The sequence below is a fragment of the Pseudomonas sp. TNT2022 ID642 genome (assembly GCF_028656995.1).
Lineage (GTDB): Bacteria > Pseudomonadota > Gammaproteobacteria > Pseudomonadales > Pseudomonadaceae > Aquipseudomonas.
This window is the reverse complement of the sequence record NZ_JAMDGW010000025.1, coordinates 1-57,671: the sequence shown is the minus strand read 5'-3', so window position 1 is coordinate 57,671 and position 57,671 is coordinate 1. Positions and strand designations below refer to the sequence as shown.

The 57,671-nt window shown below is 59.9% G+C and carries 51 protein-coding genes and 2 pseudogenes (1 of these 53 running past the window's edge); 34 read left to right on the top strand and 19 right to left on the bottom strand.

Annotation, left to right across the window (positions count from 1 at the left end; all coding sequences use genetic code 11):
* A protein-coding gene (locus M5G26_RS23875; protein ID WP_273916640.1) for a cell division protein ZapA crosses the window boundary here: on the bottom strand, positions 1-194 show its 5' portion. The gene continues 109 nt to the left of window position 1, outside the view; the window shows 194 of its 303 coding nt (coding positions 1-194); its start codon is at positions 192-194; the stop codon falls past the left edge of the window.
* Positions 191-421 (bottom strand): hypothetical protein, encoded by a 231-nt coding sequence (locus M5G26_RS23870; protein ID WP_007909525.1) that lies wholly within the window; start codon positions 419-421, stop codon positions 191-193. The genes M5G26_RS23875 and M5G26_RS23870 overlap by 4 nt, the downstream gene beginning before the upstream one ends.
* Before the next feature lie 210 nt (positions 422-631).
* Between M5G26_RS23870 and M5G26_RS29630 the strand changes: the two are divergent.
* The 5 genes and pseudogenes from M5G26_RS29630 to selO all read left to right on the top strand — a co-directional run.
* Positions 632-1,423 (top strand): annotated as a pseudogene (locus tag M5G26_RS29630) (MCP four helix bundle domain-containing protein); the annotation flags it as partial.
* Positions 1,424-1,453: 30 nt separating this feature from the next.
* Positions 1,454-2,326, top strand: a complete 873-nt coding sequence (locus tag M5G26_RS29625) for a methyl-accepting chemotaxis protein (protein ID WP_371042268.1) — start codon at positions 1,454-1,456, stop codon at positions 2,324-2,326.
* A gap of 324 nt (positions 2,327-2,650) precedes the next feature.
* Positions 2,651-4,393, top strand: coding sequence for a potassium/proton antiporter (locus M5G26_RS23860; RefSeq protein WP_134175896.1), 1,743 nt, complete (start codon positions 2,651-2,653; stop codon positions 4,391-4,393).
* Between the two features lie 34 nt (positions 4,394-4,427).
* Entirely contained in the window at positions 4,428-7,781 is a 3,354-nt protein-coding gene (mscK, locus tag M5G26_RS23855) for a mechanosensitive channel MscK (RefSeq protein ID WP_273916639.1), read from the top strand.
* Between the two features lie 48 nt (positions 7,782-7,829).
* On the top strand, positions 7,830-9,293 hold the full coding sequence (gene selO / locus M5G26_RS23850) for a protein adenylyltransferase SelO (protein ID WP_273916638.1): 1,464 nt from the start codon (positions 7,830-7,832) through the stop codon (positions 9,291-9,293).
* Between the two features lie 6 nt (positions 9,294-9,299).
* Here the strand turns inward: selO and M5G26_RS23845 are convergent, their stop codons facing one another.
* Positions 9,300-9,662 (bottom strand): type II toxin-antitoxin system PemK/MazF family toxin, encoded by a 363-nt coding sequence (locus tag M5G26_RS23845; RefSeq protein WP_077570482.1) that lies wholly within the window; start codon positions 9,660-9,662, stop codon positions 9,300-9,302.
* Complete coding sequence (locus M5G26_RS23840; protein ID WP_008077592.1) at positions 9,662-9,931, bottom strand: AbrB/MazE/SpoVT family DNA-binding domain-containing protein; 270 nt, start codon at positions 9,929-9,931, stop codon at positions 9,662-9,664. Before M5G26_RS23840 ends, M5G26_RS23845 begins: the two co-directional genes overlap by 1 nt.
* Positions 9,932-10,167: 236 nt before the next feature.
* Between M5G26_RS23840 and trxC the strand changes: the two genes are divergently transcribed.
* Entirely contained in the window at positions 10,168-10,602 is a 435-nt protein-coding gene (trxC, locus tag M5G26_RS23835) for a thioredoxin TrxC (RefSeq protein ID WP_273916637.1), read from the top strand.
* Positions 10,603-10,728: 126 nt separating this feature from the next.
* Here the strand turns inward: trxC and M5G26_RS23830 are convergent, their stop codons facing one another.
* Positions 10,729-11,499 carry a ParA family protein gene (locus tag M5G26_RS23830; RefSeq protein ID WP_038360142.1) on the bottom strand — a complete coding sequence of 257 codons (771 nt, stop codon included), beginning with the start codon at positions 11,497-11,499 and terminating at the stop codon, positions 10,729-10,731.
* A 356-nt stretch (positions 11,500-11,855) separates the two neighbouring features.
* On the opposite strand from M5G26_RS23830, the gene M5G26_RS23825 reads away from it, so the two are divergent.
* From M5G26_RS23825 to M5G26_RS23725, 21 genes are all read left to right on the top strand, one after another.
* Complete coding sequence (locus tag M5G26_RS23825; RefSeq protein ID WP_134175902.1) at positions 11,856-12,581, top strand: beta-ketoacyl synthase chain length factor; 726 nt, start codon at positions 11,856-11,858, stop codon at positions 12,579-12,581.
* Positions 12,557-13,366, top strand: coding sequence for a lysophospholipid acyltransferase family protein (locus M5G26_RS23820; protein WP_273916636.1), 810 nt, complete (start codon positions 12,557-12,559; stop codon positions 13,364-13,366). Before M5G26_RS23825 ends, M5G26_RS23820 begins: the two co-directional genes overlap by 25 nt.
* Complete coding sequence (locus tag M5G26_RS23815) at positions 13,347-13,607, top strand: phosphopantetheine-binding protein (RefSeq protein ID WP_016983882.1); 261 nt, start codon at positions 13,347-13,349, stop codon at positions 13,605-13,607. The genes M5G26_RS23820 and M5G26_RS23815 overlap by 20 nt, the downstream gene beginning before the upstream one ends.
* Positions 13,608-13,616: 9 nt before the next feature.
* Complete coding sequence (locus M5G26_RS23810) at positions 13,617-13,871, top strand: acyl carrier protein (protein WP_222589460.1); 255 nt, start codon at positions 13,617-13,619, stop codon at positions 13,869-13,871.
* Positions 13,868-14,413, top strand: coding sequence for a hypothetical protein (locus M5G26_RS23805; RefSeq protein ID WP_134175904.1), 546 nt, complete (start codon positions 13,868-13,870; stop codon positions 14,411-14,413). Before M5G26_RS23810 ends, M5G26_RS23805 begins: the two co-directional genes overlap by 4 nt.
* Entirely contained in the window at positions 14,410-16,089 is a 1,680-nt protein-coding gene (locus M5G26_RS23800; protein WP_273916635.1) for an acyl-CoA synthetase family protein, read from the top strand. The genes M5G26_RS23805 and M5G26_RS23800 overlap by 4 nt, the downstream gene beginning before the upstream one ends.
* 59 nt (positions 16,090-16,148) lie before the next feature.
* Positions 16,149-16,883 carry a glycosyltransferase family 2 protein gene (locus M5G26_RS23795; RefSeq protein ID WP_134175906.1) on the top strand — a complete coding sequence of 245 codons (735 nt, stop codon included), beginning with the start codon at positions 16,149-16,151 and terminating at the stop codon, positions 16,881-16,883.
* Positions 16,880-17,827, top strand: a complete 948-nt coding sequence (locus tag M5G26_RS23790) for an LpxL/LpxP family acyltransferase (RefSeq protein WP_134175907.1) — start codon at positions 16,880-16,882, stop codon at positions 17,825-17,827. The genes M5G26_RS23795 and M5G26_RS23790 overlap by 4 nt, the downstream gene beginning before the upstream one ends.
* Complete coding sequence (locus tag M5G26_RS23785) at positions 17,808-19,352, top strand: HAL/PAL/TAL family ammonia-lyase (RefSeq protein WP_273916634.1); 1,545 nt, start codon at positions 17,808-17,810, stop codon at positions 19,350-19,352. The genes M5G26_RS23790 and M5G26_RS23785 overlap by 20 nt, the downstream gene beginning before the upstream one ends.
* Positions 19,345-19,770: an acyl-CoA thioesterase gene (locus M5G26_RS23780; RefSeq protein ID WP_273916633.1), complete on the top strand. Its 426-nt coding sequence runs from the start codon at positions 19,345-19,347 to the stop codon at positions 19,768-19,770. Before M5G26_RS23785 ends, M5G26_RS23780 begins: the two co-directional genes overlap by 8 nt.
* The gene (locus M5G26_RS23775) at positions 19,767-20,369 is read left to right on the top strand and encodes an outer membrane lipoprotein carrier protein LolA (RefSeq protein WP_273916632.1); all 603 of its coding nucleotides are present in this window, start codon (positions 19,767-19,769) and stop codon (positions 20,367-20,369) included. The genes M5G26_RS23780 and M5G26_RS23775 overlap by 4 nt, the downstream gene beginning before the upstream one ends.
* Complete coding sequence (locus tag M5G26_RS23770; RefSeq protein WP_273916631.1) at positions 20,353-22,692, top strand: MMPL family transporter; 2,340 nt, start codon at positions 20,353-20,355, stop codon at positions 22,690-22,692. Before M5G26_RS23775 ends, M5G26_RS23770 begins: the two co-directional genes overlap by 17 nt.
* A complete protein-coding gene (locus M5G26_RS23765; RefSeq protein WP_273916630.1) occupies positions 22,689-23,852 on the top strand; it encodes a sodium:proton antiporter in 1,164 nt (387 codons plus the stop codon). The genes M5G26_RS23770 and M5G26_RS23765 overlap by 4 nt, the downstream gene beginning before the upstream one ends.
* Positions 23,839-25,086, top strand: a complete 1,248-nt coding sequence (locus tag M5G26_RS23760; protein WP_273916629.1) for an NAD(P)/FAD-dependent oxidoreductase — start codon at positions 23,839-23,841, stop codon at positions 25,084-25,086. Before M5G26_RS23765 ends, M5G26_RS23760 begins: the two co-directional genes overlap by 14 nt.
* Entirely contained in the window at positions 25,083-25,808 is a 726-nt protein-coding gene (locus M5G26_RS23755; RefSeq protein ID WP_134175914.1) for a class I SAM-dependent methyltransferase, read from the top strand. The genes M5G26_RS23760 and M5G26_RS23755 overlap by 4 nt, the downstream gene beginning before the upstream one ends.
* Positions 25,809-25,966: 158 nt before the next feature.
* Positions 25,967-26,422: a hypothetical protein gene (locus M5G26_RS23750; protein ID WP_401046313.1), complete on the top strand. Its 456-nt coding sequence runs from the start codon at positions 25,967-25,969 to the stop codon at positions 26,420-26,422.
* Entirely contained in the window at positions 26,419-27,615 is a 1,197-nt protein-coding gene (locus M5G26_RS23745) for a beta-ketoacyl-[acyl-carrier-protein] synthase family protein (protein WP_273916627.1), read from the top strand. Before M5G26_RS23750 ends, M5G26_RS23745 begins: the two co-directional genes overlap by 4 nt.
* On the top strand, positions 27,612-28,076 hold the full coding sequence (locus M5G26_RS23740) for a hotdog family protein (RefSeq protein ID WP_122599392.1): 465 nt from the start codon (positions 27,612-27,614) through the stop codon (positions 28,074-28,076). Before M5G26_RS23745 ends, M5G26_RS23740 begins: the two co-directional genes overlap by 4 nt.
* Entirely contained in the window at positions 28,069-28,797 is a 729-nt protein-coding gene (fabG, locus tag M5G26_RS23735; protein ID WP_273916626.1) for a 3-oxoacyl-ACP reductase FabG, read from the top strand. Before M5G26_RS23740 ends, fabG begins: the two co-directional genes overlap by 8 nt.
* The gene (locus M5G26_RS23730; RefSeq protein WP_273916625.1) at positions 28,797-30,023 is read left to right on the top strand and encodes a beta-ketoacyl-ACP synthase; all 1,227 of its coding nucleotides are present in this window, start codon (positions 28,797-28,799) and stop codon (positions 30,021-30,023) included. Before fabG ends, M5G26_RS23730 begins: the two co-directional genes overlap by 1 nt.
* A 25-nt stretch (positions 30,024-30,048) precedes the next feature.
* Complete coding sequence (locus tag M5G26_RS23725) at positions 30,049-30,852, top strand: hypothetical protein (protein WP_134175920.1); 804 nt, start codon at positions 30,049-30,051, stop codon at positions 30,850-30,852.
* Positions 30,853-31,065: 213 nt separating this feature from the next.
* Here the strand turns inward: M5G26_RS23725 and M5G26_RS23720 are convergent, their stop codons facing one another.
* Entirely contained in the window at positions 31,066-31,449 is a 384-nt protein-coding gene (locus tag M5G26_RS23720; protein WP_016983865.1) for a type II toxin-antitoxin system PemK/MazF family toxin, read from the bottom strand.
* A gap of 216 nt (positions 31,450-31,665) precedes the next feature.
* Between M5G26_RS23720 and M5G26_RS23715 the strand changes: the two genes are divergently transcribed.
* On the top strand, positions 31,666-32,103 hold the full coding sequence (locus M5G26_RS23715; protein WP_273916624.1) for an excinuclease: 438 nt from the start codon (positions 31,666-31,668) through the stop codon (positions 32,101-32,103).
* A gap of 267 nt (positions 32,104-32,370) precedes the next feature.
* Positions 32,371-32,763 (top strand): hypothetical protein, encoded by a 393-nt coding sequence (locus tag M5G26_RS23710; RefSeq protein WP_273916623.1) that lies wholly within the window; start codon positions 32,371-32,373, stop codon positions 32,761-32,763.
* 150 nt (positions 32,764-32,913) lie between these two features.
* Here the strand turns inward: M5G26_RS23710 and M5G26_RS23705 are convergent.
* A pseudogene (locus M5G26_RS23705) lies at positions 32,914-33,677 on the bottom strand (LysR substrate-binding domain-containing protein); the annotation flags it as partial.
* 302 nt (positions 33,678-33,979) lie between these two features.
* On the opposite strand from M5G26_RS23705, the gene M5G26_RS23700 reads away from it, so the two are divergent.
* On the top strand, positions 33,980-34,378 hold the full coding sequence (locus tag M5G26_RS23700; RefSeq protein WP_273916622.1) for a hypothetical protein: 399 nt from the start codon (positions 33,980-33,982) through the stop codon (positions 34,376-34,378).
* Between the two features lie 214 nt (positions 34,379-34,592).
* On the opposite strand, the gene M5G26_RS23695 is transcribed toward M5G26_RS23700, so the two are convergent.
* The gene (locus M5G26_RS23695) at positions 34,593-35,495 is read right to left on the bottom strand and encodes a LysR family transcriptional regulator (protein WP_273916621.1); all 903 of its coding nucleotides are present in this window, start codon (positions 35,493-35,495) and stop codon (positions 34,593-34,595) included.
* Positions 35,496-35,613: 118 nt separating this feature from the next.
* Here M5G26_RS23695 and M5G26_RS23690 point away from each other — a divergent pair, with 118 nt between their 5' ends.
* The 3 genes from M5G26_RS23690 (at position 35,614) to M5G26_RS23680 (ending at position 38,882) form a co-directional block, all read left to right on the top strand.
* On the top strand, positions 35,614-36,891 hold the full coding sequence (locus M5G26_RS23690) for an MFS transporter (RefSeq protein ID WP_273916620.1): 1,278 nt from the start codon (positions 35,614-35,616) through the stop codon (positions 36,889-36,891).
* Positions 36,892-36,969: 78 nt separating this feature from the next.
* The gene (locus tag M5G26_RS23685; protein WP_273916619.1) at positions 36,970-38,241 is read left to right on the top strand and encodes an AAA family ATPase; all 1,272 of its coding nucleotides are present in this window, start codon (positions 36,970-36,972) and stop codon (positions 38,239-38,241) included.
* Positions 38,238-38,882, top strand: coding sequence for a retron system putative HNH endonuclease (locus M5G26_RS23680; protein WP_273916618.1), 645 nt, complete (start codon positions 38,238-38,240; stop codon positions 38,880-38,882). Before M5G26_RS23685 ends, M5G26_RS23680 begins: the two co-directional genes overlap by 4 nt.
* 57 nt (positions 38,883-38,939) lie before the next feature.
* On the opposite strand, the gene hemE is transcribed toward M5G26_RS23680, so the two are convergent.
* The 11 genes from hemE to M5G26_RS23625 all read right to left on the bottom strand — a co-directional run bounded on the left by hemE (position 38,940) and on the right by M5G26_RS23625 (position 54,751).
* Entirely contained in the window at positions 38,940-40,007 is a 1,068-nt protein-coding gene (gene hemE / locus M5G26_RS23675) for a uroporphyrinogen decarboxylase (protein ID WP_038360078.1), read from the bottom strand.
* Positions 40,008-40,254: 247 nt separating this feature from the next.
* Positions 40,255-41,673, bottom strand: a complete 1,419-nt coding sequence (locus M5G26_RS23670) for an FAD-dependent oxidoreductase (RefSeq protein WP_007909438.1) — start codon at positions 41,671-41,673, stop codon at positions 40,255-40,257.
* Positions 41,674-41,706: 33 nt separating this feature from the next.
* Positions 41,707-46,152 (bottom strand): glutamate synthase large subunit, encoded by a 4,446-nt coding sequence (gene gltB / locus M5G26_RS23665; RefSeq protein ID WP_273916617.1) that lies wholly within the window; start codon positions 46,150-46,152, stop codon positions 41,707-41,709.
* Between the two features lie 350 nt (positions 46,153-46,502).
* The gene (locus tag M5G26_RS23660) at positions 46,503-48,095 is read right to left on the bottom strand and encodes an AAA family ATPase (RefSeq protein WP_134175926.1); all 1,593 of its coding nucleotides are present in this window, start codon (positions 48,093-48,095) and stop codon (positions 46,503-46,505) included.
* A 10-nt stretch (positions 48,096-48,105) separates the two neighbouring features.
* A complete protein-coding gene (gene aroB, locus M5G26_RS23655) occupies positions 48,106-49,206 on the bottom strand; it encodes a 3-dehydroquinate synthase (RefSeq protein ID WP_134175927.1) in 1,101 nt (366 codons plus the stop codon).
* Between the two features lie 152 nt (positions 49,207-49,358).
* A complete protein-coding gene (gene aroK, locus M5G26_RS23650) occupies positions 49,359-49,877 on the bottom strand; it encodes a shikimate kinase AroK (RefSeq protein WP_025110261.1) in 519 nt (172 codons plus the stop codon).
* A 4-nt stretch (positions 49,878-49,881) separates the two neighbouring features.
* On the bottom strand, positions 49,882-51,963 hold the full coding sequence (pilQ, locus tag M5G26_RS23645) for a type IV pilus secretin PilQ family protein (protein ID WP_273916616.1): 2,082 nt from the start codon (positions 51,961-51,963) through the stop codon (positions 49,882-49,884).
* A gap of 13 nt (positions 51,964-51,976) precedes the next feature.
* Positions 51,977-52,504, bottom strand: coding sequence for a pilus assembly protein PilP (locus M5G26_RS23640; RefSeq protein ID WP_273916615.1), 528 nt, complete (start codon positions 52,502-52,504; stop codon positions 51,977-51,979).
* Positions 52,501-53,124, bottom strand: coding sequence for a type 4a pilus biogenesis protein PilO (gene pilO / locus M5G26_RS23635; RefSeq protein WP_134175930.1), 624 nt, complete (start codon positions 53,122-53,124; stop codon positions 52,501-52,503). The genes M5G26_RS23640 and pilO overlap by 4 nt, the downstream gene beginning before the upstream one ends.
* Entirely contained in the window at positions 53,121-53,687 is a 567-nt protein-coding gene (locus M5G26_RS23630; protein ID WP_273916614.1) for a PilN domain-containing protein, read from the bottom strand. The genes pilO and M5G26_RS23630 overlap by 4 nt, the downstream gene beginning before the upstream one ends.
* Positions 53,687-54,751, bottom strand: a complete 1,065-nt coding sequence (locus M5G26_RS23625; RefSeq protein WP_273916613.1) for a pilus assembly protein PilM — start codon at positions 54,749-54,751, stop codon at positions 53,687-53,689. The genes M5G26_RS23630 and M5G26_RS23625 overlap by 1 nt, the downstream gene beginning before the upstream one ends.
* Positions 54,752-54,970: 219 nt before the next feature.
* Between M5G26_RS23625 and M5G26_RS23620 the strand changes: the two genes are divergently transcribed.
* Positions 54,971-57,415: a penicillin-binding protein 1A gene (locus M5G26_RS23620; RefSeq protein WP_401047932.1), complete on the top strand. Its 2,445-nt coding sequence runs from the start codon at positions 54,971-54,973 to the stop codon at positions 57,413-57,415.
* The last annotated feature ends 256 nt before the right edge of the window (positions 57,416-57,671 follow it).

Here is a 57,671-nt window from a genome sequence, read left to right as displayed (position 1 = left end):
CACAGATTCATCGCCGCCAGCACCAGCAAGCGGTCACCGATCAGTGTCGGGTATTTGCGCTTGGTGTCGTCCAGCGCTGCCTTGAGCATCATGGCCGCGTCCAGCAGGGCCTGTTCTTCCCCGGCCGGTGCCTTGATCGAATAGTCCTCCCCGAGAATGGAGACGACTTTTACCCCTGCTGTGTGGTGGTTCATGCGCTGACAGGACCTGCATTGACGCGATCAACCAGGGCTTGAATGCGGGCCGCGGTGGCGCCGTGCTTTTCTTCCTGCTCCATCAGGTTCAGTTGCAGGCTTTCGTTTTCATCCTTGGCCTGGGCCAGTTCCGTGGACAGGGTCTGGTTGGTTTGCGCGAGGGTCTGGTTCTGTTGCACCAGGTCGCTGACGAGCTGTTCCAATTGGCTGAGGGATGCTTCCAACATTTTGATCTTCCAAGCGTTTTTCAAAGGGCGCGTACGATAAAGAAAAGTCATCACGGATGCCAGGGTTAAACCGGCGCAAAGCCTTGATTTTCCTGGTGGCCGACCGTTCTCGCGAGTTTTAAAGACTGTGATCTGCCGATCTGGTTCCTGCACTTCGTCGCCCGAGCCCTTCTGCGACAAATAAGCACAGTGCCTCAAGACTTTAGTCGTATGACCGATAAGTCATCCATACAGCAGTCTCAGCCCGCATGGATGCGGCCCTCTCTTGGTATCCGCCCCATGTCCCTTCGCAATATGAATATCGCCCCACGGGCGTTTACCGGCTTCGCCCTGATCGGCGGCCTGATGCTGATTCTGGGTGTGTTCGCCCTGAATCAGATGAGCAAAATCCGCGGTGCAGCCGAGAACATCTCGTCCACCAGCGTACCGAGCATCAAGAACCTCGACGAGTTCACCCAGTTGACCCTGCGCCTGCGCGTGCTGTCGTACCGCTTGCTGGTCAACCGCGAGCCAGACGTGCAACAGAAAACCGTTGAGCTGCTGGACATGCGTAACCAGCAGATCCGCAAGGCCCAGAGCGATTACGAGCCGCTGATCGGCAGCCCCGAAGAGCGTGCTGCCTATGACCAGTACGTGCAGTTGCTCGGCCAGTACCGCCAGATCGAAGACCGCATGAAAAGCCTGTCGCGCAACAATCAGGTGGATGAGCTGCGCACCTTGCTCAATACCGAACTGCTGAACAACTCCGAAGCGGTGAACACGGTCCTCAACCGTCTGATGCAGATCAACGGCGAGCAGATCAGCGAGACCAATCAGCAAGCGGCCGATCAGTACTCTTCGGCGTTTGATCTGGTGGTGACCCTGCTGGTGATCGCCACTGGTCTGACCTTCCTGTTCGCCTGGCTGCTGACGGTGAGCATCACTAAACCAATTTCCAAAGCACTGGACGCTGCGGAAACCATCGCCGAAGGCAACCTGACCCAGCCGATCCATGTTGACGGTGAAGACGAGGCCGGTCGCCTGCTCGCAGCCATGGCGAAGATGCAATCGAAGCTGCGTGACACCCTGCAACGCATTTCCGGCTCGGCCACTCAGCTGGCTTCAGCGGCTGAAGAGTTGAACAGCGTCACCGACGAAAGCGCGCGCGGCCTGACCCAGCAGAACAACGAGATCGAACAAGCGGCCACTGCGGTCAACGAAATGACCAGCGCCGTAGAAGAAGTCGCCCGCAACGCCGTGAGCACTTCGGAAGCCTCGAAGAACGCCACCACTTCGGCTGGCGACGGTCGTGACCTGGTGCAAGAAACCGTCAGCGCGATCGAACGCATGAGTGCGGATGTGCAGAGCACTGCCAGCCTGATCGGCGATCTGGCCAATGAATCCCGTGACATCGGCAAGGTGCTCGACGTGATTCGTGGCCTGGCCGATCAGACCAACCTGCTGGCACTGAACGCGGCGATTGAAGCGGCACGTGCCGGTGAAGCGGGTCGTGGTTTTGCCGTGGTGGCGGATGAAGTACGTGCCCTGGCGCACCGCACTCAGCAGTCGACCAGCGAAATCGAACGGATGATCGGCAGCATTCAGAGCGGCACCGAACACGCCGTGGATTCGATGCGCAACAGCACCGAACGTGCCGAGTCGACCCTGAACATCGCCCGTGGTGCGGGTATGTCGCTGGACACCATCAACACCGCCATCGTCGAGATCAACGAGCGCAACCTGGTGATCGCCAGCGCCGCCGAAGAGCAGGCGCAAGTGGCGCGGGAAGTGGATCGCAATCTGGTGAACATTCGTGATTTGTCAGTGCAATCGGCGACGGGCGCGAATCAGACGAGTGCGGCGAGTAATGAACTGTCGCGTCTGGCGCTGGACCTGAACAACATGGTTGGGCGGTTCAGCCTGTAATTCAGTAAATCAAGATCAAAAGCGCCCTCACCCCAGCCCTCTCCCAGAGGGAGAGGGGGAAAGGGAGCAGATCTTGGTGCTTTTCAAACCTGAGTTCGACTCAGAATTTTCAGGTCGATGTACCTCGCACAAACACCGCGATCAGTTCCCTCTCCCTCTGGGAGAGGGCTAGGGTGAGGGCTGCAATCTTCAGCCGAACCAAAATCCCGAACACGCCAGCGTAAAAACCTTTTTGACAGCATCACATTTCAACAGGTTAGAATCGCTGGCACGCAGACTGCATGGTCAGTTTGTGCCCGTCTTTACGCTTCTGGAGTACTGCCTTTGAATGCGACGACCATCAACAGCCTGTTCTTGATCGGCGCGTTGCTGGTAGGCGCAAGCATTCTCGTCAGTTCTCTCTCCTCCCGTCTCGGCATTCCGATTCTGGTCATTATTCTCGCGGTCGGCATGGCCGCCGGGGTCGATGGCGGCGGGATCATTTTCGACAACTACCCGACCGCCTATCTGGTCGGCAACCTCGCACTGGCGGTGATCCTCCTCGACGGCGGCTTGCGTACGCGGGTGTCGAGTTTCCGCGTGGCGTTATGGCCGGCGCTATCGCTGGCCACGGTTGGTGTGTTGATTACCACTGGCCTGACCGGCATGGCAGCGGCATGGCTGTTCGACCTCAATCTGATTCAAGGCCTGCTGATCGGCGCCATCGTTGGCTCAACCGACGCCGCAGCGGTGTTCTCGCTGCTTGGCGGCAAAGGCCTGAACGAACGGGTCACCGCCACCCTGGAAATCGAATCCGGCAGCAACGACCCGATGGCGGTGTTTCTCACCGTGACCCTGATCGACATGCTCGCCAGCGGCCAGACCGGCCTGCACTGGAGCCTGTTGACCCATCTGATCCGCGAGTTCGGCATCGGCGGCGTGATCGGTCTCGGTGGCGGCTGGCTGATGTTGCAACTGGTCAACCGGATCAATCTGGCCGCCGGCCTGTATCCGATTCTGGTGATCGCTGGCGGTCTGGTGGTGTTCGCCCTGACCAACGCCCTGCACGGCAGCGGCTTCCTCGCCGTTTACCTGTGCGGTCTGGTCATCGGCAACCGTCCGGTGCGCAGCCGTCACGGCATTCTGCATATGCTCGACGGCATGGCGTGGCTGGCGCAGATCGGCATGTTCCTGGTGCTCGGCCTGCTGGTGACGCCGCACGATTTGCTGCCGATCGCCCTGCCTGCTCTCGGCCTGGCGCTGTGGATGATTCTGTTTGCGCGGCCACTGTCGGTGATGGTCGGTCTGCTGCCGTTCAAAGCCTTCCACGGGCGCGAAAAAGCCTTTATTTCCTGGGTCGGCCTGCGCGGCGCGGTACCGATCATTCTCGCGGTGTTCCCGCTGATGGCCGGGCTGCCGAATGCGCAGCTGTACTTCAACCTCGCGTTCTTCATCGTGCTGGTGTCGCTGCTGGTGCAGGGTACGAGCCTGCCGTGGGTCGCCAAACTGCTGAAAGTGACGGTACCGCCAGAGCCCGCGCCGATTTCCCGAGCGGCGCTGGAAGTCCACGTCACCAGCGAGTGGGAGCTGTTCGTTTACAAGCTCGGCGCGGAGAAATGGTGCATCGGTTCGCCCCTGCGCGAACTGAAAATGCCCGAAGGCACACGTATCGCAGCTCTGTTTCGTGGCCAGCAACTGCTCCATCCGTCGGGTAGTACGGTGCTGGAAGTCGATGATTTACTGTGTGTTATCGGCCATGAACACAACCTCGGCGCCCTCGGAAAACTGTTCAGCCAGGCGCCGCAACGTGGCCTCGATCTGCGTTTCTTCGGCGACTTTGTGCTCGAAGGAGACGCCCAGCTTAAAGCGGTTGCCGCACTCTATGGCCTGCCGGTCGAGGGTATCGATCCGGACATGACCCTGGGCGCCTTCATCGCCCAGAAAGTCGGTGGTGCGCCCATCGTCGGTGACCAGGTGGAGTGGAACAACACCCACTGGACGGTTGCGGTCATGGACGGGAACAAGATCGGCAAAGTGGGCGTCAGATTCCCCGAAGGAAGTCGCCCGGGCCCCGGACTCTTCCTCTAAACTGCGTCCACTCTCACTTGCTTGACCGGTCTCTATGCCTACCCTGCGCTCCTTTTTCGCCGCGGCCCTGCTGGGCCTGAGTCTTACTGTCGGCCCGCTGTACGCCGCCGAACCACCGTCCAGCGACGCCGTGCAGGCCAGCCTCGACAAACTGGCCGATAGCAAACTGCCGGATGCCGATAAGAAGGCCCTGCAAACCGTCCTGCAGAACACGCTCAATCAGCTGAACAATCAGCGTGATTACGAGCAGAAGCTCATCGATCTCAAGCAACAACTGGCGACTGCACCCAAGCAGACCATTGAAAACACCCGCGAGCTGGCCCGCCTCAAAGCCAACGCGGTGGTACCGGTGGCGCAGCGTTTTCCCAAGGAGTCGATTCAGCAACTGGAGCAGATCCTCACCGATCGCTCGACTCAGCAAAGTGACCTGCAAAAAGCCCTGGCCGACGCCAACAGCTTGATCATCACCGCGCAGACTCGCCCCGAGCGCGCGCAAGCGGAAATTTCCGCCAGCCAGACGCGCATTCAGCAGATCAACAACATCCTCAAATCCGGCAAGGACGCGGGTAAAACTGTCACCGCCGAGCAGCGCGATCAGTTGAACGCCGAACTGGCGGCACTGAATGCGCTGATTCCACTGCGTCGTCAGGAACTGGCCGGCAACAGTCAGTTGCAGGATCTGGGCAATGCTCAGCACGACTTGCTCTCGGAAAAGTCCGAGCGCCTCGACCGCGAGATCCAGGAACTGCAAACCCTGATCAACCAGAAACGTCTGGCGCAGTCGCAGGAAACCGTGACGCAGCAGTCGATCGAGGCGCAGAAGGCCGGTAGCAGCAGTCTGCTGGCCATCGAAAGCACGGCGAACCTCAAGCTCTCCGACTACCTGCTCAAAAGCACCGACCGCCTCAACGAAGTCACCCAGCAGAATCTGCAGACCAAACAACAGCTCGACAGTCTGACCCAGAGTGATTCAGCGCTGGACGAGCAGATCAGCGTGCTCAAGGGCAGCCTGTTGCTGTCGAAGATTCTCTATAAGCAGAAACAAGCCCTGCCGCGGCTCAAGGTCGACCGCGATCTGGCGGATCAGATCGCCGACATTCGCCTGTGGCAATTCGACGTCAGCCAGCAGCGTGAGCAACTGAGTAATCCGGCCGCCTATGTCGACAACCTGCTGGCCACTCAGCCGCCGGAGCAGGTCACCCCGCAATTGCGCAAAAACCTGCTGGAGCTGGCCAACACCCGCGCCGACCTGCTGGAGCGGCTGAATCGCGAACTGAGCGCCATGCTCAACGAGTCGATCACCCTGCAGCTCAACCAGAAACAACTGCTGAGCACCGCGCAAGGTCTGCGTGCGACGCTCGATGAGCAGATGTTCTGGATTCCCAGCAACAAGCCGCTGGATCTGGAATGGATGCGCGCGGTGCCGGAGCGCCTGAAACGCCAGGTCGACACCCTGCCGTGGGCCTCCAGCCTCAGCGAGCTGACCGACGGCCTGACCCAGCGTCCGCTGCTGTTCCTGCCGCTGGCGCTGTTGATCGGGGCCTTGTTGTGGCGGCGCAAAAATCTGTACGCGCGGTTAAACAAGGTTCACCAGGACATCGGCCACTTCAAACGTGACAGCCAGTGGCACACGCCGCAGGCGATCCTGATCAATATCCTGCTGGCAATGCCGGTCGCATTAGGTCTGGCGCTGTGCGGTCTGGCGTTGCAGATCGACGCTCGCGGGCAAAACACCAATATGGGCGCAGCGCTGCTGCAAATGGGTCAGGCGTGGCTGGTGTTCTACACCGCTTACCGGATTCTCGCCCCGGGTGGGGTGGCCGAATTGCACTTCCGCTGGGAAAAACCGCAGGTCGAATTCCTCCAAGGCTGGATCCGTCGACTCGGTCTGGTGGTCATGGCGCTGGTGACCATTGTCGCCGTGGCCGAACTGCAACCGGCCGCACTGGCCGACGATGTGCTCGGCATGCCGGTAGTGCTGACCTGCTACGCGTTGATGGCCTGGCTGCTCAGTCGCCTGCTGATCAGCAGCCCGGCCCACGAAAACGCCTCACTGTTCCGCAAAGCCGTTGGCGTGATGTTCACCCTGCTGCCGATCGCCCTGTTCGTTGCGGTGTGCTTCGGCTACTACTACACCGCGCTGAAACTCAGCGACCGTCTGATCAACACCCTGTACCTGCTGATGTTCTGGCTGGTGATCGAGGCCACGTTCGTCCGCGGACTGAGCGTTGCCGCACGACGCCTGGCCTACCAGCGCGCCCTGGCCAAACGTCAGGCAGCGAAGGAGGCCGGCGATGGCGAGGCGGTGATTGAAGAGCCGACGCTGGACATCGAAAAGGTCAACGAACAGTCCCTGCGCCTGATCCGTCTGGCCTTGCTCGGCGGGTTCATCGCGGCGCTGTACTGGGTCTGGTCGGACCTGATTTCGGTGTTCTCGTACCTCGACAACATCACCCTTTACGAATACACCAGCGGCACCGGCGCCAACATGAGCATGGTGCCGATCAGCATCGGCGACATGCTCGGCGCGCTGATCATCATCGGCATCACCTTCGCCCTCGCGCGCAACTTGCCCGGCCTGCTGGAAGTGTTTGTGCTGTCCAAGCTCAATCTGGCCCAGGGCAGTGCCTACGCGACCACCACGTTGCTGTCGTACGTGATCGCCGGCGTCGGTTTCGTCTCCACCCTGTCGACCCTCGGCGTCAGCTGGGACAAGTTGCAATGGCTGGTGGCGGCGCTGTCGGTCGGCCTAGGTTTCGGCATGCAGGAGATTTTTGCAAACTTCATCTCCGGCATCATGATCCTCTTCGAACGCCCGGTGCGGATCGGTGACACCATCACCATCGGCAACCTGTCGGGCACGGTGAGCAAGATCCGCATCCGCGCCACGACCATTACCGACTTCGACCGCAAGGACATCATTGTCCCGAACAAGACGTTCATCACCGGGCAACTGATCAACTGGTCACTGACCGACACCATCACCCGCGTCACGCTGAAGCTCGGTGTCGATTACGGCTCGGATCTGGATCTGGTCAAGGAACTGCTGCTCAAGGCTGCCCGCGAGAACCCGCGCGTGCTCAAGGAGCCAGAGCCGCACGTGTACTTCCTCAACTTCGGCGAAAGCACCCTCGACCACGAGTTGCGCATGCACGTGCGCGACCTCGGTGACCGCAACCCGGTGCTCGATGAGGTCAACCGCTTCATCAACCGCGAGTTCAAGAAGCAGCACATCAACATCTCGTTCCGCCAGATGGAGGTCTACCTGAAGAACCTTCACGGTCAGGAATACAAGATGGTGCCGATCGAGCCGGAAACGAAAACCATCGTGCCGATCGCCGACGATCAGAAACCACTGCAAGAGCCGCCACCGGCCAAACTCGACTAACCGGTCTGATCCCAGCAGAATGCTCGGACATTCTGCTGGAGCCGGCCCTTGAAAGCCCTCGACGAACTGACCTTCGACAATCGCTTCGCCCGCCTGGGCGACGCGTTCTCCGCCCACGTGCTGCCCGAGCCGATCGACAACCCGCGTCTGGTCGTCGCCAGCCCGGCGGCCCTGGCCTTGCTGGATCTCGAGCCGGCGACCGCCGAAACCGAAGAATTTGCCGAACTGTTCGGCGGCCACAAGCTGTGGGCCGATGCCGAACCACGGGCGATGGTCTACTCCGGGCATCAGTTCGGTGGCTACACGCCGCAACTTGGTGACGGTCGGGGCTTGCTGCTCGGCGAGGTCTACAACACTGCCGGCGAGCATTGGGACTTGCACCTCAAGGGCGCCGGGCAGACGCCGTTTTCGCGCATGGGTGATGGCCGTGCGGTGCTGCGTTCGTCGATCCGCGAATTCCTTGCTTCCGAAGCGTTGTACGCGTTGAACATTCCTTCGTCGCGCGCGGCTTGTGTGATCGGCTCCGACACCCCGGTCTGGCGTGAAAAGCAGGAACGCGCAGCGATGGTGCTGCGTCTGGCGCCGAGCCACATCCGCTTCGGCCACTTCGAATACTTCTATTACACCAAGCGCCCCGAGCAGCAGAAGCAGCTCGGCGAACACGTTCTGGCGATGCATTTTCCTGAGTGCCTGGAACAGCCGGAACCGTATCTGGCGATGTTCCGCGAGATCGTCGAGCGCAACGCCGAACTGATCGCCAAGTGGCAGGCCTATGGCTTCTGTCACGGCGTGATGAACACCGACAACATGTCGATCCTCGGCATCACCTTCGACTTCGGCCCGTTCGCTTTTCTCGACGATTTCGACGCCAACTTCATCTGCAACCACTCCGATGATCAGGGTCGCTACTCGTTCAGCAATCAGGTGCCGGTGGGCCAGTGGAACCTCAGTGCATTGGCTCAAGCGTTGACGCCGTTCATCAGTGTTGAAGCCCTGCGCGAAACCCTCAGCTTGTATCTGCCGCTGTTTCAGGCGCACTACCTCGACCTGATGCGCCGGCGCCTCGGTTTCACCACGGCCGAAGTCGATGACCAGAAGCTGCTGGAAGACCTGTTGCAACTGATGCAGAACAGCGGCGTCGACTACACGCTGTTCTTCCGCCGACTCGGTGAAGAATCAGCCGAACAGGCCGTCGCCCGATTGCGTGATGACTTCGTCGACATCAAGGGGTTCGATGCCTGGGGTGAACGCTACGTCGCACGGGTTGCCCGCGATGGCGAAGCCGATCAGGAACAACGCCGCACCCGCATGCATGCGGTCAATCCGCTATACATCCTGCGCAATTACCTGGCGCAAAAAGCTATCGATGCGGCTGAGCAAGGGGATTACTCAGAGGTGCGCCGGCTGCACACGGTGTTGAGCAAACCGTTTGAGGAGCAGCCGGGGATGGAGGCTTATGCCGAGCGGCCGCCGGAGTGGGGCAAGCATTTGGAGATCAGTTGTTCTTCCTGAGGCGTTTCAGCTTAGCGGATCGATTGCACTGATTACACGGTCGACAATGTCAGACATTGTCACGTCATCCAGTCGCTCGATGAATTTGGCCGTGCCGTCTCGTACCCGTTGTTCGATGTCAAAACTCCGAACCTGATTACATACCGCTACACCATTGGTTTCGTGGCCAGTAATGGCCACCGCCAAACCCAAATTCCGGCTGAAATTCCCACCGCTAGTAACAGGCACCGTCATGCTCACGCCCAATGCGTTGATCTCTCTGGGCGTAATCACCACAAAGCGATGTCTGTTCATCATCTCCCGCCCCGCCACTGGGTTTGGATCAATCCAGTAAACGTCACCCCGCTGAGGGGGCTGTCGGCGCACCATCAACCCAGCTCCCGGCCGACAGAATCACCTTCAAGAGTCTCGCTAGTCTGGGCGTTAAGTTTCTGCAGTTCTTCTGCGCCTTCGAGTAGCTCTGACAAGCTATAACGCTTACGCGTAGCGGCTACGGCTGGGCGAGCAATCAGTTCGCCATCGACCACATTCAGCTCTAGCTGTGCACCAACCTCCAGATGCAACAACTTTAAAAGCGTGGGCGGAATCGTAATGACGGCAGCGCCGCCTTGGCGGCGTATCTTGGAAGTTACGGACATTATGTCGCTCCGATTTGATGCATAGGAATCATCGATTCCTGGATTAGTGCAACAAAAGTAGCACGCAGATAAAGACAAAGCGATCTCCTCACGACAAGCGTAAAACGCCGAATGGGTCTTCAGACTAGCCATCGATCCCGGAACGGTTTTGAGAAAAATGTGAGCAGTTGCGACATTGATAAGTTGGCAGATCGACTCCAAATCAGTTCTATAGACTGCCTACCAGAGAACCAATCATGACCACCCCACTCCTCATCCCCTGCCCCTCCTGCAACGGCCTCAACCGCATCCCCGCCGAGCGCCTTGCGGATCAGCCCAAGTGCGGACGCTGCAAATCCGCTGTGCTGCTGAACAAACCCTTCGATCTCAAGCAAGGCGATTACGCCAGTCAGATCAAGGGTGATCTGCCGTTGCTGGTGGATGTCTGGGCGGACTGGTGTGGTCCGTGCAAGTCGTTTGCGCCGGTGTTCGAGCAGGCGGCAGCGCAGTTGGCGGGCAAGTGCCGCTTGGCCAAGCTTGATAGCGAGGCCAATCAGCAGTTGTCGGCGCAGTTGGGGATTCGCTCGATTCCGAGTCTGATTCTTTTCAGGAACGGCCGGGAAGTGGCGCGGCAGAGTGGTGCGTTGCCGTTGCCGCAGTTGATGGCGTGGCTGCGTAGCCAAGGCATCTGACACACCGTAAAGCAATGTAGGAGTGAGCCTGCTCGCGATAGCGTCCTGTCAGCCAACACTTGAGTGACTGAAAGGGTGCTATCGCGAGCAGGCTCACTCCTACAGGGTTCTGCGTAGCTCAGAAGATCAGTGATCTTCGAGCAAGTTGTGCAGTTCGACGAATTGCTGGGTCAGCTTGTGCCGGGGATCGAGGTGGATCAGCGGCATGCTGGCCTGGTGCGATTCGCGCATGCGCACCGAACTGGTCAGATACACCGGCAGCACCGGTAGACCTTCGGCAATCAACTCATCAAGGATCTGCTGCGGCAGGCTCGCCCGGGCCTGAAACTGGTTGACCACAATGCCTTCGACTTCCAGGCCTTCATTGTGGTCGTCCTTCAACTCTTCGATCTCCGCGATCAGCCCGTACAGGGCCTGACGCGAGAAACTATCGCAATCGAAGGGAATCAGCACCCGATCAGCGGCAATCAACGCAGATACCGCGTAGAAATTCAGCGCTGGCGGCGTATCGAGATAGATGCGGTCATAATCTTCAGACAGCTCATCAAGCAACTTACGCAGCTTGTTGATCTTGTGTTTGGCCTCAAGCTTGGGCTGCAAATCGGCCAACTCGGCCGTCGCGGTGATGATGTGCAGGTTGTCGAACGGCGTTTCGTAGATATCCGCCTGATTCTTCTTCGAGAACGGCCCCGAGGACAGCGTCTGCTTGAAGAAGTCGGCAATCCCCATCGGGATGTCATTGCCGGTCAGCCCGGTCAGATATTGAGTGGAGTTGGCCTGGGCATCGAGGTCCACCAACAGCGTGCGATAACCCTCGCTGGCGCTGACCGCCGCCAGATTGCAGGCAATGCTCGACTTGCCTACGCCACCTTTCTGATTGAACACCACGCGCCGCATGACCAAACCTCCGTGTATCAAAGAATGACCGAGTGTAGATGCGCTCGACCTCGCTTCGCTACCTTCACGGACACGGACTACAAAGTCAGGTGCAAATATCCGCGGACAGATAGGGCAATCGCCGCCATTGATCGCCGAGATTCCCGACAGACAAGCCGCTCACGATCTGGATAATGGCCAAGTGACAGTTTTCTTGCGAACCACTCGGTACATTTCATTGCGCAAAATGTAACCAGCATTTGCTACACACTCGTCGCACCGGGATAATGCGCGCCACCCGGCGCCATGCGCCACGTCAAGCCTGCTGCGGCTCTGGCCACTCAACGCGTCAACAAATGCCCGCAGGGGCGGGATGAATGTCCGTGATCAACTTCAACATCGCCCAATGGCGCGCGTGGGCTCCCGGGCTCGACAGCGTGGACGCCTGGCAGGCCTGGAGCCGACAACCGGTCGTACTCCAGAGCAGCGATGCCGCGCCCGATGTGTCGTTTTTGCCGGCCATGCAACGCCGCCGTCTCAGCCGACTGGCACGCATGGCGTTCAGCGTTGGCTGGCCCCTGGCCGACGGACGGGAGAATCTGCCGCTGGTGTTCGTTTCGCGTCACGGCGAAACCCCGCGTACCTACGAGATCCTCACCGATCTGGCCAACGAACAGCCCCTGTCGCCGACGCAGTTCAGCTTGTCGGTACACAACGCGATTATCGGCCTGTGGTCGATCATGCGCGGCGAGACCAGCGAAATGACTGCCCTCGCCGCTGCCGGCGACGGCCTCGAACACGGCATGCTCGAAGCCGCAGCCCTGCTCAATGAGGGCGCCCCGGCGGTGCTGCTGGTGATCACCGAAGAACAACCGCCCGAAGCGTATTCAGCGTGGATCGACGACGTGCCGTTTCCGTACGCGCTCGGCCTTTTGCTCACCCCCGGTACCGACTGGCGGCTGACCCTGAACAGCACCACAGAAACACGGTCAAAAGCGCACTGGCCCCACGCACTCACTCTGCTGCGAACCCTGCTTGGCCAGCAACCCCTTTGCCAACATGCCTGGAAAAATCGTGTATGGACCTGGCAACGCAACCCGTGACCGAAAAAAACCGCGACGCCTATTACTGGCGCCTGCTGGCCACCGCCGCAAGCTTCGCCCTGTTCGGGCTGGGCGGACTGTGCCTGCGCGTACTGGTGTTTCCGTTACTCGGATGCCTGCCGGGTGATGCGCTGAAACATCGGCAACGCGCGCGGCAGACCGTCAGTCGGCTGTTCTGGTTTTTCGTGCGCTTCATGGCCCGTACCGGCGTGCTGACGTATGACATTCAAGGGGCCGAACGTCTTGGCCGCCCCGGGCAGATGATCATCGCCAACCACCCGTCGTTGATCGACGTAGTGTTCCTGATCGGGCTGGTGCGCCAGGCCAATTGCGTGGTGAAGAAAACCCTGTGGGAAAACCCCTTCACCCGTGGCCCGCTGCGCAGCACCGAATACATCAGCAACGACGGCAGCATGGACATGCTCGATGCCGCTGCCCAGTCCCTGCAAAACGGCCAGACCCTGATCATCTTTCCCGAAGGCACGCGCACCCAGCCAGGTCAGGCGCCGGCCTTTCATCGCGGGGCGGCAGCGATTGCCCTGCGCGGTGCGAAAATAGTCACGCCGGTGATCATCAAGGTCAATCCGACCACGCTGACCAAAGCCGAACCCTGGTATCGGATCCCCAGCCGCCGCGTGAACTTCAGTTTTCGCGTCGGGGCCGATATAGACCCACAGACTTTCGCCGCGCAGGGGCCAGCCCCGCAAGCCTCGCGCAAGCTCAACGATTATTTGCACACCTACTTTATTAAGGAGCTCGCCGAAGATGAGCGATCTGAATCGTGATATCAAACTGCTAATCATCGATGCCCTCGGCCTCGAAGACATCAGTGTCGACGACATCGGCGACGAGCAGACGCTGTTCGGCGAAGGCCTCGGCCTGGATTCGGTCGACGCGCTGGAACTGGGTCTGGCGATCCAGAAAAAATACGGCATCAAGATCGACGCCGACGCCAAAGACACCCGCAACCATTTCACCAACGTGGCGAGCCTTGCGGCTTTCGTCACGGCAAAACAGGCAGCTTGAGACCGGACCATGCAAACTCGTGACGATATTTTCAACACCCTGCGCGATGCCTTGGTCGAGCTGTTCGAACTGGATCCTGGCCGTGTGAGCCTGGAGTCCAACCTGTATCAGGATCTGGAAATCGACAGCATCGACGCGGTCGATCTGATCGATCACATCAAACGCCAGACCGGCAAGAAAATCGCCGCCGAAGAGTTCAAATCAGTGCGTACCGTCGGCGACGTGGTCGAGGCGGTCTACCGTCTGGTTCAACCGGCCGCATGAGCCGACTGATCGGCCTCGGCCTGCTGCTGGCCGGTCTGCTGTACCCCTTTGCGGTGTATTTCGGCATGGAGCATTTTGCTCCGTGGCAGTTCGGCCTGCTGTTGGGCAGCCTGTGGCTGGCGCGAGCGCTGACCGGCGAACGCAAGCCCGGCAGTCTGTGGATGGCCTGTGTGGCGATTACCTTTTGCCTGTTGCTCGCACTGTTCGACAGTCCGCTGTTGCTGCGCTGGTATCCGGTGCTGATCAGCGGCTTCATGCTGGTGCTGTTCAGCCTGAGCCTGAAATACGGCCCGCCGATGGTCGAGCGCCTGGCGCGCTTGCGCGAGCCAGAACTGCCGGACATCGCGATCCGCTATACGCGCAAGGTCACGGTGGCCTGGAGCGTGTTTTTCTTCTGCAACGGTTTGTGCGCCGCCCTGCTGACCCTGTGGGCGCCGCTGAATTGGTGGATGTTGTACACCGGCCTGATCTCCTACGGATTGATCGGCCTGATGTTTGCCATTGAATGGCTGATACGACAACGGGTAAGAGGCCGTACATGAACTGGATAAAACTTGAGCAGCTGTTGCTCAAGCCTGTGCCGGCGCGGGCAATCAGCCACGCACCGGCCCTCGAACACGCGCAACTGTGCGAGCAGGCATTGAGCGTCGCCGCCGGTCTGCAAGCGCAGGGCGTGAAACGTCTGGCTGTGCACCTGGAGGATGCCGCCGAACTGGCCATCGCTCTGCTGGGTGCATGGCGTGCCGGCGTGAGTGTTCTGCTGCCTTCGGATCTGCAAGCGCAAACCCGCCAGCGCTGGTCGGGCGAAGTCGACCTCTGGCTGACGGATCAGGCCGATGACGCGCAACTGAGCGACTTTAAACATCCGCCGTTGCCCGGCGCCGAACTGGATCTCGACCAGTGCCGTCTGAGCCTGTGCACGTCCGGCTCCAGCGGCGAACCCAAGCGCATCGACAAAACCCTGCGCCAACTGGCCAACGAAGTCCTGGCGCTGGAGCAACTGTGGGGCGCGGATCTCGGTGAGGCCTGCATCATCGGCAGCGTCGCCACCCAGCATATCTACGGTCTGCTTTTTCGCGTGCTGTGGCCGCTGTGCGCCGGGCGCCCGTTCGTGCGCAAGCAACTGGCCTTTCCAGAAGACCTGCAGCGTGCCAGCCGCGAACATCCGGCCTTCGCCTGGATTGCCAGCCCGGCGTTGCTCAAACGCATGGGCGACAACCTCGACTGGCCAGCCCTGAGCGCTGTGCGCCGGGTATTTTCCTCCGGTGGCGCGTTACCGCTCGAAGCGGCGCAGAGTCTGCAACAACGCTTGCAACAATGGCCGACGGAAATCCTCGGCAGCTCGGAAACCGGCGGCATTGCCTGGCGTCAGGGCGAACAACTGTGGCAGCCGTTCGCCGGTGTCGAACTGAGCCAGGATAACGATGGCGCTCTACTGATCGCTTCACCTTACCTGCCTGCCGGACACGTCGAGCACACCGCTGATGCAGCGCGCATCGCCGCCGATGGTCGTTTCGAACTCTTGGGGCGGCTGGACCGGATCGTCAAACTCGAAGAAAAACGCATTTCTCTGCCCATGCTCGAACAAGCGCTGGTGACCCATGACTGGGTCGCCGAAGCACGTCTCGGCGTGGTGCAGGAAAACCGCGCCTCCCTCGGTGCACTGCTGGTACTCAGCGAGACCGGCCTGTTTGCCTTGCGTGAACACGGCCGTCGCAACCTGACCGAAACCCTGCGCCAGCATTTGCGCCAACACTGCGAAGCGCTGGCTTTGCCTCGACGTTGGCGGCTGGTGCGGCAATTACCGTTGAACAGCCAAGGCAAACTGCCGCAGGCCGATGTTGAAGCGCTGCTGATGGCCCCGCGAACGAAAGCGCCCGAGGTGCTGGAGCAAGTCGAAAGCGCTGGCGAGTGGAGCCTGCAACTGAGCGTGCCACCGGATCTGGCCTACTTCAGCGGCCACTTCCCCAAGGCGCCGGTATTGCCCGGCGTGGTGCAGGTGGAATGGGCGTTGAACCTCGGTCGCCAATTGCTCAACCTGACCGGCCCGTTTGCCGGTATGGAAGTGCTGAAATTCCAGCAACTGGTACGCCCCGGCGATGAAATCCAGTTGCACCTGCGTTTCGATCCGGAGCGGCGCAAGTTGTATTTTGCCTATCGCAATGACACGGCGACATGCTCCAGTGGGCGGATTCTTTTGGGTGTAGAGCATGATTGACCTTGGTGAGTGCTGCGCACTCAATCGCGAGCAGGCTCGCTCCCACAGGAATCACCGGCATGCATAATCCTTGTGCAGTGATCCCGGTTTATAACCACGAAACCGCGATCGGCACCGTGGTCGACGCCCTGCTCGCGCAAAGCCTGCCATGCATTCTGGTGGATGACGCCAGCACCCAGTCCTGCGCCAAGGTGCTCGACGGTTTGGCGGAACGCGATAACGTGCACCTGGTGCGCCTGACCGCCAATCAGGGCAAGGGCGGCGCAGTGATGACCGGCCTGCGCGAAGCCTCGCTATTGGGTTTCAGCCATGCGCTGCAGGTCGATGCCGACGGTCAGCACGATTTGCACGATGTCGCCCGTTTCGTCGACGAGTCCCGCGCCCATCCCGAGGCGATGATCTGCGGTTATCCGCTGTTCGACGAGAGCGTGCCGAAAGGCCGTTTGTACGCGCGCTACCTGACCCACGTGATGGTCTGGATCAACACGCTGTCGCTGCAGATCCGCGATTCGATGTGTGGGTTTCGCGTCTATCCGCTGGCCCCGACGCTGGCGGTGATCGACTCGGCAAAAGTCGGCAAGCGCATGGATTTCGACTCGGACATTCTCGTGCGCCTGTCGTGGCGCAATCAGCCGATGCGCTGGCTGCAAACCAGCGTGCACTATCCGCTGGACGGTGTGTCGCACTTCCGCTTGTTCCACGACAACGCGCTGATTTCCAGCATGCACACACGGCTGTTTCTCGGCATGTTGCTGCGCTTCCCGCTGATCCTCTGGCGGCGGTGGCGAACATGACCGGCGAAGCCGACAAAAAGCACTGGGCTGACCGCGAAGAGCGCGGCAGCTTCCTGCTGATGAAATTCACCGCGTTCGCCGCCAAGGTCCTTGGCCGACGCCTGCTCAGCCCGTTGCTGTACGGCATCGTCCTGTACTTTTTCCTGTTTGGCCGCACCGCGCGACACAGCGCCTGGCAATACCAGCAGCGCTTGGCCGCATGGAGTCAGCGCGATGCGTTGCGTCCTACTCATTGGCGGGTGTTCGGCCAGTTCATGGCGTTCGCCGATTCGATGCTCGACAAGCTCGACGTATGGAACGGCAAGCTGCGCATCGAGCAGATCGAAATCATTGACCCGGCGCTGCTGCGCAATCAGTTACGCGGTAGTCGCGGGCAATTGCTGGTCGGTGCGCACTTGGGCAATCTCGAAGTCTGTCGCGCACTGGCGGAGATCGGCGAAAAGGTCACCATGAACGTGCTGGTGCACACTAAGCACGCCGAACAATTCAACCGCCTGCTCGGTGAAGCCGGGGCGACCAATCTGCGCCTGATTCAGGTCAGCGAACTCGACCCGGTGATCATGCTGCAACTGCACGAACGCCTGGAGCGCGGCGAATGGCTGGCGATTGCCGGCGACCGCGTACCACTGCACGGCGGGCGCAGTGTCACCGTGGACTTTCTCGGCCACCCGGCGCCATTCCCGCAAGGCCCGTGGCTGCTCGCCGGTCTGCTGAAATGCCCGGTCAATCTGTTGATGTGCCTCAAGCAGCCGGACGGCCACTATCGCCTGACCCTCGAGCCCTTCGCCGACGCCGTGGTGTGGAAGCGCAGCGAGCGCGAGCAGGTCATTCATCAGTGGGCCACCCGCTATGCGCAGCGCCTGAGTCACTATTGCCTCGAAGCGCCGCAACAATGGTTCAACTTTTACCCTTTCTGGAAGACCGATGACCACGCCAACCCATGAGCCGGTAACCTTCGGCGAACGCCCTTTGCGCATCGAAGACGTGCTGGCCCTGGCCAACCGTCAGGCACCCGTGCAGTTGCAGAGCGACGCCGACTATCGCGAACGCATCGCCAAGGGCGCGCGGTTCCTCGATTCGCTGCTGGACAAGGAAGGCGTGATCTATGGCGTGACCACCGGTTACGGCGATTCCTGCGTGGTCGCGGTGCCGTTGCATCACGTCGAAGCATTGCCGCGTCACCTCTACACCTTCCACGGTTGCGGACTGGGCAAGCTGCTCGATGCGCAAGCCACCCGCGCGGTGCTGGCGGCGCGTTTGCAGTCGCTGTGCCACGGCGTTTCCGGGGTACGCGTGGAATTGCTGGAGCGTCTGCACGCGTTTCTCGAATACGACATCCTGCCGCTGATTCCTGAAGAAGGTTCGGTCGGCGCCAGCGGCGATCTGACGCCGCTGTCCTACGTCGCCGCGACACTCTCCGGCGAGCGTGAAGTGATGTTCCGAGGTGAACGTCGCCAGTCCGCCGATGTGCATCGCGAACTCGGCTGGACGCCGCTGGTGTTGCGCCCGAAAGAAGCGCTGGCGCTGATGAACGGCACCGCGGTGATGACCGGCCTCGCCTGCCTCGCTTTCGCCCGCGCCGACTACCTGCTGCAACTGGCCACGCGCATCACCTCGCTCAACGTAGTCGCGCTGCAAGGCAACCCTGAGCACTTCGACGAGCGCCTGTTCGCCGCCAAACCGCATCCGGGGCAAATGCAGGTCGCCGCATGGCTGCGCAAGGATCTGGCGATCGACGCACCGACCGCGCCGCTGCATCGATTGCAGGATCGCTATTCGCTGCGCTGCGCCCCGCATGTCCTCGGCGTGTTGGCCGACAGCCTGAACTGGCTGCGTTCGTTCATCGAAATCGAACTGAACAGCGCCAACGACAACCCGATCATCGACGCCGAAGCCGAGCGCGTTTTGCACGGTGGGCACTTCTACGGCGGCCATATCGCGTTCGCCATGGACAGCCTGAAAAACCTCGTGGCCAACGTCGCCGACCTGCTCGACCGGCAGCTCGCCTTGCTGGTCGACGAACGTTACAACCACGGTCTGCCGAGCAACCTCTCCGGTGCTCCGGCGGATCGCGCCATGATCAACCACGGCTTCAAAGCCGTGCAGATCGGCACCAGCGCGTGGACCGCCGAAGCGTTGAAAAACACCATGCCGGCCAGCGTGTTCTCGCGCTCCACCGAGTGCCACAACCAAGACAAAGTGAGCATGGGCACCATCGCCGCCCGCGACGCAATCCGCGTGCTGGAGCTGACCGAACAAGTCGCCGCCGCTACCCTGCTCGCCGCCAACCAAGGCGTGTGGCTTCGCGGTCAGGCCGAAGACGCACGACCGCTGCCACCGTCACTGGCGGCGATGCACGAAGAGCTGGCCAAGGACTTCCCGCCAGTCATCGAAGACCGTGCACTGGAAGGCGAATTGCGCCTGTGCCTGCAACGCATTGCCGCGCAACACTGGAGGCTGCATGCGTAGCGCCGGAGTGCTTCACGCTGACACGGAAATCCTCGTGCCGTTTTTCGACGTCGATACCATGCATGTGGTCTGGCACGGCCATTACGTCAAATACCTCGAAGTGGCGCGTTGCGCGCTGCTCGACAAGATTGGCCACAACTACACGCAGATGGTCGAGTCCGGGTTCGCCTGGCCGATCATCGACCTGCAACTGCGCTATGTGCGCGGCGCAGTGTTTGGCCAGCGTCTGAATGTGCGCGCCAGTCTGGTCGAGTGGGAAAACCGGCTGAAGATCAATTATCTGATCACCGACCTGCACAGCGGCGAACGCCTGACCCGCGCTAGCTCGGTGCAGGTTGCCGTCGAAGTGAGCAGTCGCGAGATGCAGTTGGCTTCGCCGAAAGTCTTCACCGATGCCGTAGAAAGGATGCTGCGATGAATGTTCTGGTTAAAAGCCTGAGCGTATTGGCGCTGCTGACGCTGTCAGCGCTGGCCAACGCCTTCGACCTGCAACAGCTCAGCGAACAACTGGCGAAACCGGACGTGATCCACGGCCAGTTCATCCAGGAAAAACACCTGCGTGCATTACCGCAGCCACTGATCAGCAAGGGCAGTTTTGTTCTCGCCAAAAATCACGGTCTGCTCTGGCTGCTGAAAACCCCGCTGCAGCAGGACTACCGCATCAGCGCCAAAGGCATCGCTCGCCGCGACAATAATGGCTGGCAGTTGCTGCCGAACAAGAGCGCCGGGGCGGAGCAGAACCGCTTGTTCCTCGCCGTACTGCAAGGTGACAGCAGTGGCCTGCAACGCGACTTCGAACTGGCGCTGAGCGGCGATGCACAGCAGTGGAAACTCACCTTGACCCCGCGCTCGCTGCTGCTCAAGCAAGTGTTCAACCAGATCAACATCGACGGCGGCGCGCTGGTGCAGACCATCGAACTGCTGGAAACCCAAGGCGACAGCACCGTGCTGCGCATGCAGGACAGCAACGCCAGTCAACCGTTGAGCGACGCGGAGCAACATGACTTTGCCGAGTGAACGCAGGCTGCCCTGGCTGTTCCTGATCCTGCTGCTGGCGGTCGTCGCGCTGGCCGGTTGGCAATGGCGCGACGGTGCGCCGCTGTCGGCGAACCTGATGGAACTGGTGCCCGGCACTCACCCGGACGCCCTTGAACAGCGCGCCGAGCAGCGCATGCAGGAACCGCTCAACCGCGAAATGCTGGTGCTGGTCGGCCACGCCGATCGCCAGCAAGCGGTGGCCATGGCGCAGACACTGGGCGAGCAATGGCAGGCCAGCGGTCTGTTCGAGAAAGTGCAGTGGAACCTGCAAGCGGATCTCCCCGCCCTGCGCACGCAACTGCTGCAAGGGCGGCTGGCGATGCTTTCGGCGGACGACCGGCAATTGCTGATCGAACACCCCGACGCCTTCATTCAGCAACGCGTACAGGCCCTGTTCGACCCGTTCAGCGGTTTCAGCCTGGTGCCGAGTCAGGACGACTGGCTGGGCCTGACCGGGCGCATTCAGAACAGCCAGCCGCAGCACGGTTCGGTGCAACTGGACATCGGCAGCGGCGCGTTGATTGCCGATGCCGACGGCAAGAGCTGGGTACTGCTGCGGGCACGCACCACCGGCAATGCTTTCGACATGAACCTGCCGCTGCAAGTCGCGGCACTGCTGCAAGCCTGCCGCGAGCAGGCGGCGAAATCCGACGTGCAACTGCTCGCCGCCAGCGGCTTGTTGTACGCCGCCAACGGTCAGCAACAAGCGACTCGTGAAATGACCTGGGTTGGCGGCGGCGCCACCGTCGGCATTCTGTTGCTGCTGTTGCTCGCTTTCCGTCGCTGGCGCGTGCTGCTGGCGTTCGTGCCGGTGCTGGTCGGCATGTTGTTCGGTGCGGTGGCCTGTGTGGCGCTGTTCGGCCATATGCATGTGATGACGCTGGTGCTCGGCTCCAGCCTGATCGGCGTGGCCGTGGATTATCCGCTGCATTATTTGTCGAAGAGTTGGAGCCTGAAGCCCTGGCGCAGTTGGCCGGCGTTGCGTTTGACCCTTTCCGGTCTGACCCTGAGCCTGATCACCAGCGCCATCGGTTATCTGGCGCTGGCGTGGACGCCGTTCCCGGCGCTGACGCAAATCGCGGTGTTCTCCGCCGCCGGCCTGCTCGGTGCCTATCTGTCGGCGGTGTGCCTGTTGCCGGCGCTGCTGAAAAATGTCGAACTGCGCCCCGCACAATGGCCGCTGCATCTGGCCGAACGCTTGGTCAGACTGCGTGAAAAACTCCTCGAGCGCGTACGCACGCCGGTGCTGTTGGCGCTGCTGATCGCCTTCTGTGTGGGCGGCCTGGTGCAGCTGCAAAGCAAGAATGACATCCGCCAATGGGTCGGCGCGCCGCAACAGCTGACCGACGAAGCGCAGGCCATCGCGCGCATCACCGGCTATCAGCCGACCAGCCAGTTCTTCCTAGTGCGCGCCGACAATCAGCAGCAATTGCTCGAGCGGCAGGCCGCGCTGAGCGAGCGTCTGCAGCAACTGGTCAACCTCGACAAGCTGCAAGGTTATCTGGCCCTCGATCAATTGGTCAGCCCGCCGAACCAGCAAGAACAGGTGCGCGAGGCGCTGAACAAACTGCCGCAATACTGGCAGCCACTGCTCGACCTCGGCGTGCCGCTCGCCGCGTTGCAAAACGAACTGCAACAGCTGCAGACCGTGCCTGCCGAGGACATCGACGCGGCGTTGGCCGGTCCCCTTGGCGAGCCTTATCGCACACTCTGGCTCGGCCCGAGCGAAGATGGCGTGGCGGCGATGACCAGCCTGCAAGGTTTTAACAACCCGGCGCTGCTACGGGTGCAGGCGCTGGATTTGCCGGGGGTGATGCTGGTCGATCGCCTTGGCGAATTGAATGAAGTCTTTGCTGCGACGCAAATCAGCGCTGCCGAACTGAAACTCGCCTCCTGCGCGCTGATCGTGCTGGTGCTGATGTTGCCGTTCGGTCTCGGCGGCGCGCTGCGCATCGTCGCCCTGCCGTTGCTCGCCGCTTTGTGCAGTCTGGCCAGCCTTGGCTGGCTCGGTCAGCCGTTGACCCTGTTCAGCCTGTTCGGCCTGCTGCTGGTGACGGCGATCAGCGTCGACTACGCGATTCTCATGCGTGAGCAAGTCGGTGGTGCGGCGGTGAGCTTGCTGGGTACCTTGCTGGCCGCTGTGACGACATGGTTGTCGTTTGGTTTGCTGGCGGTTTCCAGCACGCCGGCGGTGAGCAATTTCGGTCTGTCGGTGAGCCTCGGTCTGGCCTTCAGCTTCATGCTCGCACCCTGGGCCGGACGTCACGAACATACCGCCGCCGTTGCGGAGCCAGCGGCATGATGGTCGTCGGTTTCTGGCTGCTGGCCTTGGCGTTGTTCGCCGTGGCCACCCGCGTCGGCCGCCACTTCGGTCTGATCCCGATCGTCAGCCAGTTGCTGCTGGCGAGCTTCGGCTTGCCGCTGCTGATGTACTTCTGGATCGAGCCGGGCTGGCAGCTCAGTGGCGCCGAACTGATCGCGCCGGACTGGCTGAAAAACCTCTACAGCCTGAGTTTTGCCCTGCTGCTCGGGCATATCCTCAGTGATGTGATCGATCTGAAACTCGATCGCCAGAGCGTGAAAATCGCCGTGCCGAGTTTCCTCGTGCCGTTCGCCTGTGGTCTTGCCGCTGCGTATTGGCTACTGCCGACGCAACCGTGGCTCAACTCGCTGGCCATCGGTCTGGTGTTCGCGATTACCGCGATCCCGGTGCTGTACCTGTATCTGCGCCACATCGATTATCCGCCGGCCGCCACGCGCCGATTGGTGCAGACCGCGATCCTCATTGATCTGACCTGCTGGACATTGTTCGGGCTCGCCCAAGGCAGTCTGCACCTAAGCAGTCTGTTGTTGCCGCTGGGCCTCGCCTGTGTGCCGCTGTTGTTGCGCGTCATCGGCGTGCGCCGACCACTGACCTACAGCCTCGGTTTTTTCGCGTTGCTGGTGATGGCCGAGCATTACAAACTCAACGCGCTGATCTTCGGCATCGGTTATCTGCTGTGCATGGCCGCGCTGAAACTGCCACTGGTGCTGCCATTGCCGGCGCGCTGGATGAGCCGTTTGCAGACGTGGTTGGCGATCCCGCTGATTCTGACGTTCGGCATTGTGCAGATCGACGTGCACAGCGCCCTCTCCAGCCTGGGTCCGCTGCAATGGGCGGCGCTGCTGCTGTTGCCGATTGCCAGTAAACTGCTCGGCAACTGGCTCGGCCTCGGCTGGGCCGGCGCCTCGTTCGAAGGCGCCAGCCGCTGGCGCGAAAGTGTGCTGCTGAATATTCGTGGCCTCAGCGAAATCGTCTTTCTCAATCTGCTCTTGCAACAACAGCTGATCACACCGGCGCTGTACTTCGCGCTGATGCTGATGGGCCTGATCGCGACGCTGCTACCGGCCCTGATCGGCCTGCATCGCGCGCCTTTGAATCTGCAACAGCCTCTGTCCCGGAGCTCACGTGCCAATCGTTGAAATGGAATCCCGTCAGGTCGTGATCATCGGCGCCGGCCCGTCCGGCGCTATCGCTGCGGCCTTGCTCAAGCGCAAGGGCCACGATGTGCTGGTGATCGAGCGCCAGCACTTTCCGCGCTTTTCCATCGGTGAAAGCCTGCTCAGCCATTGCCTGGATTTCGTCGAAGAGGCCGGCATGCTCGACGCCGTCAATGCCGCCGGCTTCCAGCGCAAGACCGGCGCCGCATTCGCCTGGGGCCAGCGTTACAGCGCCTTCGATTTCGGTGACACCTTTACCGGCGGCAAACCGACCACGTTTCAGGTGCAACGCGCCGATTTCGACAAACTGCTGGCCGATCAAGCGGCGCTGCAAGGCGCGGAAATCCGCTACGGCGACGCCATCGTCAGCGTCGATTTCGAGCGGACGAAACCTTTGCTCGACGTGCGCCGCGAGGACGGCAGCGAATACCGAGTCGAAGCCGATTTCGTACTGGATGCCAGCGGCTATGGTCGTGTGCTTTCACGCTTGCTGGACCTGGAAGCACCGTCGAATTTCCCGGTGCGGCAGGCGGTGTTCACCCACGTCGAAGATCACATCGACAACCCGGCGTTCGACCGCGAAAAAATTCTCGTCACCACGCATCCGGAACATCGCGATGTCTGGTTCTGGACGATTCCGTTCAGCAACGGCCGCTGTTCGGTGGGCGTGGTCGCCGCTGAAGAACATTTCAAGGGTCGCGACAGCGATCTGGATGCCTGCCTGCGCGGTTTCATCGCCGAAACCCCAAGCCTTGCCGGCGTGCTGAACAATGCTGTGTGGGACACCCCGGCACGCACCCTCGGCGGCTACGCGGCCAATGTGAAAACCCTGCACGGTCCAGGCTTCGCGCTGCTCGGCAACGCGGCGGAGTTTCTCGACCCGGTGTTCTCCTCCGGCGTGACCATCGCCATGCGCTCGGCGAGCATGGCCGCTGCCGTTCTGCACCGTCAGTTGCAGGGTGAAACGGTTGACTGGCAAAGCGAGTTCGCCGAGCCACTCAAGCGCGGCGTCGACACCTTCCGCTGCTACGTCGAGGGCTGGTACGCCGGCACTTTTCAAGACGTGATTTTTTATGAAGACAGTCAGGCGGAAATCCGTCGGATGATCTGCTCGATCCTCGCCGGTTACGCCTGGGACGAACGCAACCCGTTCGTCAGCGAGGCGCGCCGCCGCTTGAAGATGATTTCCGAACTTTGTGCAAAGGACGCCACATGAATTACTTGAGCGATAGCTACGTTGAGGAGACCCGCTTCGGTTTCTGGTTCCTGCGCAGCCACACCTGGCAGCACCATGTGTTGCGGGTGGCGATCAATGATTTGCGTGGTTTGTTCAGTGAAGCGCTGCCGGAACATCCGGTGTTGCTGGACGCTGGTTGCGGACAGGGCAAGTCGTTCGGTCATCTGCGCCAGACCTTCGCGCCACAGCGTTTGATCGGTGTTGACGCCGATCCGCACAGCCTTGAATTGAGCGGCGAAGAAGCGGCGCGTCTGGGTCTGGACGTTGAACTGATCGGCAGCGATTGCGCGACGCTCAATGTGGCGGACGCCAGTGTTGATCTGCTGTTCTGTCACCAGACGTTCCACCATCTGGTCGAGCAGGAAAAAGCGCTGGCCGAGTTTTATCGGGTGCTGAAACCGGGTGGCTATCTGCTGTTCGCCGAATCCACCGAGGCTTACATTGATACGTGGGTGATTCGCTGGCTGTTCCGCCATCCGATGCATGTGCAGAAGAGTGCGGCGCAGTATCTGCAGATGATTCGCGGGCAGGGTTTCGAGTTTGCCGAGAAGAATGTCTCGTACCCGTATCTGTGGTGGAGCCGGTCGAAGGATTTCGGCTTGCTGGAGCGGTTTGGGGTGCGCAAGCCGAAACCGTTTGGCGAGCGCGAAGAAACGTTGGTGAACGTTGTCGCGCGTAAACCGCTTGAAGGTGCCATCTGATGCCCCCCTTTCGACCTGCACACATAGAACCCTGTGGGAGCTGGCTTGCCAGCGATAGCGGTGGATCAGCTTGCATCAGTGTCGGATGTGCCGACGTCATCGCTGGCAAGCCAGCTCCCACAAGGTCCGCGGTGTGGCGACTTTTTGTGGTCGGTTTGATGCTTTTGTTAAGTGCCTGCGCCAGCCAGGCGCCGCTGCCGGCGGGCAACCCGACACTGCCTCTCCCGTTGCAACTGCACATCGAACGCCAACAAGCCGAACAACGCCAGGACTGGCTGCTGGTGATCCAGCGCGAAGGCCCGGGTATCCGCTGGTCGATGATGGACCCGCTGGGCATTCCCTTGGCGCGTCAACAGCTGATCGACGGCCACTGGCAGGCCGATGGGCTGCTGCCGCCGAACCCGGAAGCCCGGGAATTGTTTGCTGCACTGTTGTTCGCCCTGACCCCGTCCGGCGAACTGCTGCGAAATTACCCCGCCGCGCAACAACAGGGACAGCAACGTTCTCTGCCGGCGCGTTGGGATATCCACTATTCACAACCGTTGAGCTTCGAATTGAACCTGCCTCAAGGCCCGCACTACCGCGTTTCTCCGTTGGGCGAACCGACGCCATGACCGCTTACCTGAATGCCCTCGGCGTGATCTGCGCACTGGGTCGCGACAAGTCCGAAGTTGCGCGCAACCTGTTCGCCGGCGACTGCTCGGGCATGCGCCGCGAGTCCGGTTGGGTGCCGGAGCGTGAGATGCCGGTGGCCGCCGTTCACGGCGAACTGGCGCCGATCCCGGCAGAACTCGCCGATCAACGCAGCCGCAATAATCAGCTGTTGCTGGAAGCGGCGTTGCAGATTCGCGATGACATTGATCAAGCCATCCAGCGCTTCGGCCGCGAGCGCATCGGTGTAGTGCTCGGCACCAGCACCTCGGGCATCGACGAGGCCAGCCGTAGTCTGGCGCATTATATTCGCGAGCAGCAGTTCCCCGCCGAGTACGACTATCGGCAACAGGAACTCGGCGCCCCGGCCAACTTCCTCGCCGATTGGCTGCAACTGAGCGGCCCGGCGTATGTGATTTCCACGGCATGCACCTCCAGCGCCCGTGCACTGATGAGCGCTCAGCGTTTGCTCGACCTGGGCGTGTGCGACGCGGTGCTATGCGGCGGCGTCGACAGTCTGTGCAAACTGACGCTCAATGGTTTTTCGTCACTCGAAGCGATGTCCGACGAGCGCTGCAATCCATTCTCGGCCAACCGCAGCGGCATCAATATCGGCGAAGCGGCAGTGCTGTTCGTGATGAGCAAACAACAGGGCGAAGGTCCGGCCATTGCCTTGCTCGGCGCCGGCGCCAGTTCCGACGCGCATCACATTTCCGCCCCTGAGCCGGCCGGGCGCGGAGCCTTGCAAGCGATGCAGAAAGCCTTGAACCGCGCGCACCTGCAAGCAACGCAGATCAACTACCTGAACCTGCACGGCACCGCCACCCAACACAACGACGCGATGGAAAGTCTGGCCGTCGCCACGCTGTTCGCCGAAGGCGTCGCCTGTTCGTCGACCAAACCGATGACCGGCCACACCCTCGGCGCGGCCGGGGCTCTGGAAGCGGCGTTTTGCTGGTTGAGCCTGAGCACCGACAACCCCGCCCACGCCTTGCCGCCGCACGTCTGGGACGCGCAGGCCGATCCCGCGCTGCCGCCGCTGCAGTGGGTGACCGCGAGCGAGCGCCTGACGTCCATTGCACCCCGCTACCTGATGAGCAACTCGTTTGCCTTCGGCGGCAACAACGTCAGCCTGATTATCGGAGACGCCCCATGACTGATTGGCCGCTCGCCGAACTGCTGCCCCATGCGGGCGACATGATTCTGATCGACAGCATCACAAGCTTTGACGACGAGCAGATTTACACCCGCCTCACGGTCAAGCCCGATGGCTTGTTCAATCTGCCCGACGGCAGCCTCCCAGCCTGGGTCGGCATCGAGCTGATGGCGCAGAGCGTCGCCGCGTTTGCCGGTTGTCACGCGCGGCAGAAAGGCAATCCGGTGGAGCTGGGCTTTCTGCTCGGCACACGCAAGTTCGAGTGCAACGTCGAAGCCTTTCCCGCCGGCAGCGAACTGACCATCCATGGCCTGCGCTCGCTGGAAGACGACAACGGCATGGGCGTGTTCGAATGCCATATCAACGGCGCCGGCATTCACGCCAGCGCACGCCTGAACGTGTTCCGTCCGCCTCAGGTCACTCAATATCTGCAACAGACACAGGAGTCGAACGATGACTGAATCCGTACTGGTCACCGGCTCCAGCCGTGGCATCGGCCGCGCCATTGCCTTGCGTCTGGCGCAGGCCGGGCACGATATCGTCCTGCATTGCCGCAGCGGCGTGACTGAGTCGCAAGGCGTTCAGGCGGAAATCGAAGCGCTGGGGCGCAAGGCGCGCATCCTGCAATTCGACGTCGCCGACCGCGAAACCTGCAAAACCATTCTCGAAGCCGACGTCGAAAGCCACGGCGCCTATTACGGTGTGGTGCTCAATGCTGGCCTGACCCGCGACGGCGCGTTTCCGGCGCTGAGCGATGACGATTGGGACGTGGTGTTGCGCACCAACCTCGACGGTTTCTACAACGTTCTGCACCCGGTGATGATGCCGATGATCCGCCGCCGCGCCGCCGGGCGCATTGTCTGCATCACCTCGGTGTCGGGGCTGATCGGCAACCGTGGCCAGGTCAACTACAGCGCCTCCAAGGCTGGTGTGATCGGCGCGGCAAAAGCGTTGGCGATCGAGCTGGGCAAGCGCAAAATCACGGTTAACTGCGTCGCACCGGGCCTGATCGACACGGCGATGCTGGATGAAAACGTGCCGGTGGAAGAATTGATGAAGATGATCCCCGCGCAACGCATGGGCACCCCGGAAGAGGTGGCCAGTGCGGTGAATTTCCTGATGTCGGCGGAAGCCTCGTACATCACCCGCCAGGTGCTGGCGGTCAACGGAGGCTTGTGCTGATGAAGCGCGTCGTCGTCACCGGCATGGCCGGCATCACCTCGCTGGGCAGCGACTGGGAGACCATCGCCGGCAATTTCGCGGCCAACCGCAGCGGCATTCGCCGGATGGACGAGTGGGATCGCTTCAGCGAACTCAACACGCGTCTGGCCGGGCCGATCGATGACTTCGAAGTACCTGCGCACTGGACGCGCAAACAACTGCGCAGTATGGGCCGGGTGTCGCGGCTGGCGGTTCGGGCGGCAGAAAACGCCCTGGCTGACGCCGGTTTGCTCGGTGACGAATCGATCAAGGACGGCAGAATGGGCGTGGCTTGCGGTTCGTCCACCGGTAGCACCGACGAGATCAAAGCGTTCGGCAACATGCTGCTCAACTCGGTGGCCGAAGGCCTCAACGCCAACTCCTACGTGCGGATGATGCCGCACACCACCGCCGCCAACATCAGCATCTTCTTTGGCCTGACCGGGCGGCTGATCCCGACGTCCAGCGCCTGCACCAGCGGCAGTCAGGGCATCGGTTACGCCTACGAGGCGATCAAGTTCGGCCGCCTGCCGTTGATGCTCGCCGGCGGCGCCGAAGAGCTGTGCCCTACCGAAGCCATGGTCTTCGACGCACTCTACGCCACCAGCCTGAAGAACGATGCGCCGCAGACCAGTCCACGCCCGTATGACAAGGGCCGCGATGGTCTGGTGATCGGTGAAGGCGGCGGCATGCTCGTGCTCGAAGAGCTGGAGCACGCCCTCGCCCGCGGTGCGCACATCCACGCCGAGATCGTCGGTTTCGGCAGCAACGCCGACGGCCAGCACACCACACGCCCGGAACAAGTGACCATGCGCCGCGCCATGGAACTGGCGCTGGAAGACGCCGGCCTGACCCCGGATGCCATTGGTTATGTAAATGGTCACGGCACGGCTACAGAACAGGGCGATATTGCCGAAACACTGGCAACCAGCAGTTTGTTCGGCGAACACATGCCGATCAGCTCGCAGAAGAGTTTCCTCGGCCACACCCTCGGCGCCTGCGGCGCGCTGGAGTCGTGGTTCAGCATCGAGATGATGAACCGCGACCTGTACGTGCACACGTTCAACCTCGACGAGGTCGATCCGCACTGCGGCAAGCTCGATTACCTGCGCGGTGAATTCCGCCAGATGCATCACGACTACGTGATGAACAACAATTTCGCTTTTGGTGGCGTCAACACCTCGTTGATTTTCCGCCGCTGGCACTGACCGCAACACGTTTGGAGTGAAGGGAATGACTCAGTTTCACCGCATCGCCGCGCTACTGGCACTTGTTCTTGTGCTCGGCGGTTGCACCAGCAAACCGGTTTACAACGCCAGGGAAGAGTTCTCGCCCAACCTCGGCTTCACCCAGCAACAGATGAGCCGCGCCATCGTCACCGCGCTCAATGACCGCCAATGGGTCGTGCAATCGGTGCGTCCGGGCATGATCAAAGCGGCGATCACCGTGCGCGGTCGCCATCACGCCGAAGTCGATATCCCGTTCACCCCGACTTCGTTCGAAATCGATTACCGCAGCAGCTACGGCCTCGACGCCAAGGACGGCAAGATCCACGGCAACTACAACCGCTGGGTCAACCGCCTGCGCGACAACGTACTCAAAGAGCTGTCGATCAACCCGGACATCGAAGCCGTCAACGACCTCGGCATCATCAAACAGGGCGCCGACGAGCCGACTTACCTGAGCTTCCGCGAAGGCGTCAAACGCGCCACCGACGCCGGCCTGCTCGACGGCAGCGTGAAGTTCTACCTGGCCGGCGAAACCCTGCCCAAGCAAGTGCGCAAACTCGACACCGTGAGCAGCAGCCGCAAAACCAACGGCTCGAACAAATCCGACGAAGACGCCTGCTTCTGGGCCCTGCAATCGGCGCTGGCGACTCTGCAGAACGCCGCAAAAAAAGCCGACGCCAACGCGGTGATCAACATCGCCAGCGTCGACCAGCGAGACCTGTACAAAGACACCGAAAAATTCCAGTGCCGTGCCGGGCTGGTGGTGTCGAGCGTGGCGTTGCGCGGAGATTTGGCGCACGTGGATTGATGGGATTGTAGAAACGACAAAGGGCGCCATTCGGCGCCCTTTCACAAACAGGTTGGCTTGTCATCGCCGATTACCTGTCTGGCTCTGCGATGGCTGGTTGCCCAGGATCCTCAGAGTCTCACAAGCCCCTTGCGGGAACGCTCGCAGTATTGCCCGAATCATCAATCCGGACAACGGCTGGCGTTTAGCCTCACTGCGCCACTTCTGTTGCCATTACAGCCCAAGCGCCCGCCTGACTGCGGCTTTAACGGCGTAGAACTCTTCTGTTTCAAGGTGTGAGATCAGATAGACACGCTTTCCTTCACGATCTCTGCTTTTGATTCGATCCAGTCGGGAAAGGCTGACAGTGGCCACCATATCGCACTTCGCCCAACAGATCGGGCTGGCGCCTTGAAGATGGCTGGAGAGTTCGTAATGGTGATCAAGTAAGCAATCCGGCGCAGTGGTACTCAGCGGCACGACCGTCACCAACATACTGTTGGTTCTGTGTTTGCGTATCACGACAACGGGTCTGACCTTGACCATCTCAGGTACTTCATAACCTCTGAAGTCGCAGATCAGAACACTACCTTCCTTGGGCTGGTATCGAAGTGGCATCCATGGCACTCACTTAAAGAAATCGATTCTGCGCAAGAAAACAAACACTCGCTAAAACAGTTCGTAACCGCAAATGTGGTGAACACGGCTCCACAAGCTGAACACTCGCCACGCAGCATCTACACTCGCTCATGCAGGCCATCAATACGCCTGTCAGAACGGCGAGCCCGATCGGTCGAGCACTCGCGGTTCTCTTTCACCGTCAAGGAGATGACCATGCAAGTGAAAGCCCTGATCGCCGCTGCGCTTTTCGCGCTACTACCCAGCGCCAGCCACGCCACCAATCTGATGTTCATGCCCTTCGAAACCGTGCTGTCGGACGCGATTCGCGCCGGGCGGCTGGATGGCAGTGTGAAGTTTTATCTGCTCGGCAATGGGCCGCAGGGCAGGCAGCAGTTGTTGCGGCGTGGGGTGGTCAGTGATCTGAAAACCAACGGTTTCAACAAGAGTGACCACAACTCCTGCGAGTGGGTGTTGCAGTCGAACCTGATCAAGTTGCAGGCCGATGCCAAACGAGTCGGGGCGAATGCAGTGGTGAATATCGTCAGTTACTACGACCAGCATGTGCGCAAGGATTTGAATACCTACGAGTGCCGGGCGGGGATATTTGTCACGCGGGTGGCGCTGAAGGGGGATTTGGTCCACGTAGATTAAGCTGACATCACTTTGAAGCCATTGACCGGACACGGATTGATACTGCCGCAATACGTATACGTTAATTATTCATCTGCTGATAAAAGCAATGCTTATATAAAAATCAACCAAAAAGCGCACAGCAACAAGAAATATATTCTTAAAACCTGTCAATGTTGACAGGTGCGAAGGGAATTGAACTGTTTTATTTTCGTTCTTCGCGAACTCATGCATTACAACCCAGAGAAAGATATCTTACTTTGCCAAAATCTACTGGAGTTCAGTTAAATGACCAAAACCATAAAAGACGAAGCAGAACTTAAGAACATGTTGGTGTCATTGATGGTGCAAGCCACTAAAGACGCCAATAGCGCCAATCAAACATTTGAAGAACAGGCAACATACATATTCAAAGTAAAACCCCGGCAGCAGGATGCGCGTTTTGAAATACTTAACCGCCCATCCATAAACGAATACTTATTGACGGCCAAGGTAACCGCCAGTGGCTCTTCGACCCCAATATCTCTCGACAAGTATATCGAGGACTTTCATTTTGGCGACACCCACCCATCTACTATTGACACTGAAAAGGAAGTCATAACCACCCACAATTCAACCACAATGAGGTGCCGGATATTTATAAACCTGAATGTTATTAATACATATCTGGTAGATCAATAAAAAATCTATTTCGCGGTTCTCGTGAGGTTACCTTGGTCGGCTCACTGAACTTATGTGCCTTCTACTTCGGGCTTCTTCTCGGGCAGGCTTGCTCCCACAGGTGACTTTGATCAAATGTGTGTAAGGCTGCTCGCGAAGGGCCATCAGCCCTCACAAAGGCTCGACCTTGCGTGTGAGCAGGTCGACAAACGCCTTGGCCATTGGCGACTTCTGATCTTTGCGCTGCACCAGCCACACCGCCGACACCGCCTCCGGATCGAGCAATGGTCGATAGACCACGCCGTCGATGCGCATCCGCTGATAGGACGCCGGCAGCACCGAAACTCCGAGCCCCGCTGCGACCAGACCGATGATGGTCATCGCCTCACCCGCCTCTTGCGCAAAGTGCGGGCTGAACCCGGCATCGCGCGCCAGACTCAGCAATTGCGCATACAGCCCGCTGCCGTAACTGCGCGGAAAGAACACGAACGGCTCCAGCGCCAGCGCCGAGAGGAAAAGACCTTGGTCGCTGCCTTGGGCCAACGGAGGCTTGGAACTGAGCACCGCCACTAACGGCTCGCGCATCAACTCAACCACGCTCAACGAATCCGGCAAGCCCAGCGGGCGCATGATCCCCACCTCGATCGATTGATCGAGCAGGGCATCGGCGACCATGGCGCTGCTCATTTCGCGCAGGTTCAGATGCACCGCCTGAAAGCGCTGACGAAAGGCAAAGATCGCCTGCGGAATCGTCGAGTTGAACGGCGCAGACGAGGTGAAGCCAATCTTCAACTCACCCAGTTCACCCAGTTGCGCGCGTCGGGCGACGTCCACCGCCTTATCAACCTGCCCGCGCCTCCTCCAGAAACAACCGCCCGGTCTCACTCAGCTCAACACGACGATTTGGTGCGCTCGAACAGCCGCGCGCCTACCTTGCTGACCCTGCCTATCAGGCCCTCAAACAGTATCCAGCTTCATACACTAACACCACGTCGCAATTTTCATTGTGTCCCTGCCAAACAATCAACTTAAAGAATAACCAATCGAAAAACATTTCATCAGTTATAACGAATACCATGAAACCACCAAGTTTTTAGTGCAATCGAGTCTAATAGCTGTCATTTCTGACAGGTGCAAAAACAGCTTGGCGCACACATTCTATCTCCCTAAGCGAGACACCATCAGCAATTGGATTAGTGCACAAACCCTAACTGTTTTTTTGATAAAGGAATTTATCATGAGTATTGAAATATCTTCCCGGCAACAATTAAAAGACGAAATCCAAAACCTCATGATAGCTGTCACCGGAGATAGCTATACAGAAATAAGAACCAAAGACGAGGAATACCGTTACTACGAAAAAGTTCACGGGGCTCCCTTAACTTTGAGAGGAACACTCAGGGTCGAGGCGAACGGGTCTGAGATTAACGTCTCGATTGAGGACTATGTATCTAAATTCGAAGAATATCTAAACACTAACATTCGCTACGGAGAAAAAGATGAAGAACTTGCAGAAATAATTGAGTTTCAAAGTTTTAAAACTCCCTTTAAGCGAAACATCAAGCATGAATACAAAGGTAAAACGATGTATTGCGCGGTCTCGATGAGTATTAGCAATCGTAAATATCTTAACTGAACCGAGCGGTTGTAGAGCCAAGGCTTTTCCGTCAACAACCATCGGTACTTTTCTCACACTGACTCGGGTAGGTAGACTTAGAAACCTACAGAACATACCTGAATAAACTCACGGACTGGTTAACGGACGCACCAGACACTGCACTCCTGCTGGTGGCTATAGAATCAGCACATCTTTTTAGGAGCGGGCCTGCTCGCGAGACCACCAGCCGCTATCACACAGTCAGCGGCTCGACCTTGCGTGTGAGCAGGTCGACAAACGCCTTGGCCATTGGCGACTTCTGATCTTTGCGCTGCACCAGCCACACCGCCGACACCGCCTCCGGATCGAGCAATGGTCGATAGACCACGCCGTCGATGCGCATCCGCTGATAGGACGCCGGCAGCACCGAAACCCCCAACCCCGCTGCGACCAGACCGATAATGGTCATCGCCTCGCCCGCCTCTTGGGCGAAGTGCGGGCTGAACCCGGCATCGCGCGCCAGACTCAGCAATTGCGCATACAGCCCGCTGCCGTAACTGCGCGGAAAGAACACGAACGGCTCCAGCGCCAGCGCCGAGAGGAACAGTCCTTCGTCACTGCCTTGCGCCAACGGATGCTTGGAGCCGAGCACGGCGACCAACGGTTCGCGCATCAACTCGACCACACTCAGCGAATCGGGCAGACCCAGCGGGCGCATGATCCCGACCTCGATCGACTCATCCACCAGGCCTTCGGCAACTTGCGTGCTACTCATCTCACGAAGGTTGAGATGCACCGCCGGAAAACGCTGGCGAAAGGCAAAGATCGCCTGCGGAATGGTCGAGTTGAAGGGCGCCGACGAGGTGAAGCCAATCTTCAACTCACCCAGTTCACCCAGTTGCGCGCGTCGGGCGACGTCCGCCGCTTTATCCACTTGCGCCAAGACCAGCCGCGCCTCTTCGAGAAACAGCCGCCCGGCCTCACTCAGCTCGACCCGCCGATTGGTGCGCTCAAACAGGCGCGCCCCCACTTCTTGCTCCAACGCTTGAATCTGCTGGCTCAGCGGCGGCTGAGAAATCCCCAGCACCTGTGCCGCGCGGCCAAAATGCAGTTCTTCGGCGACGGCGATGAAGTAGCGCAGATGACGCAATTCCATGGAAACCCCATTAGGTCGTTAAAGCTATCAAACAGGTCGAACAATATATTGGATAGAAACATTAGCCAGCTATATGATTTTTTCATTGCCTGCCTGGCCGTGCCCTCCGAGGTCTGAAGTGAAAACTGCTGTCGCGCCCCTTGCCCATGAAGTCCCGCCTGCTGCGGCGGACGATGTCGTCGCCGAGCTGCAAGAGATCTACATCGAAAAAGGCACACCGATGTTCATGCGCACGGTGCTGGCGCTGTTCAGCGGCGGCTTCGCGACGTTTGCCCTGCTGTATTGCGTGCAACCGATGATGCCGCTGTTGTCCCATGAGTACGGGATCAACGCCGCGCAGAGCAGCCTGATCCTCTCGGTCGCCACCGGCATGCTCGCCATCGGCCTGCTGATCACCGGGCCGATTTCCGATCGGGTCGGGCGCAAACCGGTGATGGTGACTGCGCTGTTCGCAGCGGCGCTGTGCACCATGGCCAGCGCAATGATGCCGAGCTGGGAAGGCGTGCTGATCATGCGTGCGCTGATCGGGCTGTCGTTGAGCGGTCTGGCAGCGGTGGCGATGACTTACCTGAGTGAAGAAATTCATCCGCAACACATTGGCCTGGCGATGGGCTTGTACATCGGCGGCAATGCCATTGGCGGGATGAGCGGGCGCTTGATCACCGGCGTGTTGATCGACTTCGTCAGCTGGCACACGGCGATGCTGGTGATCGGCGGTCTGGCGATGATTGCCGCAGCGGTGTTCTGGAAAATCCTTCCCGAATCGCGCAACTTCCGTTCACGCTCGCTGCACCCGCGCAGTTTGCTTGACGGCTTCACCATACACTTTCGCGATGCCGGCCTGCCGCTGCTGTTTCTTGAAGCGTTCCTGCTGATGGGCGCGTTCGTCACGCTGTTCAACTACATCGGTTATCGCTTGCTGGCGGCGCCGTACAACCTTGATCAGGTGTTCGTGGGTCTGCTGTCGGTGGTGTACCTGTCGGGGATCTACAGCTCGGCGAAGATTGGCTCGCTGGCGGATAAGTTAGGGCGGCGCAAAGTGTTGTGGGCGACGATTGCATTGATGTTTGCGGGTCTTGCGTTGACGATGTTGACGCCGCTGCCGCTGGTGATTGTCGGCATGTTGATCTTCACGTTCGGCTTCTTCGGCGCGCATTCGGTGGCGAGCAGTTGGATCGGTCGACGCGCGACGAAGGCCAAGGGGCAGGCCTCGTCGTTGTACCTGTTCAGCTATTACGCAGGATCGAGCATTGCAGGCACGGCGGGCGGGGTGTTCTGGCATCTCGGCGGCTGGAACGGGATTGGGTTGTTTATCGGCTCGTTGTTGCTGATCGCGCTGTTGGTGGCGTTGAAACTGGCGAAGTTGCCACCGCTGGGTACAAGCGAAAAGGTTTAGCGACAACTGCGCGCTAGCGGTAATCACGGTCCAAGGTACACTGACGGCATTCGTCTGCTTTGGTAAAGGGAAGCCAGAATGCGCCTGGACCGTCTCCACATTCAAAATTTTCGTTGCTACGAAGATGCCACTTTTGACTTCCAGCCCGGGTTCAACCTGGTGGTGGGGGTGAATGGGAGCGGGAAGACTTCGTTGTTGCAGGCGGTAGCCGCAAGCTACATAGATTTTGTTGCCGCCACAGGAAAAAGCGAAGTCCATCTTCCAGATGAAGATATCCGGTTTGTGGTCGACAAGTATGAGGGGCGCAGCAGGTTCGAGCGCCGCTTTCCTGTCGTGCTAGCTGCCCATGGACAAGTTTTTGATTGCTCCAGCTGGAGCATGTTGAGAGAGCGGCACGATGTTCCGTTTTTATCGGATATTTTGCTGGACGCAGAGGTAACGGAGAAAATCTCCAATATTGATAAAGGTAAGTCAATCGACCTGCCTGTCTTGGCTTTTTATCGTAGTAACCGACGGTGGCGGGGCGCAGGTGTTTCCTCCGAGTTCGCGGCCAGTCAACGTCTCTCGCGACTAGATGGTTACAACAACTGGAGCGACGCGTCGGCCAATCTCAGAGACTTCGAAAGTTGGGTCATTGGTAAAACACTTGAGCGCATGCAATGGCTGTTGGAGGCAGGTTCTCCGCTTACCGGCAGAGAAACTGAGCTGACTTGGATCAACTCTATGATCAGCCTCGCCGTTCCTGGTGCAACGGGCATTCGCTATGACCTAAGACTTCAGAACATGATGGTAGAGTTTGATGAGGCACGCTCGTTTCCATTTAGCGACCTGAGTGATGGTCAGCGCGGGATGATTGCGCTCTTCACTGATATCGCTCGCCGCATGTGCATCCTCAACCCCCACATGGGTAAGGATGTTCTGAAAAATACCGCTGGCGTGGTGATCATCGACGAACTGGATATCCACCTGCATCCCGCCTGGCAACGCAGCATCGTGCCCGCCTTGAGGCAGGCATTTCCCAAGGTTCAGTTCATCGCCGCAAGTCACTCCCCGCAAATTATCGGTAGCCTGAAACCTCAAGAAGTCATTCTTCTGAATAACGGCGACCCATCCCATCCGCGGGTGACATATGGTCTGGACTCGAGCAGTGTGCTCGAAGAAGTCATGGGTGTTAACCAGCGAGAACCCGAGATTGAAAGTCTACTCTCGGAGCTCTTTTCAACCTTAGAAGATAACGATCTGAAAAAGGCTAAATCGCAACTTGCTGCGTTAAAGAAAAAAGCACCTGACCTTCCAGAATTCGCAGGCGCTGAAGCCTTGATCAGGCGCAAGGAGATCCTCGGCAAATGAAGCGAGTGCTCAAAGGAACTGAACCTGCTTCATTTACAGATTGGAAAAGCTCGGCGAACGATGACTGGGCTCCGACATATCCAACTCTGCAGAACCCGCAAAAGAGATATCTGCACGCAGCACTTTTACAGGAGCAAGGTTTTCTTTGCTGCTACTGCGGTAGAGAGATAGAAGCGGCCACCAGTCACATCGAACACTTCAGGCCTCAGGAAGACTTCGAAGATTTAGCACTGAACTATCAGAATCTCTTCGCTTCCTGCCTGCGCGAAACCAAGCCCGGCAACCCGCTGCATTGTGGACATCGCAAAGGAAACTGGTTCGAAGAGACGTTACATATTTCCCCACTGAATGAGCAATGCGAACTGCGCTTCAGATACCTTCAGAATGGTGAAATACAACCAGCGGACTCTGCTGATCAGCCAGCAGCCAAGATGATAGAAGTACTGGCACTCGACATTGCCTATCTCACCAATCGGCGCCGAGACACGATCCGTCGACTTTTTGATGATGAATTCATCGCGAGTGTCAGCAATGAAGATCTCGAGCATCTCGTCAGTGTGATTCGAGCTGCCAGCGTTTCAGATCAAAAGCCCTTCGATCACATCATCGCGCGCTTCGCCGAACAACTTCTCGGTCACTAAAGTCATCGCAAACAAAAACGCCCGGCATTTAGCCAGGCGTTTTTTATGGTGTGGTGATCACTCGTGATACTGCGCCGACAGCTCATGCACCGCACGCAGGAACGCACCCGCATGCTCCGGATCAACCTCAGGCGTGATGCCATGGCCGAGGTTGAACACATGCCCACTGCCCTTGCCGTAGCTGGCCAGAATGCGCCCGACTTCGGTGCGGATCGCTTCCGGTTTGGCGTAGAGCACGGTCGGGTCCATGTTGCCTTGCAGGGCAACCTTGTCGCCAACGCGTGCGCGGGCGTTGCCGATATCGCAGGTCCAGTCCAGACCCAAGGCGTCGGCGCCAGCGTCGGCGATGCTTTCCAGCCACAGGCCGCCGTTTTTGGTGAAGAGGATCACCGGCACTTTGCGCCCGTCGTGCTCGCGGATCAGGCCGCTGACGATTTTCTTCATGTAAGCCAGCGAGAACTCCTGATACGCCGCCGCCGACAGGTTGCCGCCCCAGGTATCGAAGATCTGCACCGCTTGCGCACCAGCCATGATCTGGCCGTTAAGGTACGAAGTCACCGACTGCGCCAGTTTATCCAGCAGCAGGTGCATGGCCTGCGGGTTGTCGTAAAGCATCGCTTTGGTCTTGCGGAAGTCTTTCGACGAGCCGCCTTCGACCATGTAGGTCGCCAGGGTCCACGGGCTGCCGGAGAAGCCGATCAACGGCACACGGCCGTTCAGCTCGCGACGGATGGTGCTGACCGCGTCCATCACATAACCGAGGTCTTTGTGCGGATCAGGGATCGGCAAGGCCTCGATGTCGGCCAGGGTGCTGACGACTTTCTTGAAGCGCGGACCTTCACCGGTCTCGAAGTACAGGCCTTGGCCCATGGCATCGGGAATGGTGAGGATGTCGGAAAACAGGATCGCCGCGTCCAGTTGTGGATAGCGGTCGAGCGGTTGCATGGTGACTTCGCAGGCGAATTCCGGATTCATGCACAGGCTCATGAAATCACCTGCGTGGGCGCGGCTGGCGCGGTATTCCGGCAGGTAGCGGCCGGCCTGACGCATCATCCACACCGGGGTGACGTCTACGGGTTGCTTGAGCAGGGCGCGGAGGAAACGGTCGTTCTTCAGGGCAGTCATGTCGGCATCCGGAAAAAAAGTGCGGGCATTTTCTCAGAGCTCGACGCAAAAGGCACGGATGCAGGTCAGCCTTTTGTCTATCGGGTCAATTTATTGCGTTGGAATGCAGATTTTGCAGCAACACAAAGCACTGTGGGAGCTGGCTTGCCAGCGATGCAGACACCTCGTTTTGTCAGATTGACCGAGGTGATGCTATCGCTGGCAAGCCAGCTCCCACAGGTATTGCATTGCAGTCAGCTAGACGGGTTTAGACGCCCAGGTAATCGAGGATCCCTTCGGCAGCATTGCGGCCTTCGAAGATCGCCGTCACCACCAGGTCGGAACCGCGCACCATGTCGCCACCGGCGAAGATTTTCGGGTTGCTGGTCTGGTGCTTGTACTGACCTTGCTCAGGCGCAACAACGCGGCCCTGGCTGTCGGTCTGGATTTCGAACTGTTCGAACCACGGCGCCGGGCTCGGGCGGAAACCGAACGCGATAACCACGGCGTCAGCCGGGATGATCTCTTCGGAACCCGGGATCGGCTCAGGGCTGCGACGGCCACGGGCGTCCGGTTCGCCGAGACGGGTCTCAACCACCTTCACACCTTCAACCTTGTCTTCGCCAACGATGGCGATCGGCTGGCGGTTGTAGAGGAATTTCACGCCTTCTTCCTTGGCGTTCTTCACCTCTTTGCGCGAGCCGGGCATGTTCGCTTCGTCACGACGATAAGCGCAGGTCACCGACTTGGCGCCCTGACGGATCGACGTGCGGTTGCAGTCCATCGCCGTGTCACCGCCGCCCAGCACCACAACCTTCTTGCCTTTCATGTCGACGAAATCTTCCGGCGACTTTTCAAAGCCCAGGTTGCGATTGACGTTAGCGATCAGGAAGTCCAGCGCGTCATACACGCCCGGCAGATCCTCACCGGCAAAGCCGCCCTTCATGTAGGTGTAAGTGCCCATGCCCATGAACACCGCATCGTATTCGGCGAGCAGTTGCTCCATGGTCACGTCTTTGCCGACTTCGGTATTCAGACGGAACTCGATGCCCATGCCGGTGAAGACTTCGCGACGATTGCTCAGCACGGTCTTTTCCAGCTTGAACTCGGGGATGCCGAAGGTCAGCAAACCGCCGATTTCCGGGTTCTTGTCGAAAACCACCGGGGTCACGCCGCCACGTACCAGCACGTCGGCACAGCCCAGACCTGCCGGGCCCGCACCGATGATGGCGACACGTTTGCCGGTCGGTTTGACCTTGGACATGTCCGGGCGCCAGCCCATGGCGAACGCGGTGTCGGTGATGTACTTCTCGACCGAACCGATGGTCACCGCGCCGAAACCGTCGTTAAGGGTGCAGGCACCCTCGCACAGACGATCCTGCGGACAGACCCGGCCGCAGACTTCCGGCAGGGTGTTGGTCTGGTGCGACAGCTCGGCAGCCTGAAGGATGTTGCCTTCGGCCACCAGCTTCAGCCAGTTGGGAATGAAGTTGTGCACCGGGCACTTCCATTCGCAATACGGGTTGCCGCAACCCAGGCAGCGGTGGGCCTGATCGGCCGACTGCTGGGGTTTGAACGGTTCGTAGATTTCGACGAACTCTTTCTTGCGTTGACGCAACAGTTTCTTCTTCGGATCTTTGCGCCCGACATCGATGAACTGGAAGTCGTTATTCAGACGTTCAGCCATTGTTAAAACCTCATCAAACTCTTCAGGCGCATATCACTGCGGGTTGGCACGAGTGCTGGAAAGCAACGATTTCAGGTTGGCAGCCTTCGGCTTGACCAGCCAGAAACGGCGCAGGTAGTCATCGAGGTTTTCGGCGAGTTCACGACCCCACTCGCTGTCGGTTTCCGCGACGTACTCGTTCAGCACGTTTTGCAGGTGGCTGCGATAGGCTTCCATCGCCTCGCCGCTGATCCGCTGGATTTCCACCAGTTCGTGGTTGACCCGGTCAACGAAGGTGTTGTCCTGATCGAGCACGTAGGCGAAACCACCGGTCATGCCAGAGCCGAAGTTGTAACCAGTCTTGCCCAGAACGCAGACGAAACCACCGGTCATGTACTCACAGCAGTGATCGCCAGTGCCTTCCACAACCGTGTGGGCACCGGAGTTGCGCACGGCGAAACGCTCGCCTGCGGTGCCGGCGGCGAACAGCTTGCCGCCGGTCGCGCCGTACAGGCAGGTGTTGCCAATGATGGCGCTTTCCTGAGTCTTATAAACGCTGCCTTTCGGCGGCACGATGGTCAGCTTGCCACCGGTCATGCCTTTGCCGACGTAGTCGTTGGCGTCGCCTTCCAGGTACATGTTCAGACCACCGGCGTTCCACACGCCGAAGCTCTGCCCGGCAGTGCCTTTGAAGCGGAAGGTGATTGGCGCTTTCGCCATGCCTTGGTTGCCGTGCTTGCGCGCGATTTCGCCGGAGATCCGCGCGCCGATCGAACGGTCACAGTTGCAGATATCCAGATCGAACTCGGCGCCGCTCATGTCGTTGATCGCCGACGAAGCCATCTCGACCATTTTCTCGGCCAGCAGGCCCTGGTCGAACGGCGGGTTGCGCTCAACGCCGCAGAACTGTGGCTTGTCCGCCGGGATGTGATCGCTGCCCAACAGCGGGGTCAGGTCCAGATGGTTTTGCTTGGCGGTCTGGCCTTCGAGGATTTCCAGCAGATCGGTACGACCGATCAGCTCTTCGAGGGAGCGCACGCCGAGCTTGGCCAGCCACTCACGGGTTTCTTCGGCGACGTAGGTGAAGAAATTCACCACCATGTCGACGGTACCGATGTAGTGATCCTTGCGCAGCTTCTCGTTCTGCGTCGCGACGCCGGTGGCGCAGTTGTTCAGGTGGCAGATACGCAGGTATTTGCAGCCCAGCGCGATCATCGGCGCAGTACCGAAGCCGAAGCTTTCAGCGCCGAGAATCGCTGCCTTGATCACGTCGAGGCCGGTTTTCAGGCCGCCGTCGGTCTGCACCCGGACTTTGCCGCGCAGGTCGTTGCCGCGCAGGGTCTGGTGCGTTTCAGCGAGGCCGAGTTCCCACGGTGCGCCAGCGTATTTGATCGAAGTCAGCGGCGAAGCACCGGTGCCACCGTCGTAGCCGGAGATGGTGATCAAGTCCGCATAGGCCTTGGCCACACCAGCGGCGATGGTGCCGACGCCCGCTTCAGCCACGAGTTTCACCGAAACCAGTGCTTTCGGGTTGACTTGTTTCAGGTCGAAAATCAGCTGCGACAAGTCTTCGATCGAGTAGATGTCGTGGTGCGGCGGCGGCGAAATCAGGGTTACGCCCGGCACTGCATAACGCAGCTTGGCGATCAGACCGTTGACCTTGCCGCCCGGCAGTTGCCCGCCCTCGCCCGGCTTGGCGCCTTGCGCGACCTTGATCTGCAGTACTTCAGCGTTGACCAGGTATTCCGGGGTTACCCCGAAGCGGCCAGTCGCAACTTGCTTGATTTTCGAGCTCTTGATGGTGCCGTAACGCGCCGGATCTTCACCACCTTCGCCGGAGTTCGAACGCGCGCCGAGGCGGTTCATGGCTTCGGCCAGGGCTTCGTGAGCTTCCGGCGACAAAGCGCCCAGCGAGATACCGGCGGAGTCGAAGCGCTTGAGCACCGATTCCAGCGGTTCGATTTCACTGATGTCCAGCGGCGTGTCGAGGGTCTTGACCTTGAACAGGTCGCGGATCATCGACACCGGACGGTTGTCCACCAGCGAGGTGTATTCCTTGAACTTGGCGTAGTCGCCCTGCTGCACGGCGGCTTGCAGGGTGTTGACCACGTCCGGGTTGTAAGCGTGATATTCGCCACCGTGGACGAACTTCAGCAGACCGCCCTGCTGGATAGGCTTGCGCGGGCTCCAGGCTTCGGTGGCCAGCGCTTTCTGCTCGGCTTCGATGTCGACGAAACGCGCACCCTTGATGCGGCTCGGCACGCCACGGAAGCTCAGGTCACACACTTCTTCGGACAGGCCGATGGCCTCGAACAGCTGCGCACCACGGTACGAAGCGATGGTCGAAATGCCCATCTTCGACAGAATTTTCAGCAGACCTTTGGTGATGCCTTTGCGGTAGTTCTTGAACACCTCATAGAGGTCGCCCAGCACTTCACCGGTACGGATCAGGTCGCCCAGCACTTCGTACGCGAGGAACGGATAGACCGCCGAGGCGCCGAAACCGATCAGTACCGCAAAGTGATGCGGGTCACGCGCGGTCGCGGTTTCAACAAGGATGTTGGAATCGCAACGCAGGCCTTTTTCGGTCAGGCGGTGGTGCACCGCACCGGTCGCCAGCGAAGCGTGGATCGGCAGCTTGCCCGGGGCAATATGACGGTCGCTCAGGACGATCTGGGTACGACCGGCGCGCACGGCTTCTTCAGCCTGATCGGCAACGTTACGGATTGCCGCTTCGAGGCCGAGGCTTTCGTCGTAGTTGAGGTCGATGATCGCCCGTTCGAAACCCGGACGGTCGAGGTTCATCAGCGAGCGCCACTTGGCCGGCGAGATCACCGGCGAGCTGAGGATCACGCGCGAAGCATGTTCCGGCGACTCCTGGAAAATATTGCGCTCGGCACCGAGGCAGATTTCCAGCGACATCACGATCGCTTCCCGCAGCGGATCGATCGGCGGGTTGGTGACCTGCGCGAACTGCTGACGGAAATAGTCGTACGGCGTGCGCACGCGCTGGGACAGCACGGCCATCGGCGTGTCGTCGCCCATCGAGCCAACGGCTTCGTAGCCTTGCTCGCCAAGCGGACGCAGGACCTGATCACGCTCTTCGAACGTGACCTGATACATCTTCATGTATTGCTTGAGCTGATCGACATCGTAGAACGCCGAACCGTGATCGTTATCTTCCATGGTCGCCTGAATGCGCAGGGCATTCTTGCGCAGCCATTGCTTGTACGGATGACGGGATTTCAGGCGGTTGTCGATCGCATCGGTGTCGAGGATCTGCCCGGTTTCGGTGTCCACCGCGAAGATCTGGCCCGGGCCGACACGGCCTTTGGCAATCACGTCTTCTGGCTTGTAGTCCCACACGCCGATTTCCGAGGCGAGGGTGATGAAACCGTTGGTGGTGGTGACCCAGCGCGCCGGGCGCAGACCGTTACGGTCGAGCAGGCACACCGCGTAACGACCGTCGGTCATGACCACGCCGGCAGGGCCGTCCCACGGTTCCATGTGCATCGAGTTGTACTCGTAGAACGCACGCAGATCCGGGTCCATGGTTTCAACGTTCTGCCACGCTGGCGGAATGATCATCCGCACGCCACGGAACAGGTCGATGCCACCGGTGACCATCAGTTCGAGCATGTTGTCCATGCTCGAGGAGTCGGAGCCAACACGGTTGACCAGCGGGCCGAGTTCTTCCAGATCCATCAGATCGTTGCTGAACTTGGTCCGACGGGCCTGCGCCCAGTTACGGTTACCGGTGATGGTGTTGATCTCGCCGTTGTGGGCGAGGAAGCGGAATGGCTGGGCCAGCGGCCATTTCGGCAGGGTGTTGGTCGAGAAGCGCTGGTGGAACACGCAGATCGCGGTTTGCAGGCGCTCGTCGCTCAGGTCTGGATAGAACGCAGCCAGATCGGCCGGCATCATCAGGCCTTTATAGATGATGGTCTTGTGCGAAAAGCTGCAGATGTAGTGGTCGGAGTCGACGGCGTTGGCCACCGACGAACGACGACGGGCGCTGAACAGCTTCACGGCCATGTCCTGATCGCTCAGGCCTTCGCCGCCGATGTACACCTGCTCGATCTGCGGCAGGCGCTCAAGGGCCAGACGGCCGAGGACGCTGGTGTCGATCGGCACTTTGCGCCAGCCGATCAGTTGCAGGCCTTCAGCGAGGATCTCGCGGTTCATGTTCTCGCGAGCGGCTTCGGCCTTGGCCGGATCCTGGTTGAAAAAGACCATGCCCACCGCATATTGCTTGGGCAGCTCAACGCTGAAGGTTTCCTGGGCAATGGCGCGCAGGAACGCATCAGGCTTCTGAATCAGCAGACCGCAACCGTCACCGGTCTTGCCGTCGGCATTAATCCCACCGCGGTGGGTCATGCAGGTCAGGGCCTCAATGGCCGTTTGCAAAAGGGTATGACTGGGTTCGCCCTGCATATGGGCTATCAGGCCGAAACCGCAGTTATCCTTGAATTCATCTGGTTGGTACAGACCTGCTTTCATAGACACTTTCTCACCAGGCTGCCTCTTTTCGAGGCAAATTTCTTTTCAATTCAACCACTTGCGTCCTGCGCCGAACGTACGCCGGCTTGGCGGGGGCAAAAGGGTGGTCATTGTACACAGCGACACAGAGGCTCACAAATTTGACGACGAAATGTCGCAAATTCATGTCGCATTTGTGAAAGGTTTAAAGCGATCTGCTGTGCTAGTCAAAACTTTTTTTAATTTTGACCGCAACGACTCAAAGACTACTGTGACGCAGACACCACAAGGCACGCGACCTGGAAGGAAGCGCGCACTCGTAGAAATTTTGAGGTGCTTGGAGAGGCGGCCTGGGTAAGGCCGCCGAATCTTCAGCGAGTTGTTGCCAGTTCCTGTTGGACGCTGGCGACAGTGCGAGGCCAAGGTTTACCAGCCTGAACCTTCGCTGGCAAGGCCTTGATGGCAGAAACGGCTGCATCACGATTGGCGAAGTTGCCGTAGGTGATCACATAGAGAGGCTTACCGTTGAGCACTTTCTTGAAATAACGGTACTCGCCGCCCTGCTCTTTGACGAAGTTTTGCGCAGTCGCCTCGGAGCTGGTGCCGAGGATCTGCACCACGTAGTTGCCGGTCGGCTGACCCGCGTACCAGCTGCCACCGGCGGCTTTGGCGACGGTGACCGGCTTCTCGGCCGGTTTGGCAGCAGCGACTGGCTTGGCCGGCGCTGGAGCCGGTTTGGCCACTGGCGCTGCCGGTACAGGCTTGGCGGTAGCCACTTGCGTCGGCGCCGGAGTCGGCTTGGCCGCTGGCAACGGAACCGGTGTCGGTGCAGGGCCGGCCGGAACGCCCGCAGGCGGCGCGGAAGTGGTAACGGTCGGCGGGGTGTCACTGGAACCTTCCAGCGGCACGCCATCGTCGCCTTCGGTAATGCCACCGGCCGCTTCGGCCAACGGGCCGCGCATCACCGGTTGCGAGTTGCCGACCAGCGGCAACGGCATCGGCTGCGTATTACCGGCGAACTCGACGTTCGGCGCGCCGCCATTGGCTGCACCCTGACCCAATGGCAACTGTGCCTGTTCATTGGCCGGTGCACCGGTGGTCGGCGCCTTGCTGCGACCCGGCATCAGCCAGGCGGCGGCAACCGCGACCACAACGACGGCGGAAATCGCCAATACGTGTTTCTTCGGCATGTTGAACCCCATACTTGGACGCTTGACCGCAGAGCGGCTGGCAATCATGACTTCGATCAGAGCATCGCGAGCGACCTGGTTGATGTTGCCCGGCCAACCCTCGGCGCTTTCGTGAATATCAGAGATCTGATCTGCGGTGAAAAGTTCGACACCCCGACCGGCACCTTCGAGCCGTTGGTCGAGATATTCGCGGGTTTCTTCTTCGGTGTACGGCTGCAGCTCGATGACGTGGAAACGCTCTTCCTCAAGGTGCAACGCCTCGAGCTGAGCGATCAGCGACGACTCACCGAACAGGAACACGTGCGGGCGACCTTCCGGTGCGCCGGCACCCAGCGCCATCAACGCTTCGAGGGCGGATTCATCAAGCTGCTCGGCGTCGTCCACCAACAGATAGACTTCCTGACCGGTCAACGCGAGCTGCACCACTTGCTCCAGAATCGCGCCAACGTCGGCCTGAGCGACGTTCAGTGCCTGCGCAACCTGGCGCAGCACGCCAGCGGCATCACCGGCACCACGGGCGGAAACCACCACGCTTTGCACCGACTGCTTGTTGGTGCTGGCGACCAGCGCCTGACGCAGCAAAGTCTTGCCACTGCCTTGCGGCCCGGTGACCACCAGCAACAACTGGCTGTAACGCGCCAGATGATGCAGTTGACCCAGCACTGGTTTGCGCTGAGCCGGGAAGAACTTGAAGCCCGGCACACGCGGCGCGAACGGGTCGTGGCTTAACTGGAAATGGCCGAGGAACGCCTCGTCGGCATGCAAACTAGTCATCGGAATCTTATTAACCTTTAAGCTGAGCCAGGGCGCGGTAATCCGCTCCCAGCGTGGCCTGTAGAACCTCTTTCGGATAATCGTCGGTCACTACCGCTTCGCCCATCCGGCGCAGCAGCACCAGGCGCAGACGACCGTCGATCACTTTTTTGTCGATTGCCATGTGTTGAAGAAAATCGGCTTCGGTCATTTCAGTCGGCGGCACCACTGGCAAGCCGGCGCGCTGGAACAGACGAATACCGCGATCACGCTCCTCGTCACTGATCCAGCCCAGACGCGCGGACATTTCCAGCGCCATCACGGTGCCAGCCGCCACCGCTTCCCCGTGCAACCAGACACCATAGCCCATGTGGGTCTCGATGGCGTGGCCGAAGGTGTGGCCGAGGTTGAGCGTGGCACGTACGCCGGTTTCTTTCTCATCAGCGCCGACCACCGCAGCCTTGGCTGCGCAGGAGCGCTCGATGGCGTAAGTCAGGGCTTTCTGGTCGAGCGCACGCAGGGCGTCGACGTTGTCTTCGAGCCAGGTCAGGAACGGCTCGTCGCAGATCAGCCCGTACTTGATGACTTCCGCCAGGCCGGCAGACAGCTCGCGCTCTGGCAGGGTTTTCAGGGACGCCGTATCGATCAGCACCACGTTCGGCTGATAGAACGCGCCGACCATGTTCTTGCCCAGCGGATGATTGATGCCGGTCTTGCCGCCCACCGACGAATCGACCTGGGACAGCAATGTCGTAGGAATCTGGATGAAGTCGACGCCACGCTGGTAACAGGCAGCGGCGAAACCGGCCATGTCGCCGATCACCCCGCCGCCGAGGGCGATCACGGTAGTGCGGCGGTCATGACGGGCGGTCAGCAGGCCGTCGAAGATCAGTTGCAGGGTTTCCCAGTTCTTGAAGGCTTCGCCGTCCGGCAGCACCACGGAGATCACCGAGAACTGCGCCAGGCTGCGGGTCAGACGTTCAAGATAGAGCGGCGCAACGGTCTCGTTGGAGATGATTGCCACCTGCCGCCCGTGAATATGCGGAGCCAGCAGTTCCGGCTGATCCAACAAACCTTCGCCAATATGTATCGGGTAGCTGCGCTCGCCTAGATCGACCTTGAGTGTCTGCATGTGTCCCCACAGTGAAGATGGAAGCAGGCGTCCTGCCCTGAATTATTGGTTGTCTGCGGCCTGTAACGGGTATGACGCCGCTCGCACGCCATCCGCCACAACCTCGGCGGGCTGTGACAGGACGCCGAGGATAGCGCATTTCGAGCGATGCTTTAACGGGGAGGAAGTTGCGCCAGACGATCGAGAATGTCGAGCACCACCATGCGCGGCGGCCGTTCGTCGGTTTCCACCACCAGATCGGCGATTTCCCGATAGAGCGGATCGCGAATTGCCAGCAGGTCGCGCAGGGTTTTCTCCGGATTGGCGGTGCGCAGCAACGGCCGATTGCGGTCGCGCGCCGTGCGGCCGACTTGCTGTTCGACGGAGGCGTGCAGATACACCACTCGCCCGCCCTCATGCAGGGCTTTGCGATTGGCGTCGCGCATCACCGCGCCACCGCCGGTCGCCAAGACCACGCCGTCGAACGCGCACAGCTCGGCAATCATCGCCTGCTCACGGTCACGAAAGCCGGGCTCGCCTTCCTTGTCGAAGATCCACGGGATATTGGCGCCCGTGCGCAGTTCAATTTCCTTGTCGGAATCTTTGAACGGCAGGCGCAGCTCTTTGGCCAGCAACCGGCCGATGGTGCTTTTGCCAGCGCCCATCGGTCCTACAAGAATCAAATTTCGCACAGAATCAACGACTCACAGCAATCGCCTGGTTATTCATGATACGTGGTGTGAGAAATACCAGCAGCTCGGATTTTTTCTCCGAAACCACATCACGCCGGAAAAGGCGGCCAAGATACGGCACATCGCCAAGAAATGGCACCTTATCTACGACCTTGCTTTGAGTATTTGAGAAAACGCCCCCAATCACGATGGTTTCGCCGTCATTGACCAGTACCTTGGCGTTGACCTCGTTTTTCTTGATCGGCGGCACATCCTGCACTTTGTTCAGGTAATCCGGCTCGTCCTTGGTGACCTTGACCTCCATGATGATGCGGTTGTCAGGGGTGATCTGCGGGGTGACTTCCAGTGACAGCGAGGCCTCCTTGAACGACACCGACGTCGCGCCGCTGGAGCTGGCTTCCTGATAAGGAATCTCGGTGCCTTTAAGGATTTTGGCGGTTTCCTTGTCGGAGGTGACCACTTTCGGCTGCGAGACGATTTCACCGTTGCCGGTTTTCTCCATCGCTGTCAGCTCGAGATCGAGCAAGACATTGTCAGTGATGAAGGCAATGCCGATCCCCGAGGTATTACCCACGGTCCCCATATCGACAAACGGAGAGTTGGTGCTGGTGCTGCCCGGCGTGCCGATGGTGGTCGATGTGCCATTGCTGATGCCGGACGTGTTCCAGTTGCCCTTGTTCTGGATTGACCCGCCCCAGCGTACGCCCAGGCTTTTGTCGTAGTCGACGTTGGCCTCGACGATCCGCGCCTCGATCATTACCTGACGCACTGGAATATCCAGCTGCGCCACGATCCGCCGCAGTTCGTCGAGACGATCCTGAGTCTGGTAGGCAATGATGTTGTTGGTCCGTTCATCGACGGTGATCGAGCCACGTTCATCGATTTTTGCTTCGGCACTGGTCACCGACTGGAACAACTTGGCGATGTCCGCCGCCTTGGCGTAATTCACTTGCAGCAGCTCACGGCGCAACGGCGCCAGCTCGGCAATCTGCTTCTGCGACTCCAGTTCCTGGCGCTCGCGGGCAGCGATTTCATCGGCGGGAGCGACCAGCAGCACGTTACCGATCTTGCGTTTATCCAGACCTTTGGTTTTCAGCACCAGATCCAGCGCCTGATCCCACGGCACGTTCTGCAAGCGCAAGGTGATGCCGCCCTGCACCGTGTCGCTGGCGACCAGATTGAGGTTGGTGAAGTCGGCGATCAGTTGCAGCACCGAGCGCACATCAATGTCCTGGAAGTTCAGCGAGAGCTTTTCACCGACGTACGCCTGACGGTCGGCATTACGTTTTTGCAGGTCATCGACCGTCATTGGGCGGATGCTGACGGTCAGTTTGTTGTCGGTCTGGAAGGTGGAGTACTCGTAGGTGCCGCTGGGCTCAACCGTAATAACCGTGCGATCACCGCTCACCCCGGCATTGACGAACTGCACCGGGGTGGCGAAATCCTTGACGTCGAGGCGCACCCGCAGCTTGTCCGGCAGCTGCGTGCGGGCGAAGCTGAGGATGATCTTGCCGTCATGCTCCTGGATATCCGGGGCGATGGTCGGATCGGACAGGTCGATGACGACATTGCCTTCACCTGCCGTACCGCGCTGGAAATCCACGCCGCGAATAGCCCGGCTTTTCGGCACAAAGGCCTTGGCGGGCGCAGCCGCTTTAGCAGTAGCACGAGGTGCAACGACAGCAGGATGCGGCGCAGCTGCCGCAGCGCCCTGACCGACGACCACGAACAGATTATTGCCCTCGACCCGCGTGTTATAAGGCGCCAGTTGCGTGAGACTGACGATCAGCCGCGTCCGCTCCTTGGCCTCAACCACCGTGGCCGTACGCGCATTACCACTGCCCAGATCAAGATTCTTGCTGGCCAACTGGCTGGCGACACCGGGCAGATCCAGCGCAATCCGCGCCGGTGACTCAGTGGTGTAGCCCTTGGGTTGTGGCGGCGGGCCGTCGAACGACAACTTCAACTCGACGCGATCACCCGGCAACGCCGCCACGTCCAGCGTCTTCAGATTGGCCGCGAGTACCATCGGCGACATCAGCGCTATCCATAGCGAAAAACCGAGGGTGGAGAAAATCCTGTTCATTGTTCGACTTCCACTATGAGTGCTCTTTCAAAGGAATGGTGCGCGGACGCTCGAGCCAGGCGCCTTCGCCGTCGGGCACGATTTCGACGACATCGACCTGGGTGGCGCTGATGGCGACGATGCGACCGTCGTTGCGCCCCAGGTAATCGCCGACTTTCAGCCGGTGCACCGCGCCCGCTCCGCGCAACAACGCGAAGGAGCCGGAGACATTGGAGATCGTGCCGACCATCTCGAACTGCTCGATGTTGAAACCTTCGAGGTATTGCTTGACCCGGTTGGGGTCGGGCTTGACGTTGCGCGAGCCATGCCTCTGCCCGGCCAGATCGACGCGCACCTGGCGCGAGAACGGACTGCGCAGGTTGGCAGCGCTGTAAGTGAATGTTGGGTAAGACCGAAATGTCGGGGTTGGTTCAATCTTGCCTGCCGGGCGCAGGCGCACTTCATTCAAGTAGGCATCGAGGTCACTGAAGTCATCGCTGCCGCCACAACCGTTCAACGCGAGCAGCGTCATCGACAACGCGATACAACGAATCGGGCTCATTTCTGCAGTCCCTTGTCGTTGTAGCGGTAGGTCTTGGCGAGGATGCTCATGCGCAGCTTCGGCCCGCCCTCTTTATCGGCAGGAGCGAGTTCGAAATCATGCAGGGTAACGATGCGCGGCAGCCCGGCCACGCCGCTGACGAAGGTCGCGAGATCGTGATAGGCGCCGGTGACGGTGATCTGAATCGGCAGTTCTATGTAGAACTGCTGGGTGACCTCCGGCAGCAGTTTGATCTCCTCGAACTCCAGACCACTGCCCAGACCGGTACGCGTGATGTCTTCGAGCAGCCCCGGCACTTCGGTGTCACTGGGCAATTGGCGCAACAGCACGCCGAAGGTATTTTCCATTTCCTTCATTTGCTGGGTGTACAGCTCAAGATTGGCTGACAGGCGCGCCTTGCTGGCGAACTGCTCTTTGAGGGTGATCTCCTCCTCACGCTTGAGGTCGAGCTGATTTTCCATGTCACTGATGAAAAAGTTATAGCCAAGCGCCAACACCAGCACCATCAACAGCGCTCCGGCCATGGCTTTCACGACCGCCGGCCAGGAACCGATATTGCTGGTGTCGAGGTCGTTGAAATCGATGTCGCGCAAGCTTTCCAGCCATTCGGACGGTTTCATTGGTCGTCCTCCACGGCTTGCGGCTGGGTCTGCCGTACGGTCAGTTCAAAGGTGTTGGTCTGGTCCACCTGGCCGGCGGTCGTCGCCTTGACTTCGTTGAGACTCGGCGCATCGAACCAGTCCGACGCCTCCAGATTGCGCATCAGGTCCGAAACGCGGTTGTTGGATTCTGCGGCGCCACTGATCGACAGAGTCTTGCCGACCATCTTCACGTCGGTGAAATACACCCCATCCGGCAGCGTGCGCGCCAGTTGGTCGAAGATTCGCCCGCTGATCTGCCGGTTGCCCTGCAGGTCCTGAATGATGCGCATGCGTTCGACCAGTTGCTGGCGGCGCGCCTTGAGTTCGCTGATCTGTTTGATCCGTTCGTCGACCACAGTGATCTGCTTGCCGATGTAGTCGTTGCGCGCCACTTGCCGCTCAATGGCCGCGCTGATGACCTGATCGGCAATCAGCACCGCACCGACCGAGCCGACGACAACACCGATCAAGGCCAGCAGAAAGCGTTTGCGCCGTTCTTCGCGGCGCTCTTCGCGCCAGGGCAGGAGGTTGATCCGCGCCATCAGTCGAAACTCCTGAGCGCGAGCCCGCAGGCGATCATCAAGGCCGGCGCGTCACTGGCCAGCGCTCCGGCGTTGACCTTGCTGCTCAAGGCCATGTTGGCAAACGGGTTGGCCACTTGCGTTGGCGTCTTCAGGCGTTGCTCGATCAAGCGGTCCAGCCCCGGCACCGACGCCGTGCCGCCGGCCAGCAGAATGTGGTCGACCGCGTTGTATTGCCCGGAGGCGAAGAAGAACTGCAACGAGCGTGAAACCTGCTGGACCAGCGCCTCACGAAACGGCTGCAGGACCTCGCTGATGTAATCATCGGGCAGACCGCCCTGCTTTTTCGCCAACCCTGCCTGCTCGAGGGTCAGGCCATAACGACGCTGGATTTCTTCGGTCAATTGCCGACCGCCGAACAATTGCTCGCGGGTGTAGATGATCTTGCCGTTGTGCAGGACGCTGAGGGTGGTCATGGTCGCGCCGATGTCGACCACCGCCACGGTCAGACGCTCCTGAGAGGCCGCCAGTTGCGTTGCGAGCAAGCCGAACGAGCGCTCCAGCGCATAGGCTTCGACGTCGACAACACGCGCGGTCAGCCCGGCGAGAGCCAGCGCCGCTTCACGGACTTCGACGTTTTCCTTGCGACAGGCGGCCAGCAACACGTTGACCCGCTCGGGGTTGCGCGGCGACACGCCCTGGACTTCGAAGTCGATGGCAACTTCATCCAGCGGATAGGGAATATATTGGTCGGCTTCGATCTTGAGCTGGTTTTCCAGTTCATCGTCGGACAGTCCCGCGTCCATTTCGATGACTTTAGTGATCACGGCGGAACCGGCCACTGCCACCGCCACGCTCTTGAGCCCGGTGCGCGCCTTGACCAGCACACGGCTCAGCGCCTGACCGACACCTTCAAGCTCGGCGATGTTCTTTTCGACCACAGCGTTGACGGGCAAGGGCTCTACCGCATACGCCTCGACCCGGTAGCGGTCACCCTGACGGCTCAGTTCCAGCAGCTTCACTGACGTGGAGCTGATGTCGATCCCCAGTAACGTTTTAGCCTTTTTATTGAAGAGTCCCAGCACTACCAATTCCCTATGACTTTCCGTGAGTTACGGACTCTGTAATACGCATTGCGTTCCTTCACCCCGTCTTGACAGAAGCGCAAATGACGCCCCCAGCAGAAAAGTGCTTATAATGCCCAGCGTTTTTTTCCGCTTTTTACTGCAAGCGCGGGCTGTTCTGTGTGTAGCCGGAACCCCGTCGCCAAATTCATTCTTTGCCCTGGATGTTCAAACGCCTTGATTCGTCTGCTGAAATTTTTCGGTTGGTCCATCGTCGCCGTTTTCTGCGGACTGCTTTTAGGTCTCAGCGGCGCGTTTCTTTACCTTAGTCCGGGTTTGCCCTCTGTGGAGGCTCTGCGAAGCATTCAGTTGCAGATTCCGTTGCGCGTCTACTCCAGCGATAACAAGTTGATCGCAGAGTTTGGCGAAATGCGCCGTACACCGATCCGTTTCGCCGACATTCCGCCCAATTTCATTAATGCGTTACTAAGTGCTGAAGACGACAATTTCGCCAACCACTATGGCGTCGATCCGAGCAGCCTGATGCGTGCGGCGACCCAATTGGTCAAAAGCGGCCACATTCAGTCCGGCGGCAGCACCATCACCATGCAGGTGGCGAAGAACTTCTTCCTGACCAGCGAACGCAGTTTCTCGCGCAAAACCACTGAAATCCTTCTGGCCCTGCAGATCGAACGGCAGCTGACCAAAGACGAAATCCTTGAGCTGTACGTCAACAAGATCTATCTGGGCAACCGCGCCTATGGCATCGAAGCGGCGGCGCAGGTGTATTACGGCAAGTCGATCCGCGACGTCAGCCTTGCGCAAATGGCGATGATCGCCGGCCTGCCGAAAGCGCCGTCGCGCTTCAACCCATTGGCCAATCCGGCACGCAGTAAAGAACGCCGCGACTGGATCCTCGGGCGCATGTACAAGCTCGGCAAGATCAGCGAAGCGGACTACACCGCCGCGATCAACGAACCGCTGAACGCCAGCTATCACGTGCCGACCCCGGAAGTGAACGCACCGTATATCGCTGAAATGGCGCGCGCCGAAATGGTCGGCCGCTACGGCAGCGATGCCTACACCGAAGGTTTCCGCGTCACCACCACGGTGCCGAGCAACCTGCAGGAAATGGCCAACACCGCGCTGCACGAAGGTTTGATGACCTACGACCAGCGTCACGGCTACCGCGGCCCCGAGTCGCGCCTGCCGGGCAAGACCCGCGAAGCGTGGGCCAGCGAACTGACCAAACAACGCACAATCAGTAGCCTCGAGCCGGCCATCGTCACCCAGGTCGACAAGAACGGCCTGCAAGTGCTGACCCGCACCGGGGAGGAACACGTTGCCTGGGACACCATGAAATGGGCGCGTCCGTTCCTCAACACCAACAGCATGGGCGCCAATCCGCGTCAGCCGTCGGATGTGGCGCAGGTCGGCGATCTGGTTCGTGTGCAGCGTCAGAAAGACAATTCGCTGAAGTTCAGCCAGATTCCGCAGGCACAAGGCGCGCTGGTGTCGCTGGATCCGCAGAACGGCGCGATTCGCTCGCTGGTCGGCGGTTTCGCCTTCGAGCAGAGCAACTACAACCGTGCCATGCAGGCCAAGCGTCAGCCGGGTTCGAGCTTCAAACCGTTCGTCTACAGCGCTGCGCTGGATAGTGGCTACACCGCGGCCACGCTGGTCAACGATGCACCGATCGTGTTCGTCGACGAGTACCTGGACAAGGTCTGGCGCCCGAAGAACGACACCAACACCTTCCTCGGCCCGATCCGCTTGCGCGAGGCGCTGTACAAGTCGCGCAACCTTGTGTCGATCCGCCTGCTGCAGGCGATGGGCGTGGGCAAGACCATCGACTACATCACTCGCTTCGGCTTCAACAAGCAGGATCTGCCGCCAAACCTGTCGCTGGCGCTGGGCACCGCAACGCTGACGCCGATGGAGATCGCAACCGGTTGGAGTACGTTCGCCAACGGCGGCTACAAGATCACCCCGTACATCATCGACAAGATCGAAAGCCGTAACGGCGACACGCTGTTCCTCGCCAACCCGCCGACCGTGCCTCAGGGCGGTTCGGCGACGGACGGTATCGCAGCACCGAACAGTGAGTCGTTTACGGTCAACGCCACACCGGTTGCAGGTGAAGTACCGGGCAACGCAGCCGTGCCACAAACGCCGGCAGTGGCTGAGCGGATCGTCGATGGTCGCACCACGTACATCCTCAACAGCATGTTGCAGGACGTGATCAAGCTTGGCACCGGCCGTCGCGCACTGGCCATGGGCCGCAGCGATATCGCCGGTAAAACCGGTACCACCAACGAATCGAAAGACGCGTGGTTCTCCGGCTACAACGCCGATTACGTGACCACGGTCTGGACCGGCTTCGACCAGCCGGAAAGCCTCGGTCGTCGCGAGTTCGGTGGCACTGTGGCGTTGCCGATCTGGATGAACTACATGTCGGCTGCGCTGAAGGACAAGCCGCCGCACGTTCAGCCTGAGCCGGAAGGGTTGCTGAGCCTGCGTGTGGATCCGGTCAGTGGCCGTGCAGCTACGCCAAGCACGCCGGGCGCGTACTTCGAGCTGTTCAAGTCCGAGGACACGCCGCCGTCGGTGAATGAGCTGGGTAATGGCACGGCGCCGGGCAGTCCGCTGCCGGCGGATGAGCAGGCGCCGATCGATTTGTTCTGATCCGCGACCACTGAAAAGCCCCGCCTTCGATTGAAGTGCGGGGCTTTTTATTGCCTGAAGATCAAGAGCCCCTCACCCTAGCCCTCTCCCGGAGGGAGAGGGGACTGACCGCGAGAGATTCGCAAGTTACACCGACCTGAAAGTGCATCAGCGCCTATGGATTCAACACAACACGTTCAGGTCGGCGCAACTCCCGAGCATCCCCCAATCAGTCCCCTCTCCCCCTGGGAGAGGGTTAGGGTGGGTAAAGACCGGG

Coding starts and splice junctions, on each gene's coding strand:
- M5G26_RS23870 (WP_007909525.1), bottom strand. CDS start 421: ATGTTGGAAGCATCCCTCAGCCAATTGGAACAGCTCGTCAGCGACCTG.
- M5G26_RS29625 (WP_371042268.1), top strand. CDS start 1,454: ATGGCGAAGATGCAATCGAAGCTGCGTGACACCCTGCAACGCATTTCC.
- mscK (WP_273916639.1), top strand. CDS start 4,428: ATGCCTACCCTGCGCTCCTTTTTCGCCGCGGCCCTGCTGGGCCTGAGT.
- M5G26_RS23845 (WP_077570482.1), bottom strand. CDS start 9,662: ATGGTGCGCCGACAGCCCCCTCAGCGGGGTGACGTTTACTGGATTGAT.
- M5G26_RS23840 (WP_008077592.1), bottom strand. CDS start 9,931: ATGTCCGTAACTTCCAAGATACGCCGCCAAGGCGGCGCTGCCGTCATT.
- trxC (WP_273916637.1), top strand. CDS start 10,168: ATGACCACCCCACTCCTCATCCCCTGCCCCTCCTGCAACGGCCTCAAC.
- M5G26_RS23830 (WP_038360142.1), bottom strand. CDS start 11,499: ATGCGGCGCGTGGTGTTCAATCAGAAAGGTGGCGTAGGCAAGTCGAGC.
- M5G26_RS23825 (WP_134175902.1), top strand. CDS start 11,856: ATGTCCGTGATCAACTTCAACATCGCCCAATGGCGCGCGTGGGCTCCC.
- M5G26_RS23820 (WP_273916636.1), top strand. CDS start 12,557: ATGGACCTGGCAACGCAACCCGTGACCGAAAAAAACCGCGACGCCTAT.
- M5G26_RS23815 (WP_016983882.1), top strand. CDS start 13,347: ATGAGCGATCTGAATCGTGATATCAAACTGCTAATCATCGATGCCCTC.
- M5G26_RS23810 (WP_222589460.1), top strand. CDS start 13,617: ATGCAAACTCGTGACGATATTTTCAACACCCTGCGCGATGCCTTGGTC.
- M5G26_RS23805 (WP_134175904.1), top strand. CDS start 13,868: ATGAGCCGACTGATCGGCCTCGGCCTGCTGCTGGCCGGTCTGCTGTAC.
- M5G26_RS23800 (WP_273916635.1), top strand. CDS start 14,410: ATGAACTGGATAAAACTTGAGCAGCTGTTGCTCAAGCCTGTGCCGGCG.
- M5G26_RS23795 (WP_134175906.1), top strand. CDS start 16,149: ATGCATAATCCTTGTGCAGTGATCCCGGTTTATAACCACGAAACCGCG.
- M5G26_RS23790 (WP_134175907.1), top strand. CDS start 16,880: ATGACCGGCGAAGCCGACAAAAAGCACTGGGCTGACCGCGAAGAGCGC.
- M5G26_RS23785 (WP_273916634.1), top strand. CDS start 17,808: ATGACCACGCCAACCCATGAGCCGGTAACCTTCGGCGAACGCCCTTTG.
- M5G26_RS23780 (WP_273916633.1), top strand. CDS start 19,345: ATGCGTAGCGCCGGAGTGCTTCACGCTGACACGGAAATCCTCGTGCCG.
- M5G26_RS23775 (WP_273916632.1), top strand. CDS start 19,767: ATGAATGTTCTGGTTAAAAGCCTGAGCGTATTGGCGCTGCTGACGCTG.
- M5G26_RS23770 (WP_273916631.1), top strand. CDS start 20,353: ATGACTTTGCCGAGTGAACGCAGGCTGCCCTGGCTGTTCCTGATCCTG.
- M5G26_RS23765 (WP_273916630.1), top strand. CDS start 22,689: ATGATGGTCGTCGGTTTCTGGCTGCTGGCCTTGGCGTTGTTCGCCGTG.
- M5G26_RS23755 (WP_134175914.1), top strand. CDS start 25,083: ATGAATTACTTGAGCGATAGCTACGTTGAGGAGACCCGCTTCGGTTTC.
- M5G26_RS23750 (WP_401046313.1), top strand. CDS start 25,967: ATGCTTTTGTTAAGTGCCTGCGCCAGCCAGGCGCCGCTGCCGGCGGGC.
- M5G26_RS23745 (WP_273916627.1), top strand. CDS start 26,419: ATGACCGCTTACCTGAATGCCCTCGGCGTGATCTGCGCACTGGGTCGC.
- M5G26_RS23740 (WP_122599392.1), top strand. CDS start 27,612: ATGACTGATTGGCCGCTCGCCGAACTGCTGCCCCATGCGGGCGACATG.
- fabG (WP_273916626.1), top strand. CDS start 28,069: ATGACTGAATCCGTACTGGTCACCGGCTCCAGCCGTGGCATCGGCCGC.
- M5G26_RS23730 (WP_273916625.1), top strand. CDS start 28,797: ATGAAGCGCGTCGTCGTCACCGGCATGGCCGGCATCACCTCGCTGGGC.
- M5G26_RS23725 (WP_134175920.1), top strand. CDS start 30,049: ATGACTCAGTTTCACCGCATCGCCGCGCTACTGGCACTTGTTCTTGTG.
- M5G26_RS23720 (WP_016983865.1), bottom strand. CDS start 31,449: ATGCCACTTCGATACCAGCCCAAGGAAGGTAGTGTTCTGATCTGCGAC.
- M5G26_RS23715 (WP_273916624.1), top strand. CDS start 31,666: ATGCAAGTGAAAGCCCTGATCGCCGCTGCGCTTTTCGCGCTACTACCC.
- M5G26_RS23710 (WP_273916623.1), top strand. CDS start 32,371: ATGACCAAAACCATAAAAGACGAAGCAGAACTTAAGAACATGTTGGTG.
- M5G26_RS23700 (WP_273916622.1), top strand. CDS start 33,980: ATGAGTATTGAAATATCTTCCCGGCAACAATTAAAAGACGAAATCCAA.
- M5G26_RS23695 (WP_273916621.1), bottom strand. CDS start 35,495: ATGGAATTGCGTCATCTGCGCTACTTCATCGCCGTCGCCGAAGAACTG.
- M5G26_RS23685 (WP_273916619.1), top strand. CDS start 36,970: ATGCGCCTGGACCGTCTCCACATTCAAAATTTTCGTTGCTACGAAGAT.
- M5G26_RS23680 (WP_273916618.1), top strand. CDS start 38,238: ATGAAGCGAGTGCTCAAAGGAACTGAACCTGCTTCATTTACAGATTGG.
- hemE (WP_038360078.1), bottom strand. CDS start 40,007: ATGACTGCCCTGAAGAACGACCGTTTCCTCCGCGCCCTGCTCAAGCAA.
- M5G26_RS23670 (WP_007909438.1), bottom strand. CDS start 41,673: ATGGCTGAACGTCTGAATAACGACTTCCAGTTCATCGATGTCGGGCGC.
- gltB (WP_273916617.1), bottom strand. CDS start 46,152: ATGAAAGCAGGTCTGTACCAACCAGATGAATTCAAGGATAACTGCGGT.
- M5G26_RS23660 (WP_134175926.1), bottom strand. CDS start 48,095: ATGACTAGTTTGCATGCCGACGAGGCGTTCCTCGGCCATTTCCAGTTA.
- aroB (WP_134175927.1), bottom strand. CDS start 49,206: ATGCAGACACTCAAGGTCGATCTAGGCGAGCGCAGCTACCCGATACAT.
- pilQ (WP_273916616.1), bottom strand. CDS start 51,963: ATGAACAGGATTTTCTCCACCCTCGGTTTTTCGCTATGGATAGCGCTG.
- M5G26_RS23640 (WP_273916615.1), bottom strand. CDS start 52,504: ATGAGCCCGATTCGTTGTATCGCGTTGTCGATGACGCTGCTCGCGTTG.
- pilO (WP_134175930.1), bottom strand. CDS start 53,124: ATGAAACCGTCCGAATGGCTGGAAAGCTTGCGCGACATCGATTTCAAC.
- M5G26_RS23630 (WP_273916614.1), bottom strand. CDS start 53,687: ATGGCGCGGATCAACCTCCTGCCCTGGCGCGAAGAGCGCCGCGAAGAA.